The following is a 56,710-nucleotide window of genomic DNA, read 5'->3' on the forward strand; positions in this document are numbered from 1 at the left end:
TCCCCGGGGTCCCGCATCAGGCCCGCCAGGGCGTCCTCGGAGGACGTGATCTCAGCTCCGAGCCGCAGCGCCTCGCTCTGCAGCTCCGCGTGCGCCTCCCCGACCTCCTCCGGGGTCCAGGGATCCTCGCCGGGCCGGACCGCCAGCTCACCGGGCTTCGCGGCGGCGACACGTGCCTTGGGCACCGCGGTCGGCTTCTTCGCTGCCGTCGCCGTGCCCGGAGTCTTCTTCGCAACCACTGTCGTGGCTCCCGTCGTCTCCGCGGCCTGAGCCGCACCCTCGGCCGCGGTCGCGGCCGCCTTCTTGGCTGTGCTCTTCTTGGCCGTGCTCTTCTTGGCAGCCGTCTTCTTCGCCGGAGGGGCCGCGTCCGCCGGTGGCGCCTTCTTGGCCGCCACCTTCTTGGTGACGGCCTTCTTGGCAGCCGTCTTCTCGGCCGCCGCCTTGGCAGCCGTCTTGGCAGCCGCCTTGGTGGCCGTCTTCTTGGCCGTCTTCTTCGCGGTGGCCTTCTTCGCGGTCGTCTTCTTGGCCGCCGCCTTCGCCACCTTCTCCGCCTTCTCGGGCTGTACCCCGTTCGCTCCCTGCGTGGCCGCGCCCGTGGATCTGCCCGACGCCGAATGCTGTACGGCGGTCTTCTTCGCCACCATGGCCGCGGCCCCTTCACATATTGTGATCTTGCTCGCGAATCGTGCTGGGACGATAAATCGACTCAACGCCCGCGGCAACGGGGCACGCCGCCCGATTCGCCCGCCCCACGGGTGCCGCGCGGCGGGCATGCAAGCGTTGTGCCCAGCTCCCCGCCCGGTAATCCGCCAGGCACCGGCGGTCAGGATCCGGACGCTCAGCATGTCGCCATTCGGGTCAGTCCCCGAGGTCTCACCCGCACCGGGCGCCCACCCCGGCGGGACCTCCGCCCCGGGTGGCCAAACGGGCTTAAAATTGGGTACGAGCTAGGAAGGTGCGCCATGCGCAAAGTCACCGACTGCCGCGAATTCCCGAGCGAGACCCACTGCACCCTCGCCATCTCCGGCGAAGAGGAAGAAGTGGTCCGCGCCGCCAGCGAGCACGCCGTTTCTGTCCACGGGCACACGGACGGCCCCGAGCTGAGGAAGATGATCCGCGACTCCCTCAAGGACGAAGTCCCCCAGCACGCCTGAGCAGGCCCCTCGCCGCTCCCTCCGACCGCCCGCCGAAAACCGGTCGGCCGGGTCCGCCACGGCCCCGTACACTGGACGGAGCGAGAAGCGTGGATGGGGACGAGTAGCGGCGTAAGCGGCCATGAGCGACCCGGGGACGGTGTGAGCCCGGGGGCAGGCGCGACGTGAAGATCACCCCGGAGCCGCCGGAAGAAGGCCGAAGGCCAGTAGACCCGGCATCGCGACCCCAATGAGGGGGCTTTCCCGTGCGCCACACGCGTAGGGAAGGCCAAGGAGGGTGGTACCGCGGGAGCGCGACAAGCGGCTCTCGTCCCTCCGACGGAACGGAATCGTCCGCCGGAGGAAGCGCGTTGAACACGCAGCCGCAGTACCGCCAGGTGCCCGCCCAGGTCGACCTGCCCGCCCTTGAGCACGCCGTGCTCGACTTCTGGCGCGAGCAGAAGATCTTCGCCAAGAGCCTCGAGCAGTCCGAGGGACGCCCCGAGTGGGTGTTCTACGAGGGCCCGCCCACGGCCAACGGCATGCCGGGCGCCCACCACATCGAGGCCCGCGTCTTCAAGGACGTCTTCCCGCGCTTCCGCACCATGCGGGGCTACCACGTCGCCCGCAAGGCCGGCTGGGACTGCCACGGCCTCCCCGTCGAGCTCGCGGTCGAGAAGGAGCTCGGGTTCAACGGCAAGAAGGACATCGAGGCGTACGGCATCGCCGAGTTCAACGCCAAGTGCCGCGAGTCCGTGACCCGGCACACCGACGCCTTCACCGACCTCACGACCCGCATGGGCTACTGGGTCGACCTCGACGACGCGTACCGGACCATGAACCCGGAGTACGTCGACTCCGTCTGGTGGTCCCTGAAGGAGATCTTCAACAAGGACCTCCTGGTCCAGGACCACCGCGTCGCCCCCTGGTGCCCGCGCTGCGGCACCGGCCTCTCCGACCACGAGCTGGCGCAGGGCTACGAGACGGTCGTCGACCCCTCCGTCTTCGTCCGCTTCCCGCTCACCGGCGGCCCGCTCGCGGGCGAAGCGGCCCTCCTCGTGTGGACGACCACCCCCTGGACCCTCGTGTCCAACACCGCGGTCGCCGCGCACCCCGATGTCACGTACGTCGTCGCGACGAACGGCGAAGAGAAGCTCGTGGTCGCCGAGCCGCTGGTCGAGAAGGCTCTCGGCGAGGGCTGGGAGACCACCGGCCAGACCTTCACCGGCGCCGAGATGGAGCGCTGGAACTACCAACGCCCCTTCGATCTTGTGGAGTTCCCGGCTCCGGCCCACTTCGTGGTCAACGCCGACTACGTGACCACCGAGGACGGCACGGGTCTGGTCCACCAGTCCCCCGCCTTCGGTGAGGACGACCTCAAGGTCTGCCGCGCGTACGGCCTCCCGGTCGTGAACCCGGTGCGCCCGGACGGCACCTTCGAGGAGGACGTCCCGCTCGTAGGCGGTGTCTTCTTCAAGAAGGCCGACGAAAAGCTGACCGAGGACCTGGGCGAGCGCGGTCTGCTCTTCAAGCACATCCCGTACGAGCACAGCTACCCGCACTGCTGGCGCTGCCACACGGCGCTCCTCTACTACGCGCAGCCGTCCTGGTACATCCGCACGACGGCCATCAAGGACCGCCTCCTCCAGGAGAACGAGAAGACCAACTGGTTCCCGGACTCGGTCAAGCACGGCCGCTTCGGCGACTGGCTGAACAACAACGTCGATTGGGCGCTGTCCCGCAACCGCTACTGGGGCACCCCGCTGCCCATCTGGCGCTGCGAGGAAGGCCACTTGACGTGTGTCGGCTCGCGCGCCGAGCTCTCCGACCTGACGGGCACCGACCAGGCGGACCTCGACCCGCACCGTCCGTACATCGACGCGGTCACGTTCCCCTGCCCGACCTGCCAGGAGACGGCGACGCGCGTCCCCGAGGTCATCGACGCCTGGTACGACTCCGGTTCGATGCCGTTCGCGCAGTGGGGATACCCGCACAAGAACAAGGAGCTCTTCGAGAGCCGGTACCCGGCGCAGTTCATCTCGGAGGCCATCGATCAGACCCGCGGCTGGTTCTACACGCTGATGGCCGTCGGCACCCTGGTCTTCGACAAGTCGTCCTACGAGAACGTGGTCTGCCTCGGCCACATCCTCGCCGAGGACGGCCGCAAGATGTCCAAGCACCTGGGCAACACCCTCGACCCGATCCCGCTGATGGACCGGCACGGCGCCGACGCCGTGCGCTGGTTCATGGCGGCGGGCGGCTCCCCGTGGGCGGCCCGCCGCGTGGGCCACGGCACCATCCAGGAGGTCGTCCGCAAGACGCTCCTCACGTACTGGAACACGGTCGCCTTCCAGGCGCTGTACGCCCGTACGTCGAAGTGGGCCCCCAGCGACGCCGACCCGGCGCCCGCCGACCGCCCGCTCCTGGACCGCTGGCTGCTCAGCGAGCTGCACGCGCTCACCGACCAGGTCACCCAGGCCCTGGAGGGCTACGACACCCAGCGCGCGGGCAAGCTCCTGTCCACGTTCGTCGACAACCTCTCCAACTGGTACGTACGCCGCTCCCGTCGCCGCTTCTGGCAGGGCGACAAGGCGGCCCTGCGCACCCTGCACGAGGTCCTGGAGACGGTCACGCGCCTGATGGCCCCGCTGACGCCGTTCATCACCGAGCGCGTCTGGCAGGACCTGGTGGTGCCGGTCACTCCGGACGCCCCGGAGTCGGTCCACCTGACGTCCTGGCCCGAGGCCGACCTGTCGGCGATCGACCCGGACCTGTCGAAGCAGATGGTGCTGGTGCGCCGCCTGGTCGAGCTGGGCCGTGCCACGCGCGCCGAGTCGGGCGTCAAGACCCGTCAGCCGCTCTCCCGCGCCCTGATCGCGGCCACGGGCTTCGAGTCGCTCAACCCGGAGCTGCACTCCCAGATCACGGAGGAGCTCAACGTCTCCTCGCTGGCGTCCCTCTCCGAGGTCGGCGGCTCGCTGGTCGACACCACGGCCAAGGCCAACTTCCGCGCCCTGGGCAAGCGGTTCGGCAAGGGCGTCCAGGCGGTCGCCAAGGCCGTCGCCGACGCCGACGCGGCAGCGCTGTCCCTGGCCCTGCGCGAGGGCACGGCCTCGGTCGAGGTCGACGGCGAGACGGTGACGCTGGCCCCGGATGAGGTCATCATCACAGAGACCCCGCGCGAGGGCTGGTCGGTGGCGTCCGACTCCGGTGCCACGGTCGCCCTTGACCTGGAGATCACGGAGGAGCTGCGCAGGGCAGGCCTTGCGCGTGACGCGATCCGCCTGATCCAGGAGGCCCGCAAGAACAGCGGCCTGGACGTCGCGGACCGGATCGCCCTGCGCTGGACCTCCACGGACCCGGCCGTGATCACGGCCCTGTCCGACCACGCCGACCTGATCGCGGACGAGGTCCTCGCCACGGACTTCGGCCAGGGTCAGGCGGACGACACCTACGGCGAGACATTCACGGACGAGTCCTTGTCCCTGACGTTCCGCCTCCGCAAGGCGTAGCCGCCCAGCCCTCCGGGCGCCGCCGAAGGCCCGTACCCACCAAAGAATCTTGGTGGGTACGGGCCTTCGGCGTTGCGTGCCCACGCACAGATGAACGTTTCTGCACCCGCCCCGGCAGCGACCACACAAAAGGGCGGGGCCCCCAGAGAATCTGGGGGCCCCGCCCTGAACGCTGCCGACGCCTAAGGCGTGGAAGTGCCCGTCAGTTGTCGTCCTCGTCGATGAGGAAGCCACGCATCGGCGACGGAGCCTGCTGCATCGGCTGCGGGCCCTGCGGCCGCACCGGCGCCATCGGCTGGGTCATCGCCGGGGACATCTGCTGCTGGCCGCCGTAGGACGGACCGGCCGCGGGCTGGTTGCCGCCCATCGACTGGTTGCCGCCGTAGGACGGGGCACCCGCACCGGCCGGAGCCATGGAGGGCGCCGGGGACGGCGGAAGGGAAGCCGTCGCCGGGGTCCGCGGCGGAGCCAGCGAGTCGTCGGCCTGGGTCTCCAACTGACGGAGCTGCGACTCCAGGTAGGACTTCAGACGCGTGCGGTACTCGCGCTCGAAGCCGCGCAGGTCCTCGACCTTGCGCTCCAGCGTGGCGCGAGCGGACTCCAGGGAGCCCATCGCGACGCGGTGCTTCTCCTGCGCGTCCCGCTCCAGGGCGTCGGCCTTGGCACGGGCGTCACGCTCGAGGCCCTCGGCGCGCGAACGGGCCTCGCCGACGATCTTGTTGGCCTCGGAACGGGCCTCCGCGATCGCCTGGTCGGCGGTCTGCTGAGCAAGGGAGAGCACGCGAGCGGCGCTGTCGCCGCCGGGGCCCTGACCGGGCTGCGGCATCTGCGGACCGTGGCCGCCCATGGGACCGCCCATCGGGCCACCCATCGGACCCTGGCCCATGGGGCCGGGGCCCTGCGGACCGGGACCCTGCGGGCCGTGCCCACTGGGGCCTGCGGGCAGCTGCGGTGCGCCACCGGGAAGCTGCGGCGGGCCGCCCATCTGCTGGTGCTGCGGGTGCTGCTGCGGCGGCACCGGCTGCGGGCCCGATATTGCGGCGGGCACCGGGGCGCCGGGACCGCGCTGGTCCTGCGGCCCGTCGGGACCCTTGCGCATCCCTCCCTGCTGCTGGTTCTGCGCAGCGGCGCGGGTGGCTGCGGCCAGTTTGGCGCGCAGGTCCTCGTTCTCGCGGAGCAAGCGAGTCAGTTCGGCTTCGACCTCGTCGAGGAAGGCATCGACCTCGTCCTCGTCATAGCCTTCTCGGAGGCGGACGGTCGTGAACTGCTTGTTCCGCACATCCTCGGGGGTCAACGGCATCTCTTCACCTCAACGTAGTCGTCGGCATTCGGCAAGACCGTATCGTTCACAGCCGGCTCACGACGGAGATCAGGATGTAGACGATGATCATCAGTACGAAGAAGGACAGGTCGAGCGCCACGCCCCCGAGACGCAGCGGCGGAATGAACCGCCGCAGAAGCTTGAGCGGTGGATCAGTGACAGTGTAGGTGGCCTCCAGAACGACCACCATCGCCTTGCCGGGTTGCCATGAGCGGGCGAACTGGAAGACGTAGTCCATGACCAACCGGAAGATCAGCACGATGAGGAAACACATCAGCGCGATGTAAATCACCTGCAAGACCACGCTCATGTCCGCGGTTCCCTCTCCCCTGTTTCTCGTGCTTCGTTGCCGGTTCTTGCGTCTACTGGGTCACTTACGTCTCAGCTCTGGTTGAAGAACCCGCCCTCTGCGATGCGAGCCTTGTCCTCCGCCGTTACATCGACGTTAGCAGGCGACAACAGGAACACCTTCTGCGTCACTCGCTCAATGCTGCCATGGAGACCGAACACCAGACCGGCGGCAAAGTCGACAAGTCGCTTCGCATCCGTGTCGTCCATCTCGGTCAGATTCATGATCACCGGAGTGCCCTCACGGAAGTGTTCCCCGATGGTACGGGCCTCGTTGTACGTCCGCGGGTGCAGCGTGGTGATGCGGTAGGGCTCCCGCTCGGACACGACCTTGGGCATGATCACCGGTGCGTTCTTCTCCAGGCTCTGGCGTTCAGGTGTGATGGATGCCACGGGGGCGATACGTGCCGGACGTCCGGATTCGGCGGGCACCGAAGCGGAATGGGCGACCGGCTCGCGCTGAGCGGGGGGTTGTACCACTCGTACCGATTCGTCCCGATCAGACACATGCGCCTGGCGGGACTGGTGCGACTGATGTGGCGGCTCGTGCCGCCGGCGGTCCCGCTCGGGCTCCGGCTCGGGTTCGAACTCGTCATCGGGGTCGAACCCCGGACCGTCGTACCCATCGTCCTCCACGAGGCCGAGGTAGACCGCCATCTTGCGCATCGCGCCGGCCATGCTCTGAGTCCTCCGCTCTGTGGTGGATCGGCTGTCGTCACCAACTGCCCGCGATCCACGAGGCATCCCCGCCCAACAGCGAGAATGACCATATTTTCTGCTGTGGTCCGACTTCTTGGCGACGTTACCCGAGCCCGGGTCGGACTCCGAGTACCGCCGTACCGACGCGCACATGTGTCGCTCCGGCCGCCACGGCCTGTTCGAGGTCCGCACTCATCCCTGCCGACACCATGTTCGCAGCAGGATGAGCCGCGCGCATGAGGGTTGAGAATTCCATCAGCCGCTCGAACGCCGCCTGTTGCCGCCCCGCGTACGGCCCGGCGAGCGGTGCGACGGTCATCAGACCGTCGAGCCGCAGTCCGGGAGCTTCCGCCACGAGTCCGGCCAACTCTTCGATTCCGCCCGCCCCTACGCCCCCGCGCTCACCCCGCCCGTTCTCCTCGGCGTCGAGCGCGACCTGGATCAGACAGCCGAGCTCCCGCTCCGCGCGCACCGCGGCCGTCGACAGGGCCGTGACGAGCTTGGGACGGTCCACGGACTGCACCACATCGGCATAACTGGCCACAGAACGGACCTTGTTGGTCTGCAACTGACCGACAAAGTGCCAAGTAAGGGGCAGATCCGAGCAGTCGGCGGCCTTGGGGGCCGCGTCCTGGTCGCGGTTCTCGGCGACATGGCGCACACCGAGTTCCGACAGGATCCGTACATCGCTCGCGGGATAGGTCTTGGTGACCACGATCAGGGTCACCTCCTCCCGCTTGCGCCCGGCCGCAGCGCACGCCGCGGCGATGCGCTCCTCGACCTGCGCCAGATTTGCGGCGAGTTGAGACTTACGGTCCGTCATGTGCAATCAGTCCAGCCAGACATAGCCCGCGAGACGACCGGTGGTCCGGTCGCGGCGGTACGAGAAGTGGTCACCGGATTCCAGCGTGCACACCGGCGACTGCTCCCGGTCGCGCACCCCGAGCCGCTCCAGCTGGGCGTGCACCCCCGCGGTCACATCGACCGCCGGTGTGCCCCAGCTCGTCTCGGCGTACGCCGCGGACTCCGCGGCGGCGACATCGGCGCGCATCGGCTCCGGCACCTCATAGCAACGCCCGCAGACGGCGGGCCCGGTGCGGGCGACGATGCGGGCCGGGTCCGCGCCCAGCTTCACCATCGCCTCGACAGCGGCCGGGACGACCCCGGCGACCATCCCGGGGCGACCCGCGTGCGCCGCGGCCGCGACCTTGGCGACCGGGTCGGCGAGCAGGACGGGCGTGCAGTCGGCGGTGAGGACGGCCAGGGCAATGCCCCGGCGTGCGGTCACCACGGCGTCGACGGCGGGGATCTCGGTGTCGGCGCCCCAGGGGCCGTCCACCACCGCGACATCGTTGCCGTGCACCTGGTTCATCCAGACGACCCGGGCCGGGTCGATCCCGAGGGACTTGGCGGCAAGGTCGCGGTTGGTGCGCACGGCCTGCGGGTCGTCGCCGACCGCCCCGCCGAGATTGAGCTCTTCGTACGGAACGGCGCTCACCCCGCCCCACCTGTCGGTGAAGGCGAAGTGCGCGCCGCTCACGGTGCTGTGCTGACTTATCACTTGAGGAAGTCCGGCACGTCCAGCTCTTCGGCCTGGCTGTCCTGGTACGGACGGGCCGGCGGAACCTGCGGCGGGGCCGCGGGCGCGGACGGAGCCTCGCTGACCGGGGCCGCCTCCACGGGCTCCGGCGTCGACGGCTCCTCGCGGGGCGCGACGCTGCCGAGGCCGCCGTAGGGCGGGCGGGACTCCGCGGGACGGGCCGGGGCCGCCGGCTGCTCCTCGCGCTTGGCCGAAGCCGAGCCGAGGACGTTGTCCCGCTTGGACGGTGGCTGCCCGCCGTCGAAGCCCGCCGCGATGACGGTGACCCTGACCTCGTCGCCCAGGGCGTCGTCGATGACGGCGCCGAAGATGATGTTGGCCTCGGGGTGGGCCGCCTCACTGACCAGTTGGGCCGCTTCGTTGATCTCGAAGAGGCCGAGGTCGGAGCCACCGGAGATGGAGAGCAGGACGCCCCGCGCTCCGTCGATGGACGCCTCGAGCAGCGGTGAGGAGATCGCCATCTCGGCCGCGGCCACCGCGCGGTCGTCGCCGCGCGCCGAGCCGATGCCCATGAGGGCCGAACCCGCCTCGGACATGACCGACTTGACGTCGGCGAAGTCGAGGTTGATCAGACCCGGGGTCGTGATCAGGTCGGTGATGCCCTGGACACCGGAGAGCAGGACCTGGTCCGCCGACTTGAAGGCGTCCAGAACGCTGACCTGACGGTCCGAGATGGACAGGAGCCGGTCGTTGGGGATGACGATGAGGGTGTCGACCTCTTCGCGCAGCTCCGCGATCCCGTCCTCGGCCTGGTTGGCGCGACGACGGCCCTCGAAGGTGAACGGCCGGGTGACGACGCCGATGGTCAGGGCGCCCAGGGAGCGTGCGATGTTGGCGACGACAGGTGCGCCGCCGGTGCCGGTGCCGCCGCCTTCGCCGGCGGTGACGAAGACCATGTCGGCCCCCTTGAGGACCTCCTCGATCTCCTCACGGTGATCTTCGGCCGCCTTGCGGCCGACTGCCGGGTTCGCTCCGGCGCCGAGTCCGCGGGTGAGTTCACGGCCGACGTCGAGCTTGACGTCGGCGTCGCTCATCAACAGGGCTTGCGCGTCGGTGTTGATGGCGATGAACTCGACGCCCTTGAGACCGACCTCGATCATCCGGTTGATGGCATTGACACCACCGCCGCCGACACCGATGACTTTGATGACTGCGAGGTAGTTCTGCGGTGCTGCCACGTCGAAGGCCTCTCGCCTCGAGTTACGTGTCGCCGCCTCGCGGTCTCGCGCCGCGACGACTGATGCCGAATGGGACGGTCCGAACGCCGACCCGAACCCTAACGCTGAAGTTTAGGGTTACCAGTGTGTCTGTTCCTTGGACTCTCCGAACAGGACACTAAGTCGACAAGTGGCGCACGTTCAACGAACACGCCGAACCTCCCGTTTTTCTTTTCACCCTATGTGATCAGCCGTAGCGCTGCCGAACCAGGGTGCTGGCCTGCGACGATGTGCGTCAACTCGCCGATGCCGCAGGGGCGGTGGGGACACTCACATCGAAGTGCCGTGCCTTGGGGGCGGCTTTCATCAGGGCGATGAGTGTGCTCGCCTTCGCACGGCCCTTCTCGCTGCTGCCCCAGTCCACGGTCCGCCCGCCGCTCAACTCCAGTGAGATCGAGTCGTACGAACGGGCCTTGACCACCCGGGTTTCGCGGGCCACCGCGGCCGGCAGGGCGCCCGCGACGCGTACCGCCTCGCGCCGCAGACGGTCGCTGTCGAAACGGCGCAGACTCGCCGCCGCGTTCTCCTGATCCGGCATCAATTCCAGGAGCGGAACGCCCTTCGACGCATGACCGACCGTGGCGAATCGCACTCCCTTGGCGTCCACTTCGACGAACTTTCCGCCCTTTTCGATAAGCAGGACCGGCTTGCGTTCGCTCACTTTCAGACCGATTCCGTGCGGCCAGGAACGGACGACGTCGACCGAGTCGATACGCGGCAGTTTCTTGCGCAGCCGGTCCTCGATGGCATCGGTGTCGATCGAAATGAGCGGCGCCCCGACCGGGGCGGCGGCGGCCTCGCGCACCTCTGCGGGCGTCAGAACCCGGGTACCCGAAGTCGTCACGCGCTCCACGCGCAGCCACTCCGACCCGTAGAGCGCCCAGACGCCCCCCGCGCCGACCAGCACGAGTGCGATCAGCGCGAGGACGAGGGTGCGCGGCCGCGGCAGGCGCACGCGGGAGCGTGGCGGGCGGGGCGGGCCGGAGTCGAGCTTCTGCCGTTCGGCGGTGGTCGGTCCGGCCACGGTCCCCTGCCTTCTGTGCCTGCTAGTACCTGCTCACGCGTGATGGCGTGAGGCGATCGCCTCGTACACCATGCCGACGAGGAGGTCGTCGGCGTCCCTGCGGCCGAACTCCGATGCGGCGCGGGACATCTCGTACAGCCGGTGCGGATCGGCGAGCACCGGGAGCACATTGCCCTGGACCCACTCGGGCGTCAGTTCGGCGTCGTCGACCAGGAGTCCACCGCCCGCCTTGACCACCGGCTGGGCGTTCAGCCGCTGTTCGCCGTTGCCGATGGGCAGCGGAACGTACGCGGCCGGCAGCCCGACGGCGGAGAGTTCGGCGACGGTCATCGCGCCCGCGCGGCAGAGCATCATGTCGGCAGCGGCGTACGCGAGGTCCATCCGGTCCACGTACGGTACCGGGATGTAGGGCGGCATACCGGGCATGTTCTCGACGTACGGCATTTCGTTCTTCGGGCCGACCGCGTGCAGGATCTGGATGCCCGCGCGCTGAAGGACCGGAGCGATCTGCTGGACGACCTCGTTGAGCCGCCGGGCGCCCTGCGAGCCGCCGGAGACGAGCAGCGTCGGCAGGTTGGGGTCGAGGCCGAAGGCCGCGCGCGCCTCCGGGCGGACCCGGGCCCGGTCGAGCGTGGCGATGGTGTGGCGCAGCGGGATGCCGATGTAGCGGGAGTTGCGCAGCTTGCTGTCGGGGGTGGCGACGGCCACCCCGTGGGCGTACCGCGAACCGATCTTGTTGGCGAGGCCGGGACGGGCGTTGGCCTCGTGGACGACGATCGGCGTCCCGGTCCGCTTGGCCGCGAGGTAGCCGGGCAGCGCGACATAGCCGCCGAAGCCGACGACGCAGTCCGCCTTGGTGCGCTCCAGGATCTGCTCGGCTGCCTTGATCGTGCCGCGCAACCGCCCCGGCACGGTGATCAGCTCAGGGGTGGGCTTGCGCGGCAGCGGTACGGCGGGGATCAGCGCCAGTTCGTAGCCCCGCTCGGGTACGAGTCGGGTCTCGAGTCCACGCTCCGTGCCCAGGGCCGTGATGCCCACGGTCGGGTCCTGCCTCCGCAGGGCGTCCGCGAGGGCGAGCGCGGGCTCGATGTGGCCGGCGGTCCCCCCACCGGCGAGTACGACATGCACCGAAATTCACCGCTCTCCGGACGAACGCGCCTTGACGCGCCGTCTCATCGTGTTCCATCTCACCCGAGGTTGCCGCATGGCCAGGGCCGCCTTTGCCGCCGGATCCTGTCGCGCGAAGGCGATCAGGAGTCCGATGGCGAACATGGTCGGCAGCAGGGCCGAACCCCCGTAGGAGAACAGCGGGAGCGGGACACCGGCGATCGGCAGCAGACCGAGCACCGCACCGACATTGATCACGGCCTGCGCCGTGATCCAGGTGGTCACGCCTCCCGCGGCATACCTCACGAAGGGGTCCTCCGTGCGTCCGGCCACGCGGATACCCGCATAGCCTAGAGCCGCGAACAGAGCGAGCACCGACAGTGTCCCTGCCAGGCCGAGTTCCTCCCCGGTGATGGCGAAGATGAAGTCGGTGTGCGGTTCCGGCAGTTGACCCCATTTTTCCATACTCGCGCCAAGACCGGAACCGAAGAATCCGCCGGAGGCCAGGGCATAGATCCCGTGCACGGCCTGCCAGCACTGGTCGCCGGGCCCCGGATCGGTAGCGCCGATACAGGCGAGCCTGGCCATCCGGTTGGGGCTGGTCTTGATGAGGATCACACAGATAAGCGCCGCGACCGAGAGCACCCCCGCGAAGAGCCGCGTCGGCGCCCCCGCGAGCCAGAGCAGGCCGAAAAGGATCGCGGTGAGGATGATCGCCGTGCCCATGTCGCCGCCCAGCATGATCAGTCCGAGCAGCATGAAGGCGACGGGGGCGAGCGGCACCAGCATGTGCTTCCACTGCGTGAGCAGCCGCTTGTCCTGTTTGCGGGCAAGGAGGTCCGCGCCCCACAGGACGAGCGCCAGCTTGCCGAACTCGCTGGGCTGCAGCTGGAACGGGCCGCCCAGATAGATCCAGTTCTGGTTGCCGTTGACGCTGCGCCCTATCCCCGGGACCTGCACGAGCACCATCAGGAAGACGGTCACCGCGAGGATCGGATAGGCGAGCGCCCGGTGCAGCTTGACGGGCATCCGCATGGCGACGAGCAGCAGGATCGTGCCGAGGACTGCCGCGACGAACTGCTTGCGGAAGAAGTAGGAGGCGGGCAGGTCGAGCTGCAGCGCCTGGATCATCGAGGCCGAGTAGACCATCACCAGGCCGAGCACGGTGAGCAGCAGGCTGCTGCCGAAGATGAGGTAGTACGCGGTCAGCGGCCGGTCCCAGGCCTTGCGGGCCCTGGTGTGGAACCGCCGCAGGGGATTCTCCCGCGGCGGGCGCGGTGACCCCCCTGTTCCCGCTGCACGGACCGGCGCGGGCCGTCTGGCCACCCGCGCGGGCGCGCGCCCGCTACTGCCGGCCATCGGTGCCCCCACCCAGCCACGACGACGCTGCCACGTGCCCTCCTCCGGGTGCCGGGCGCCCCCGGACCACAGGGGTCCGTGTCAGGCGCTCGCGCCGAGTTCGCGGACCGCGTCCGCGAACGCGTCACCACGCTTGTTGTAGTTGGTGAACATGTCCATCGACGCACAGGCCGGAGCCATCAGTACCGTGTCCCCCGGCTCGGCGAGGCGTGCCGCCTGCCGTACCGCCTCGGACATCGCCCCAGTGTCGGTCCGGTCGAGGTCGACGACCGGGACCTCGGGCGCGTGTCGCGCGAGGGCTTCGCGGATCAGCGCGCGGTCGGCGCCGATCAGGACGACCCCCCGAAGTCGCTTGGCCGACTTGGTGACCAGCTCGTCGAAGGTGGCGCCCTTGGCGAGCCCGCCCGCGATCCAGACGATCGATTCGTACGCGGCCAACGAGGCTTCGGCCGCGTGGGTGTTGGTGGCCTTGGAGTCGTCGACGTACGCCACCTCGGCCACGTCGGCGACGTGCTCGATGCGGTGGGCGTCCGGCCGGAAGGCGCGCAGACCGTCGCGTACGGCCGTCGCCGGGACGCCGTAGGCGCGCGCGAGAGCCGCCGCGGCCAGGGCGTTGGCGATGTTGTGCGGCGCGGGCGGCTTGACGTCGGAGATCTCGGCGAGCTCCTGGGCCTGCTTCTGGCGGTCCGGCACGAAGGCACGGTCGACCAGGATGCCGTCCACGACGCCCAGTTGCGAGGGCGCGGGCGCGTTCAGCGTGAAACCGATGGCGCGGCAGCCCTCTTCGACGTCGGCCTCGCGGACCAGGTCCTCGGTGGACGGCTTGTCGGTGGCATCCACGTTGTAGACGCAGGCGACCTGATTGCCCTCGTAGATGCGGCCCTTGTCGGCGACGTACGCCTCCATGGAGCCGTGCCAGTCGAGGTGGTCGGGCGCGAGGTTCAGGACGGTCGCGGAGTGGGCGCGCAGCGAGGGCGCCCAGTGCAGCTGGTAGCTGGAGAGCTCGACGGCGAGCACGTCGTACGCGTCGTCGCCTTCGAGGACCACGTCCACGATCGGCGTTCCGATGTTGCCGACCGCGGCGGTGCGCAGGCCGGCCGCCGTCAGGATCGAGGCGAGCATCTGCGTGGTCGTGGTCTTGCCGTTGGTGCCCGTGATGCCGAGCCAGGGCGCGGCGTCCGGGCCGCGCAGGCGCCAGGCGATCTCGACGTCACCCACGACGTCGACGCCCGCCGCGGCGGCGGCCGCGAAGAGCGGGCTGTCCGGCTTCCAGCCGGGCGAGGTGACGACCAGGTCGGTGCCGTCGGGCAGCGTGGCCGCGTCGCCCAGGCGTACAGGGATGCCCTCGCCCTCGAGCGATGCGGCGCGCTCGCGGTGGCTCTCCGAGGAGCCGCCGTCCACGACGGTCACCGAGGCGCCGAGGCCGGCCAGGGCGCGCGCGGCGCTGACGCCGCTCACGCCCAGCCCCGCGACGGTGACGTTCCTGCCCTGCCAGCTGGTCACTTCTTGGCTGCCCATCCTGCGTAGAAGAGGCCGAGTCCGACGATCACGCACATGCCCTGGATGATCCAGAAGCGGACCACGACAAGGACTTCGGACCACCCCTTGAGTTCGAAGTGGTGCTGCAGTGGCGCCATCTTGAAGACCCGCTTGCCGGTCATCTTGAAGGAGCCGACCTGGATCACGACGGACATGGTGATCAGGACGAACAGACCGCCGAGGAGCGCGATGAGCAGCTCCGTGCGCGAGCAGATCGCGAGGCCGGCGAGCGCGCCGCCGAGGGCGAGCGAGCCGGTGTCACCCATGAAGATCTTGGCGGGCGAGGTATTCCACCACAGGAAGCCGAAGCAGGCACCCATCAGCGCGGAGGCGACCACGGCGAGATCGAGTGGGTCTCTGACCTCGAAACAGGCCTGCGGGTTGGTCAGCGTGACCGCGTTGGCGCAGGACTCCTGGTACTGCCAGACACCGATGAAGGTGTACGCGCCGAAGACCATCACGGAGGCGCCGGTGGCGAGGCCGTCGAGGCCGTCGGTGAGGTTCACGCCGTTCGACATCGCGAGGATCATGAACAGCGCCCAGACCACGAAGAGCACCGGGCCGATCGACCAGCCGAAGTCCGTGACGAACGACAGCTTGGTGGAGGCCGGGGTCTGGTTGCGGTTGTCCGGCCAGTTCAGCGCGAGCACGGCGAAGCCGATGCCGACGATCAGCTGGCCGAGCATCTTCGCCTTGGCGCGCAGGCCGAGCGAGCGCTGCTTGACGATCTTGATGTAGTCGTCGAGGAAGCCGACGAGGCCCATGCCCGCCATCAGGAAAAGCACCAGGACGCCGGAGAGGGTCATCTCCGAGCCCGTAATGATCTTCGTGAGGAAGTACGCGATGAGCGTGGCCAGGATGAAGGCGATACCACCCATGGTCGGCGTACCGCGCTTGCTGTGGTGCTCGCGCGGGCCGTCGTCCCGGATGAACTGGCCGTAGCCCTTGCGGGCCAGGAACTTGATCAGGAGCGGGGTTCCGACCAGGGTCAGGAAGAGCCCGATCACACCCGCGAAGAGGATCTGCCTCATCGGCCGGCGACCTCGCCCTCGGCTGAGTTCTCGAGCAGCGCCGTGGCGACCCGCTCGAGACCGACCGATCTGGAAGCCTTCACCAGCACGACGTCTCCCGGGCGCAGCTCGCTGCGCAGCAGGTCGATCGCCGCCTGTGCGTCGGACACGTGCACCGACTCCTCACCCCACGAACCCTCGTTGTATGCGCCCAGTTGGAGCCAGGACGCTTCCCTGCCCCCGACTGCCACGAGCTTGCTCACGTTCAGCCGGACAGCGAGCCGTCCGACCGCGTCGTGTTCGGCGAGCCCCTCGTCACCGAGCTCGGCCATGTGACCGAGCACCGCCCACGTACGACGTCCCTTGCCCATGGCCACGAGCGCGCGCAGGGCGGCTCGCATGGACTCGGGGTTCGCGTTGTAGGCGTCGTTGACGACCGTCACGCCGTCCGGGCGCTCGGTGACCTCCATCCGCCAGCGGGACAGCGTGCCCGCATCGGAGAGCGCGCGGGCGATCTCGTCTGCGGACATGCCCAGCTCATGGGCGACGGCGGCCGCGGCAAGCGCGTTCGACACGTGGTGCTCACCGTACAGCCGCAAGGTCACGTCGCTGCACCCGGAGGGTGTGTGCAGCGTAAAGGCAGGCTGTCCGATCTCCGTGAGCCGGACATTTTCGGCGCGTACGTCGGCGTCGGCGGCCTCTCCGAAGAGCAGGACGCGTGCCTTCGTGCGCGAAGCCATGGCGCGGACGAGCGGGTCGTCGGCATTGAGGACGGCGGTGCCGTCGGCGGGGAGCCCTTCGACGAGTTCACCCTTCGCCTCTGCGATCTGCTCGCGTCCGCCGAACTCGCCGATGTGGGCGGTGCCGACGTTGAGGACGAGGCCGATCTTCGGCGGGGTGAGGCCGGTGAGGTAGCGGATGTGGCCGATGCCGCGCGCGCCCATCTCCAGGACGAGGAACTTCGTCTCGTCGGTGGCGCTCAGCGCGGTCAGCGGAAGCCCGATCTCGTTGTTGAGCGAGCCCGGCGTCCAGACCGTGGGCGCCTTGCTCCGCAGGACCTGGGCGAGCAGGTCCTTGGAGCTGGTCTTGCCGACGGATCCTGTCAGCGCCACGAGGGTCGCGCCGAGCCGCTCCACGACGTGCCGTGCGAGGGCGCCGAGCGCCGTCTGTACGTCGTCGACGACGATGGCGGGTACGCCGACGGGTCGCGAGGCGAGGACGGCCGCCGCGCCCGCTTCGACCACCGCTGACGCGTAGTCGTGGCCGTCGACGCGCTCGCCGACGAAGGCCACGAAGAGGCTGCCGGGCTCCACTTCACGGGAGTCCCTGACGACCGGTCCGGTGACCTGGACGGACGGATCCGGTATGTCGTACGTCTGCCCGCCGACGACTGTGGCGATCTCGGCGAGGGAGAGGGCGATCACAAATTCATCCCTGGGTTTGCTGGATAGCTTCGCGAAGCACCTGGCGGTCGTCGAAGGGACGTACCACCCCGGCGATGTCCTGTCCCTGCTCGTGGCCCTTGCCCGCGACGAGCACCGTGTCGCCCGGTTCGGCACGGGCGACGGCCGCGCGGATGGCGGCGGCGCGGTCCTCGAAGACGGCGACCTCGCCGCGCTCGTGGGCCGGCACGTCGGCGGCGCCCGCGAGCATCGTGGCGAGGATCGCGAGGGGGTCCTCGCCGCGCGGGTTGTCGGAGGTCAGTACGGCGGTGTCGGCGAGGCGGGCCGCGGCCGCGCCCATCGGCATCCGCTTGGTCTTGTCGCGGTCGCCGCCGCAGCCGAGCACGATGTGCAGCTTGTTCTCGGTGACCTTGCGCAGCGCGCGCAGGACCGATTCGACGGCGTCCGTCTTGTGGGCGTAGTCGACGACCGCCAGGTAGTCCTGGCCCGCGTCGATCCGCTCCAGGCGGCCGGGGACGCCCGGCACCGCGGCGACACCGTCGGCGGCCTGCTGAGGGTCGATACCGGCGACGGCAAGCGAGACGATCGCGGAGAGCGTGTTGGCGACGTTGAACGGCCCTGCCAGCGGGGATTTCGCGGTGATCCGCTCACCCTGCGGGCCGACCGCGACGAACGTGGAGTCGAAGGGCGTGACCTCGACGTCCTCCGCGCGCCAGTCGGCGTCCGGGTGCCCCTCGGCGGAGAAGGTGACGACCGGGACCTCGGACTCGTCGACGAGCCGGCGCCCGTACTCGTCGTCGAAGTTGACCACGCCGAGCCGGGAGCGCTCCTTGGTGAAGAGCTGCGCCTTGGCCTGGAAGTAGTCCTCCATGTCGGAGTGGAACTCCATGTGCTCCGGGCTGAGGTTGTTGAAGACGGCGACGTCGAAGACGCAGCCGTCCACCCGGCCGAGCACGAGGGCGTGCGAGGAGACCTCCATGGCGACCGCCTCGACGCCGCGCTCGCGCATCACCGCGAACAGCGCCTGGAGGTCGGTGGCTTCAGGGGTCGTACGCTCCGACTTGATCCGCTCGTCACCGATGCGCATCTCGACGGTGCCGATGAGGCCGGTCGACCGGACGCCCTTGAGGCCGCCCTCGACGAGGTACGCCGTCGTGGTCTTGCCGGACGTACCGGTGATCCCGATCTGGAGCAGATCGCGCCCCGGATGGCCGTACACCGTGGCCGCGAGCTCGCCCATCACGCCGCGCGGATTGGCGACGACCAGGACCGGCAGGCCCGTGGCGGCCGCGCGTTCGGCGCCCGTCGGGTCGGTGAGGATCGCGGCGGCGCCCAGGTCGGCGGCCTGGGCGACGAAGTCGGCGCCGTGCAGCCGGGCACCGGGCAGCGCGGCGTAGATGTCGCCGGGCCGGACCGCGCGGGAGTCGTGCGTGATGCCGCTGACCTCCCCCGTGCCGGGGGCGGCGACGCCCAGCTGATCGGCGATCCGGGCGAGCGGCGTCGCGGCGACCTGGACCGGCCGTGGCGGTCCCGGATATGTCACGGGAACGCCCTTCTGGGTGGTTTGGGACTGATCAGCGTGTGGCACGGCGGTGAGCGTACCGGGCGCACCCTGCTCAGGGCGAAGCGGGCGGTGTGGCGGGGGCTGGTTCCCCGGCTTCGGGGTGATCGTTGTCACGGGTATGTCCTGGTGGGGCTCAGGGTTCGAAGGTGACGGGCAGTCGGGCCGCGCCCTTGCCGGTGGGCGGCACCTGGAGGGTCTTCAGGGCGAACTGCATGACTTCCTTGTAGATGGGGCCGCAGATCTGGCCGCCGAAGTAGCTGCCCTTGGTGGCGTTCTGGATCGCGCAGTAGACGGTGACGCGCGGCTTGTCGGCGGGCGCGAAACCGGCGAACGATGAGGTGTAGCCCTGGTAGCGGCCGGTGTCGGGGTCGACCCGGTTGGCCGTACCGGTCTTGCCCGCGACCCGGTAGCCCGGGATGCGCGCCTTGGTGCCGGTGCCCTCTTCGTCGTCGACGACGGACTCCAGCATCTGCGCCAGCGTCTTTGCGGTCTTCTCGCTCACCACGCGGGTCTTCTTGGGCTTGGGCGCGGGCGTGAAGCGGCCGTCGGGGCCCTTCGTGCCGCGCACCAGGGTGGGCTCGACGCGTACGCCGTCGTTGGCGATCGTGGAGTAGACGGATGCCGCCTGCATGGCGTTGATCGAGACGCCCTGGCCGAACGGGATCGTGTACTGCTGCGAGGTGGACCACTTCTCGGCCGGGGCGAGGATGCCGGACGTCTCGCCCGGGAAGCCGAGCCCGGTCTCCTGGCCGATGCCGAACTTGCGCAGATACGAGTAGAGGACCTCGTTGGCCTCCTTCTGCGTCTTGCCCAGTTCGCCGGTGGCGAGGATCGTGCCGATGTTGGAGGACTTGGCGAGCACGCCGTTGAGCGTCAGATGCCAGGTCGGGTGGTCGATGTCGTCCTGGAAGAGCCGGTCGCCGCGGTGCAGCCGGTTGGGGACCGTCACATGCGTGCCGGGAGTGGCCGCGTTCTCCTCCAGGACCGCCGCCATCGACATGACCTTGGCGGTGGAGCCCGGCTCGTACGCGTCCTGGAGCGCGGCGTTGCCCATCGCGGTGCCGTCGGCCTGCGAGAGGTCGTTCGGGTCGAAGCCCGGGGAGTTGGCCATCGCGAGGATCTCGCCGGTCTGGTTGTCCTGGACCATCACATAGCCGCGGTCCGCCTGGGACTTCTCGACCTGCTGGGAGATGGCGTTCTGCGCGGCCCACTGGATGTCGCGGTCGATGGTGAGCTCGACGTCGGATCCGGGCACGGCGGGCGTCTCCGTGGAGCCCGCGGTCGGCACCTGACGGCCGCCGGACTGGGCGTACCTGATCTTGCCGTCCTTGCCCGCGAGGTCCGTGTTGAGCTGCTGCTCCAGGCCGCCCGCGCCCTTGCCGTCGGCGTTGACCCAGCCCAGTATCCCGGCGGCCAGGGTGTCGTTCGGGTACACGCGCTTGCTGCTGGGGTCCTGGAAGATGCCCGCGAGGACGTTCTTGGTGGTCTTGTCGGTGCGGGCCTTCTCGGCGAGCGCGCCGCGCAGTTCCTTGATCTGCTTCCAGGCCTGCGGGGTCTGCCGGCGGGCCAGCAGGACGTAGCGCGTCTTCCGCTTCTCGAGCTGCTCGGTGAGTTCGGCGGCGTCCTTGTCGAGGATCGGGGCGAGGAGCGCGGCCGCCTGCTCGGGCGCGTCCTTGATGCCCATCTCCTTCGCCGTGAACATCGTGGGGTCGGCCGTGATGTCGTACGCGTCGACACTCGCGGCCAGTTCGACACCGCTCCGGTCGGTGATGCCGCCCCGCTCGGCGGCAAGGACATGGCTGAAGTAGCGGTTCTTCTCGGCCTTGGCGGTGTACGCGCTTGCGTCGACCGCCTGCACCTGGAGAAGGCGTACGACGAAGGCCAGCATCACAAGGGTCAGGCCGAGGCTCACCATGCGCAGGCGGGGCCGCGGGCTGCCGAGCCGGATGGTGCGGGCCTTGGGCGCGGCGGGGCGCGGGCGGCGGGCGGCCGGGCGGGCCCCCGACGAGCCCTGCCCGGGACTGCGCGGGGCGCCGGGGCGGGCGGGACGCGAGGGCCTCGCGGGGCCCGGCACCCTGCGCCGCGGGGGTTGGCGGTCCGTCACTTACGTCACCTGCCGGAGGTCGTGGGGCCGGGCTTCGCGGAGGGGGTGGGGGCCGCCGGAGGCGACGAGGGTACTGATGGGACCGGGACCGGGATCGAGACCGAGGGCGCCGGGGAGGCCACCTCCTGGGGGCGCGGGTCGCGCTGGAGCAGGGCCGAGGGGCGGGTGGCCGCTCCCGGGACGCCGCGCACGGTGCCGTCAGGGTTCAGGAAGGCCGGGTCGCCCCCGGGGACCATGCCGAGCTCACGGGCGCGCTGCTGGAGGGCGTTGGGCGCCGAGTAGGCGTCCACGTCCCGCTGGAGCTCCTGCTCCTGGTCGGTGAGCTCCGTCGTCTCCTTCTTGAGCTCGCTCAGCTGGAACGAGCCTTCGTTGAGCGAGGAGTTCAGGATCAGGAGCGTGATCAGACCACCGCCGAGCAGGAGCACGACGAGCAGCACGAAGGGCGTACGGGCGGCCTGGGTCGGCCCCGACGGAAGCAGCCGCGCGAGCCGGGCGGCCCGCCCGCGCAGTTCGGGCTTCTTGCTCATGGGGCCTCCTCAGGACTCTTGGGCCTCTTCGGGGGAGCCGCTCACGGCGCCTCCTCGCGGATGCGCTGCGCACCCCGCAGCCGCGCCGGGGCCGCCCGGCGGTTCTCGGCGACCTCTTCCTCGGTGGGGAGCTCGGCGCCGCGCGTGAGCAGCTTGAGCCGGGGCTGGTAGCGCTCGGGGACGACGGGCAGACCGGGCGGCGCGGTGTTCGCGGCGCCGGCCGCGAACACCTGCTTGACCAGGCGGTCCTCGAGCGAGTGGTACGACAGGACGGCGATCCGGCCGCCGACCGCGAGCGCCTGCACGGCCGCCGGAATGGCCGCCTCCAGGACGCTCAGCTCACCGTTGACCTCGATGCGCAGGGCCTGGAAGGTGCGCTTGGCGGGGTTGCCGCCGGTGCGCTTGGCGGCCTGCGGCAGAGAGTCCCGGATCAGCTCGACGAGCCGCGCGCTGTTGCTGAACGGCTCCTTCTCGCGCTCGCGCACGATGGCGCTGACGATCCGCTTGGCCTGCTTCTCCTCGCCGTACTGCCGCAGGATCCGCACCAGCTCGCCCGGGGCGTACGTGTTGAGCACCTCGGCCGCGCTGACGCCGGTCGTCTGGTCCATGCGCATGTCGAGCGGCGCGTCCTGGGCGTACGCGAATCCCCGGTCCGCCTCGTCGAGTTGCATCGAGGAGACACCGAGGTCGAAGAGGACGCCCTGCACCTTCGGGATGCCCAGGCGGTCGAGCACGTCGGGCAGTTCGTCGTAGACCGCGTGCACGAGCGTGGCCCGGTCGCCGAAGGGGGCGAGCCGCTCTCCGGAGAGGCGCAGCGCCTCCTTGTCGCGGTCGAGGCCGATGAGGCGGGCCGACGGGAAGGTGGAGAGCAGCGCCTCGCTGTGCCCGCCGAGGCCGAGGGTGCAGTCGACGACGACCGCGCCCGGCTGCGCGAGCGCCGGGGCCAACAGGTCCAGGCACCGCTGGAGCATCACCGGGACGTGTCGGGTCTGGCTCAAAGGGCCCTCTCAGGTCCGGCGCGGCGTTCGTACGCACTGCCGGGTCCCCGCCCGCTCGAGAAGGGGAACGGTCTGCTGGCGCCGGGGAAGTGGCGTCAGCCGACCGGGAGCGGGAGGAGGCCGAGCCGTACGTACGCGCCGCGCACGTGGGGGGATTCGGGGAATCCCCGGGGTGAACAGTCCAGCGGGGAACAGGTCACGTCTCCCACTTCGCGTCACTTTAGTCCACCCTGTCGCCCGGTCAATCAACTGGCCTGCGCGTCGCGGGAGGGCCTTCCGCGGAGGCGCGAATCGGCTCCCGTCACCCGTTCGGACGCAGTCGCTCCACTCCTGTGGGTTACCTCACAACAAGACTCATTGACGTTCTTTGTCCCTTCTCACAGCGGGCCCGAGCGATCAGTGCCGACTACGGTCATAGTCATGTCGACTTCCGCATCCCCTACGGGCCAGTCCCCCGCAGCGCCGATCGGTGACATAGCCACCGGCGGCACCGTCACGGACCGCCTCGTCGAGGCGAACCACCAGTACGCCGAAGGTTTCACCGATCCGGGAATGGACGCCCGCCCCGTCCTGCACGTCGCGGTCGTCGCCTGTATGGACGCCCGCCTCGACCTCCACGACGCGCTCGGCCTCGAGCTGGGCGACTGCCACACCATCCGCAACGCGGGCGGTGTGGTCACCGACGACGTCATCCGCTCCCTGACCATCAGCCAGCGGGCGCTGGGCACCAGCAGTGTCGTACTGATCCACCACACCAACTGCGGCCTCGAGAGCCTCACCGAGGACTTCCGGCACGAGCTGGAGGACGAGGTCGGCCAGCGGCCCGCCTGGGCGGTGGAGGCCTTCCGCGACGTCGATCAGGACGTGCGGCAGTCGATGCAGCGCGTACGGACGTCTCCGTTCCTGCTGCACACCGAAGATGTGCGTGGATTCGTCTTCGATGTGACCACCGGTCTGCTGCGGGAGATCGACCCTGCGTAGTCGGCCCCTGCTCGCCCCGATCCAAACCGGGGCGAGCCCCAAAAGGCCGCAAGACCCGACATATCGCCGCCAGTTATCCACAGGCGAGTGACACAACCCGGTACGCCCAACAAGAATGCGGTGTGGGGCATCACGCTGAACGATTCACGCGTGGTGTCCGTGATTCGGGGTGGGCCGGGCCGCACACATGCATCGGCCCGGGAGAACGTGTCCGAGGAGGGCCGGGTGACGACCTATGACGATCGAGCGAGCCTCACAGATCTGACCACCACAGCGGAGCGTGTCCGCAGGTCGGTGGAGGGTGTGATCGAGGGCAAGCCAGAGGTCGTACGGCTTTCGCTGACCGTGCTCCTCGCCGAGGGGCACTTGCTGATCGAGGATGTACCGGGCGTGGGAAAGACCATGCTCGCCAAGGCGCTGGCGCGGTCCATCGACTGCTCGGTGCGACGCATCCAGTTCACGCCTGATCTGCTGCCGTCGGACATCACTGGTGTGTCCATTTTCGACCAGCAGCGCCGGGACTTCGAGTTCAAGCCCGGCGCGATCTTCGCGCAGATCGTGATCGGCGACGAGATCAACCGTGCGTCTCCGAAGACGCAGTCCGCGCTCCTGGAGTCCATGGAGGAGCGCCAGGTCACCATCGACGGGCAGACCTATGAACTGCCGAGCCCCTTCATGGTGGTGGCGACGCAGAACCCGGTCGAGATGGAGGGGACCTATCCGCTGCCCGAGGCGCAGCGTGACCGCTTCATGGCGCGTGTCTCGATCGGCTATCCGAACGCGGAGGCCGAGCTGCAGATGCTGGACGTGCACGGCGGCGTATCGCCGCTCGACGACCTCCAGCCGGTGGCACACGCGCACGACATCGTGAAGCTCATCGACGCGGTCCGCACGGTCCATGTAGCCGACGCCGTGCGGCGGTACGCGGTGGACCTGGTCTCCGCGACCCGCAACCACCCGGAGCTGAGACTCGGCGCCTCACCGCGCGCGACGCTGCATCTGCTGCGGGCGGCCAAGGCCTCCGCGGCGCTCAGCGGCCGTGAGTTCGCCCTGCCGGACGACGTGCAGGCGCTCGCCGTGGCGGTGCTCGCGCACCGGCTGCTGCCCACGGCACAGGCCCAGTTGAACCGGCGTACGGCCGAGTCGGTCGTCCTGGAGATCCTCCAGCGGACGCCGGTCCCGGCCGCCGCCCAGCCGAACAGCGGCTTCTTCGGTCAGCAGCCGCCCGGCGCACGGAGGCTGTGATGGCGGCCGGGGGGCCACAGTCGGCGCAGGCCGAGGAGGGCAAGGGCGGCCTGCGGACCGCGCTCGCGGGGCTGACCACGCGCGGGCGTTCGTTCCTCGCGGCCGGGGTCGCCGCAGCCGTCTGCGCGTACGTCCTGGGGCAGAGCGATCTGCTCCGGGTCGGCCTGCTGCTCGCGGTGCTCCCGCTGGTGTGCGCGACGGTGCTCTACCGCACCCGCTATCGCGTGGCGGGCAGCCGCAGGCTCTCCCCCGCGCGCGTGCCCGCCAGTTCCGAGGCCCGCGTCCATCTGCGGATGGACAACGTCTCGCGGCTTCCCACGGGGCTCCTCATGCTCCAGGACCGGGTGCCTTACGTCCTTGGGCCGCGGCCCCGGTTCGTGCTCGACCGGGTGGAGGCGGGGGGCCGCCGCGAGGTGTCCTACCGGGTCCGCTCGGACCTGCGGGGGCGCTATCCGCTCGGTCCGCTCCAGCTGCGCCTGACGGACCCCTTCGGGATGTGCGAACTGACCCGCTCCTTCTCGACGTACGACACCTTGACGGTGATCCCGCGGGTGGAGGCGCTGCCTCCGGTGCGGCTCACCGGCGAGGCCAAGGGGTACGGCGACGGGCGGCACCGTTCGCTGGCACTCGCCGGCGAGGACGACGTGATCCCGCGCGGCTACCGCCACGGCGACGACCTACGCCGCGTCCACTGGCGCTCCACGGCTCGCTACGGCGAGTTGATGGTGCGCCGCGAGGAGCAGCCGCAGCGGGCCCGCTGCACGGTGCTCCTGGACACCCGGGCGCTCGCCTTTCGGGGCGCGGGTCCGGACTCGGCCTTCGAGTGGGCGGTGTCGGGCACCGCATCCGCGCTGGTGCACATGCTCGAACGGGGCTTCTCCGTAAGGCTGCTGACCGACACCGGCAATTCCGTGCCCGGTGAGGGCGCGGACGGTTTCGCGGGCGCGAGCCAGGAGTCGGCGGACGCCGCCGGACTGATGATGGACACCCTCGCCGTGGTCGACCACTCGGACGGCGCGGGGCTCTCGCGCGCGTACGACGTCCTGCGCGGGGGCAACGAGGGGCTGCTGATCGCCTTCCTCGGCGACCTGGACGAGGAGCAGGCGACGGTGGCCGCCAAGATGCGCCAGCGCAGTGGCGCCGCGGTCGCCTTCGTCCTGGACGGCGCGGCCTGGGCGCAGGGCCCTGGCGGCGTCCCTTCGGGCCCCGGCGAGGAGCGCCTTCGGATGCTGCGCGAGGCGGGCTGGACGGCCGTGGCGGTGCCTCCGGGGGCCGGTCTGGCGGACCTGTGGCGCCAGGCGGACCACCTGCGGACGACCGCGGGCCCGGCTCCGACCGCGGGGACGACGGGAGGCTGGGCATGAGCGGCGCCCAGTGCCTGACGGAGCCACGCAGAACCACACGTACGACCATGTGTACGACAACGGGGGGACGCTCATGAGTGGGCGCGCGCGACTGGCGCTCGGTGCCACGGCGGCCACGCTGATGGCCTCGGGGGCGCTGATTCCGCTCGTCGATCCGGCGACGTGGTTCGTCCAGGCGGCGATCCTGCTCGCGCTGCAGAGCGGCGTGGGGGCGCTCACCCGGCGGGTACCGCTGGCCCGGCCGGTCACGGTCGCGGTCCAGGCCCTGGTGACACTGCTCCTGCTGACCCTGGTGTTCGCCCGCGAGCAGGCGATCGCCGGGGTACTTCCCGGGCCCGACGTGTTCCGGGAGTTCGGTGTTCTGCTGCAGGCGGGCGGCGACGACGTCGGGCAGTACGCGATCCCCGCGCCGCTCAGCGACGGCATCCGGCTGATGCTGGTCGGCGGCGTCCTGGTGATCGGCCTCGCGGTGGACGCCCTCGCGGTGACGTTCCGTACGGCGGCTCCGGCGGGGCTGCCGCTGCTCGCGCTGTACTCGGTCGCGGCGGGCCTCTCCGGAGACGGCGCGGGATGGCTGTGGTTCCTGCTCGCGGCCGCCGGCTATCTGCTGCTGCTCCTCGCGGAGGGCCGGGACCGGCTCTCCCAGTGGGGGCGCGTCTTCGGGGGCGCGGCGCGCGGTCCCGGCCGGATCTCGGGCGGCCTGGAGAGCGACAGCGGCGCGGTCGCCCCGATCCGCACCGGGCGGCGCATCGGCGCGGTCGCGCTGGGCATCGCCCTGGTGGTGCCGATCGGCCTGCCCGCACTGGACGGCGGTCTTCTCGACGGTTCCGGGGGCCCCGGAGGCTCGGGTTCCGGCGGTGGCGGCACGATCTCCGCGGTGAATCCGCTGGTCGCGCTGCAGGACAGCCTGAACGAGCCGGACGACCGCGAGGTCATCTCGTACAAGACGAACGCCGAGTCGACCGAGAACATGTATCTGCGGATCGTCTCGCTCGACCAGTTCGACGGGACGACCTGGAAGACCACCGTCCGGCGCATCCAGGACGTGCCGTCCCGGCTCGACGACCCGCCGGGGCTCTCCCCCGACGTGCCGAGGACGGAGATCCAGACCAACATCTCGGCCGCCGACAGCTATGCGCAGAACTGGCTGCCGATGCCCTACCCGGCGAGCGAGGTCGACATCAGCGGGCGCTGGCGGTACGAGCCGGTGGGGCGCGCCCTCGTCGGTGACCGCGGGCAGACGACGCGTGGCGCGCAGTACGAGGTCAAGAGCCTGGTCGTGAACCCGACGGCCGCGCAGCTCGCCGACGCGCCCCAGGCGCCCGAGGCCCTGCGGCGCGAGTTCACGAAGGTGCCCGACTCGCTGCCCCCGGTGGTGGCGTCCGAGGCCCGCAAGATCACCAAGGGCGCGTCGAACGACTACGAGAAGGCGGTCGAGCTCCAGGACTATTTCGCGTCGGAGGGCGGCTTCACCTACAACACGCAGGTGCGTGCGGGCAGCGGCCCGGCGGCGATCGCCCGCTTCCTGGAGCAGAAGGAGGGCTTCTGCGTCCACTTCTCGTTCGCCATGGCGTCGATGGCGCGGACGCTGGGCATCCCGGCGCGCGTCGCGGTGGGCTTCACGCCCGGCGCGGCCCAGGCCAACGGATCGATGTCGGTCGGCCTGCGGGACGCGCACGCCTGGCCCGAGCTGTACTTCGAAGGCGTGGGCTGGACCCGCTTCGAGCCCACGCCGAACCGCGGCACGGTGCCGGACTACACCCGTCCGGACACCCCGTCCGACGAGGCGAGCGACCCGGCGGCGCCGCAGCCGTCGACGTCGACCGAGCCGTCCAGTGAGCCATCGGCCTCCGCGAGCTGCCCGCGCGACCAGCAGAAGCAGGGCGGCTGCGCGAGCACGGCGCCGGCGATCGCGGGCGGTTCGGGCGGTGACGGGCCACCGCTCGGCATGATCCTGGCCGTGACCCTCGGGGCGCTCGTGGCCGTCGCGGTGCCACTCCTTCCGATGCTGTGGCGCAAGCGGATCCGGGCGGTGCGCCTGGGGTCGCCGGGCCGTACGCCCGAGGAGGCGTCCGCGCGGACGCTGGCCGCCTGGCTCGAGGTGACGGATACGGCCTGGGACCACGGCATCACGCCGGACGAGTCGCAGACCCCGCGCAAGGCGGCGGCCCGGATCGTCCGTGTCGGGCAGCTGGGCGCGGCGCCCGCGGAATCCGTCCATCGCCTCGCGGCGGCGGTCGAGCAGGTTCTCTACGCGCCGCGGCCCCAGCCGACGGCCGGCCTGACCGACGACGTCCATCGCGTACGGGACGGGCTGCGGGCCGCTGTGGGCCGCCCTGCCCGGCTGCGGGCGACGCTCGCGCCGCGCTCGGCCGCCCGGGTGGTGTGGGCCGCCTCGGAGCGCTGGGCGGCTGCCAGGGCCCGGTGGGCCGAGCGGGTGGCCAAGCGCTGGGCCGCGCTGCGGAGGCCGTCGCGGCCGTCCCAGCAGGAGGGCTGAGGGGGCCTGCGGGGCTTGAGAGAGGTGTAAGGGGTGACCGCCCTGGGCGGTCACCCCTTACTGGCTCCCGTTCACATGGCCCAGACGGTTCCGGAAACACGTCAGCCGTCAGCCCCACGAGTGGGGCTGACGGCTGAAGGAAAGATCAGCTGGGAGAAACCCAGAAGTTCATTGCCCCTGTTGCTCGTCGCGGCGGCGCTGCCACCGCTGCTCGATCCGGTCCATCACCGACCGGCGTTGCCTGGTCTGCCGACGGGCGGGAGCGCCGCCCGGCGCCGTGGCCGTACCGGCTGCCGGCTGTTCGCCCGGCTTGGGCGCCTTGCGCCATCCGGTGACCGCGAGCACCGCACATCCCAGCATGACGAGGAATCCCACCACGCTGACCCAGATCAGCTGGGCGACCATTCCGGCCATGAGAAGGGCGATACCCACAAGGAAGCCCGCGACCGCTTGGTAGACCCGTCGCCGGGTGTACGTACGCAGCCCGCTTCCCTCGAGCGCTGTCGCGAACTTGGGATCTTCGGCGTACAGCGCTCGCTCCATCTGCTCGAGCATGCGCTGCTCGTGCTCCGAGAGCGGCACGGAGTCCTCCTCATCGTGCAGTCGCCGGGGCGACCGGGGGTCCCCTTCAGGATAGGCAGGGAATCGCCCCCGTGAAACCCGCCCCTCTGCGCCAACTTCGCCAAACCGGACCGCCCTGCCGCTCCGGCTCGCTGAAGCGTGCATTCCCCAGCTGCCGGTCCGGCATGCCGGACGGTCTGCCTCGATCATACGGCGCCCGTAGCCCGTTCGGAGGGTGTGTGCCGTACTCCATGTGCCGCTGCGCCGCTGATCAGCGCGGCGGCCAGGGCGGACGTCAGGCCTCGTCGGCATCCCCGGTCTCACCGAGCACATGCAGCTGGGTGGCCACGGCGTGGAAGGCGGCGAGCTCCGCGGCGGCCGCCTCCAGCTTGAGGAGGGCCTCCAGGGCGCCGGGCTCGGTGTCCACCAGGACGCCGGGGACGAGGTCCGCGAAGACCCGCACGCCGTGCACCGCGCCGACCCGCACACCCGCGGCCTCGACCAGCCCTGTGAGCTGCTCGGCGGTGAACCGCCGGGGCACGGGGTCGCCGTCGCCCCAGCGTCCCGCGGGGTCGCCGAGCGCCTGCCTGGCCTCGGTGAAGTGCCCGGCGAGCGCCCTGGCGAGCACGGCTCCGCCGAGGCCCGCGGCGAGCAGGCTGAGGGTGCCGGAGGGACGCAGGGCGCCGACGGCGTTGCGTACGCCCTCGGCGGGGTCGTCCACGTACTCCAGGACGCCGTGGCACAGCACGGCGTCGTACCCGCCGCGCTCCACCACGTCGAACAGGCCGTGCACGTCGCCCTGGACGCCGCGCACGCGGTCGGCGACGCCGGCTTCGGCGGCCCGGCGCTCGAGGGCGAAGAGCGCGTTCGGGCTGGGGTCGACGACGGTGACGGTGTGGCCGAGGCGGGCGACGGGCACGGCGAAGTTGCCGCTGCCGCCCCCGGTGTCGAGCACGTCGAGCGACTCGCGGCCCGTGGCCTTGACCCGGCGGTCGAGAGCGTCCTTGAGGACCTCCCAGACCACGGCGGTACGGAGAGAAGCGCGGGGGCGCATCGGGTCCGACACGGCAGTTGACTCCTCGGCGCGTCCACCGCGTGGTCCGCGGCGGAGCTAGGGGGTTCCCTCCCCTCGGCCCTTGGGCGGCGGAGGAGGGTGCGGGCGTTCCCACCCTATTGCCTTCGGCCGACTGCCCCGTCACCCGTCCCGTGGCGCGGACCGCGCTGGTCACGGGCGCCCGAGCGCACCCCCGCCGTCAGCCCGCGTCCGGCGGCTCCTGCCGGGGCTGGGGAAGGACGGGCTGCAGCACCAGCATCCGCTCGACCAGGCGCAGGAACATCGCGGTGTCACGCATCAGGTCGTCGGCGTCGCGGGTGGTGGCCGCGCCCCGTATGCCCGCCTCGGCGCGGGCCCTGCGCGCGGCGCCCGAGGCGAACAGGGCGCTCCACTCCGTCAGTTCGGGCGCTATCTCCGGGAGCACTTCCCAGGCGCTGCGGATCCGCTGCCTGCGGCGCGGTGTCGTCTCGGGGCGACCTCGGGCGGCGAGGACGGCGGCCGCGGTGCGCAGGGCTGCGAGGTGGGCGGTGGCATAGCGCTCGTTCGAGGTCTCCAGGTGTGCCGCCTCGTCGAGTCCGGCGCGGGCCTGGGCGAGCAGTTCGAGTGCGGCGGGCGGGGCCGTGGCCCTGCGCAGGACGGGGTGGACGTCGCTCGCCGGGCCGGTCAGTGAGGGGGCAGGGCCGACGGGGCGGTGCCGACGTGCGGCTGCTGCGGAAGTGCTGGCCATGACGAACCTCCTGTCGTCGCGTGACGGCGCAGTGGCCGTATGTGCCCATCGTGAAGTACGCCACTGACAATCGGCTCTGACCTGCGGCTTTGCTTCGATCGCGGCTTCGCGCTAGTTTTTGCACTGACCAGTCAGTTCAAAAGAGGGTGCGAGGGGGGACCGTGGACGGTCCGACGGACGACGGCCGGCGGGGAGCCGCCGTCACAGCCGGGGGCTTCGGCCTGAAGGGGCCGCGGGGCTGGGCGTTCCGCGGGGTCGATCTCGACGCGGAGCCGGGGGCTCTGATCGCGGTCGAGGGGCCTTCGGGGTCGGGCCGCACATGTCTCCTCCTCGCACTCACCGGACGCATGCGCCCCACCGAGGGCGAGGCCTCCGTGGGCGGTTTCCGGCTGCCCAAGCAGCTCGCGGCGGTGCGCCGGATCAGCGCGCTCGGGCCCGTGCCCGGCGTGACGGATCTCGACCCGGCGCTCACCGTCGCCGAGCATCTGCACGAACGGGCGCTGCTGCAGCGGCGGTTCGGCGGCTCGCTGCGGGATCTGTTGAAGCCGCGCGCCGAGCGGGCGACCGAGGCACGGCTGCGGATCGACACCGCGCTGACCGCGGCGGGACTCGACATGGAGTCGCTGCCCAAGGGCCGGCGCACCTCCGTACGCGATCTGGAACGCCTGGAGGCGCTGCGGCTCTCCGTGGCCCTCGCGCTGATCGGGCGGCCGCGCCTGCTCGGCGTCGACGACATGGACCTCAAGCTCTCGGACGCCGAACGGGTGGCGGCCTGGGACCTGTTGAGGTCGATCGCCGAGCGCGGCACCACGGTGGTCGCGGTGTGCAGCGAGGCACCGGATGACGCGGTCGTCGTGAGCACCGCGCCGCCCGAGGCCGACACCGGAGACGCCGCAGACGCCGTAAGCACCGCAGACGCCGCAGACACCGAGACCGACGACAAGGAGGCGGCCGATGCGCGCGCCTAAGCTGGCCTCGCTCGAGCTCAGGCGCTTCGGCAGGGGGAAGCTGCCCCGCGCGGCGCTCGTCGCCCTCCTGCTGCTGCCCCTGCTGTACGGCGCCCTGTACCTGTGTTCCTTCTGGGACCCGTACGGCCGTCTCGACCGGATACCCGTCGCGCTCGTCAACGACGACAAGGGCGCCACCGCCGGGGGCAAGAAGCTCGCTGCGGGCGACGGCATCGTCGACGGGCTGCGGGACAGCAAGACGTTCGACTGGCACGAGGTGAGCGCCGCCGAGGCACGCGCCGGCGTCGAGGACGGGACGTACTACCTGTCGCTGACGATGCCGTCGGACTTCAGCAAGCGCATCGCGTCGAGTTCGGGCGACTCCCCGGAGACGGGTGCCCTTCAGGTGCGGACGAACGACGCCAACAACTACATCGTCGGGCAGATCTCGCGGACGGTCTTCTCCGAGGTGCGCACAGCGGCTTCCACGAAGGCATCCCGGTCGTTCCTCGACAAGATCTTCATCTCGTTCTCCGACATCCACGGGGCGACCGAGAAGGCCGCCAAGGGCGCCGACAAGCTCGACGGCGGCATCGGCGATGCGAAGAAGGGCTCGAAGGAGCTCGCGAAGGGCCTGAAGGACGCCAAGGACGGCAGCGGCGACCTGGCCGGAGGCATCAAGAAGCTCCACAAGGGCGCGGGCGACCTGAAGGACGGCTCGAAGAAGGTCTCGGACGGCACACAGAAGCTGGCCGACAAGGTCAACGGCACCGCGGACCAGGTGCGGCCCTTCCTGAAGGACAACGGCAAGACCATCGGGGACACGGCGCAGCTGGTCGCCGACTCCTCCAAGGCGATGCGCCACAACCTGGACACGTGGGTCAAGCTCGCACCCGTGGCGGCCAAGGGGGCGGCTGACGGCTCCAAGGTCATCGGCGACCTCTACACGGAGCGCTGTGAGAAGGCACCCCTTCCCGACCCCTCCTGCCCGAAGCTCAAGGAGGCCAAGAAGTCCGCGGAGAACGTGTCGACCATCGCGGACGACATGAACACCTTGATCAAGGACCAGAACGGCGACGTCAAGGCACTCGACAAGCACCTCGCCACCCTCCGGAAGAAGTCGCAGGCCCTTGCCGACCGCGCGCCGCACCTCGACGAGGACCTGGAGACGGCGGTCACCCAGATCAACGACCTCAGCAAGGGCGCGGGGAAGGTCGCCAAGGGCGCCAAGAAGCTGCACACCGGCCTCGGCACCGCCAAGACGGGCTCCGTCGACCTCGACGAGGGCGTCGACAAGCTCAAGACGGGCGCGAACGACCTGGAGGGCGGGCTGTTCAAGCTGGCCGACGGCTCCGGGAAGCTGGCGAGCGGGCTGCACGACGGCGTCGAGCAGATCCCCGACTACGACAAGAAGGACCGCGACCAGCGCACCGACGTGATGGCCGACCCCGTGCAGCTCGCCTCCCAGTCGATGCACAAGGCGCCCAACTACGGCACCGGTTTCGCCCCGTACTTCATCCCGCTCTCCCTGTGGGTCGGCGCGATGGTGGCGTACATGCTGATCCAGCCCCTCAACCGGCGCGCGCTCGCCGCGGGCGCCTCCGCCTGGCGGATCGCGTTCGCGGGCTGGCTGCCGGTCGCCGCCCTGGGGGTGCTGCAGACGGCCGCCCTGATGTCGGTCCTGCACTGGGGCCTCGGCCTCCAGATGGCGCGGGCGGCCGGGACCGTGGGCTTCCTCTGCCTGGTGACGTGCTGCTTCGCGGCGATCGTGCAGTGGCTCAACGCACGCTTCGGAGCGGCCGGGCGGATCCTCGTCCTGGCGGTCCTGATGCTGCAGCTGACCTCGGCGGGCGGCACGTACCCCGTCCAGACCAGCCCGTCCTTCTTCAGCGCGATCCACCCCTTCCTGCCGATGAGTTACGTCGTCGACGCTCTACGGAGGCTCATCACGGGCGGCGGACTCGGCCCCGTCTGGCAGGCGTGCGCGGTGCTCACGGCCTTCACCCTGGGCGCCCTCGCGCTCACCGCGCTCTCCGCGCGCCGCAAGCAGGTGTGGACACTGGACCGACTGCACCCGGAGCTGAGCCTGTGAGCACCGCAAGACCTGTGAGAATCGGGCCCATGGACAGCAGCGCAACCAGCACCCGGCGCGAGGCCACCCGGCAGAAGCTCTACGAAGCGGCCGTCACGCTCATCGCCGAGCAGGGCTTCTCGGCCACGACGGTCGACGAGATCGCCGAGCGGGCGGGGGTCGCGAAGGGCACGGTCTACTACAACTTCGCGAGCAAATCGGTCCTCTTCGAAGAGCTGCTTCGGCACGGCGTCGGCCTGCTCACCGCCTCTCTGAAGGACGCGGCGGAGAAGGCCGATGCGAGCGGCGGCAGCAAGGTCGACGCCCTGGATGCGATGATCCGGGCCGGCCTGGTCTTCATCGACCGCTATCCGGCCTTCACCCAGCTGTACGTCGCCGAGCTGTGGCGCACCAACCGGGCCTGGCAGTCCACGCTGATGGTGGTCAGGCAGCAGGCGGTCGCGGTGGTGGAGGACGTGCTGCGCGGAGGCGTCGAGAACGGCGAGCTCAGCGAGGAGATCGACATCCCCCTGACGGCCGCCGCGCTCGTCGGGATGGTCCTCGTAGCGGCCCTCGACTGGCAGGCCTTCCAGCCCGAACGCTCCCTCGACGACGTGCACTCGGCGCTCTCGCGGCTGCTGCAGGGCCGAGTGAGCGGAGGCCGCTGAGCGGAGGCGCCCGGAACGCACCCCGAACGCAGATCGGCGCCGGTCCGGTGCCACCTGATCTCCAGGCGGCACCGGACCGGCGCCTTCTCGTTCCCCCGAAACCCCCGTTCGGCCCCGGGCGGTCATCCCCGAGTCCCCCGGTCCCCCGAGTCACCCCCGTGTCTCGCTCCCACCTTCGGTGGGGTGGGAGGAGCGGCCAAGGGCGCTGCGCGGTTCCGCCGCCCCGTGTCGGCGGTACCGGCGCCGCGCCCTTCTCCGTGCCCCTCACTCTTCCGTCTTCGCAGGTCGGGCCCCATCCGCGCGCGTACTCATCTCCCTCACTAGGTACGGATACTCAGCCCTGGGTGCTCAACCCCAGGCCTGCGGGTCCGCCACTGGTTACGATCGCGTCCGTGTCCGTACTCCCCCTGGTGTTCACCAGTGGCTGGGCGAGCGGGATCAACGCGTACGCCGTGGTCCTGCTGCTCGGTGTCTTCGGCGCGACCGGGATCACCGACGAGGTGCCCGAGTCGCTGCAGCGAACCGATGTGCTGATCGTCGCCGGGGTGCTGTTCGCCTGCGAGGCCGTCGCCGACAAGATCCCGTACGTCGACTCGATATGGGACTCCGTGCACACCGTCATCCGGCCGGTGTCCGGCGCCGTGGTCGGGGCGCTGCTCGCGGGTCAGAGCGGTTCGCTGCCGGATCTGGCGGCCGGGGCGGTGGGCGGGTCTACGGCGTTGGCCAGTCACTGCGTCAAGGCCGGGACGCGGATGGCGATCAACAGCTCCCCCGAGCCGTTCAGCAACATCATCGTGAGCACCGCGGAGGATCTCGGGGTCGGCGGGATCATCAGCTTCGCGATGTTCTACCCGGAGGCGGCGGCGATCATCGCGGCGGTGCTGCTGCTCCTCGGGCTGCTGCTGTTGATCTTCCTGATCTCGCGGATCCGGCGGTTCCTGCGGCGCAGGGCCCAGCGGCGCGAGGAGAAGCGGATCGCGGCGGCGCTGGGGCGCCCGCCGGACTGAGGGCTCCGGACGAGGGCTCCGGACCGAGGGCTCCCGGCGTGACTGTCAGTGGTGGCCGATAAGGTTTTTCGCATGGCACGGATTGTGGTGATCGGCGCCGGGATGGGCGCGATGGCGGCGGCCGCCCGGCTGGCCGTCGCGGGCCACCGGGTGGTGGTGCACGAGCGGTCGGGGACGTACGGCGGCGCGCTCGGCCGCGTGGAGCGGGACGGCTTCGCGTTCGACACGGGCCCGGGCCTGCTGCATCTCCCCGCCGTTTACCGCGACTTGTTCGTGAAGACGGGCAAGGAGCCGCTGGAGAAGGTCGTCGAGCTCTCCCAGGTGGAGCCCGCGGTCCGGCACGTCTTCGCGGACGGCACCACAGCCGATCTGCCGAACGCGTCCCGCGCGGGCGTCGGCGAGGCCCTGGACGCGGCACTCGGCAGTGGTGCGGGCGCCAGCTGGTCAGCGTTCATGAACCGCGCCCGTGAGGCGTGGGACCGCACCCGCCGCCCCCTCCTGGAAGAGCCGCTCTGGCCGAACTGGCAGGTGCTGGCCGACCGCGAGCCCTATCCCTCGGTGCCCCACAAGCGCCTCCTGCGGCGCGAGCGCCGCGCGGCCACCCTCACCGAGGTCGCCGAGCTCGAACTGGGCGGGGACGCACGGCTGCGCGCGCTCCTCGAGCAGTACGCCCTCGCGTACGGCCTCGATCCGCGGACGGCCCCGGCGAGCGCGGCCGTCCTGCCCTACCTGGAGCACACCTTCGGCGCGTGGTCCGTGCGCGGCGGAATGCGCACCCTGGCCCGGGCCGTGTACGAGCGGTGCCTGGCCCGCAGGGTCGAGTTCGCGTTCGACTCCGCGGTGACCCGGATCGTCGAGAAGGACGGCCGCGCGGCGGGCGTGGAGCTCGCGGACGGGACGGCGCACGAGGCGGACTTCGTGGTCGCCGGTGTCGCGCCCGGCGTACTGGACGGCCTGTTGTCCGGTGTATCCGGCATGTCCGGGGCCTCCGGTGTGAACATACGAGCGGAGGGTGAGGTGCAGGCCAGGTCCGGACTGCCAAGCCGCCTCACGGTCCTCGTCGCGCTGCGCGGAGCGCGGCCCGATGGGACCCCGCACCGGACGGTGCTGCACACCCCCGACCGGCAGGACGAGCTCGACCGGCTCTTCGGGGACCGCCCGGGACTGCCCGCCACTCCGACCGTCACGGTGCTGCGCCCCGACGACCCGTCGCTCACGCCCGACGCCGAGCACGAGGCGGTCACCTTCACGGCCACCGTGCCCGCGCACACGGAGATCACCGAGGCGGACGTGGACCGGATGCTGACACGCGCCGATTCGGCCGTGCCGGGGCTGCGAGAGCGCCTGCTGTGGCACGAGGTCCGCACACCGGCCGATATCGCACAGGCCACGGGCGCCGAAGGCGGCGCGGTCCCGCCCCCGTCCCTCGCGGCGGGCGAAGGCCGGCTGCTGCACCCGGCCAACAGCACGCGCGTGCCGGGGCTCTTCGCGGTCGGCGGCTGGTCGCACCCGGGCGGCGGTCTTCCGCACGCCGGCATGTCGGGCACGCTGGTCGCCGGCCTGATCGTGGAGGGTCCGGAGTTCCGCGGCTCGCAGTGAGTCCCTGGATCAGTACGTGAGTCCCGGGATCAGTACCGGTACTGCTCGTTGTACCCGGCGTCGTACCCGTAACCGTTCCCATTGACGGGCTGCTCGCCCTGGTGAGGATTGGGCTGCTCGGGCGGGAGTTCGCCCCCGTACGCCCCGTACGGGTCGTCGACGCTGCGCTGCTGGGGCACCCAGACCCCGCCGGGCGGCGTCTCGCTGTAGCCACCAGCACCGTTGCCGTTGCCGTACGGATCGGCTGCAGGGTAGGGCGGGTACTGCTGCTGGTCGCCGTAGGTGTCGTAGCTCTGCTCGCCGCCGTAGGTCTGCGTCCCGATGTACGGGTCGGAGTACGCGGCGTACTGCTGCTGCCCGGTCTCCCCGTAGGCGTAGGGCTGCTGCGGGTCGTAGCCCGCCGCGGCGTACGTGTCATAGCCGTAGCCGCTGTCCTGGGCGGGCTGCTGCTGCGCGTACGCGGAGTCGCTGTACACGCCGTACTGCCCGGTGTCGTCCGGCAGAGGCTCCGGCGCGTAGACCCCCTCGCCGGGCGCGTGCGCGGGCGGCTCAGGCTGCTCGTACTCGAGGTCGGAGACCTGGAGCGTCGGGTCCTGGGCGGCGGCCCGCGGCGAGGTCTTGCGGCGCTTGCTCAGGCCGGGCTGGCCGCCGAGCGCCCAGCCGGTCGAGAAGCCGCGGCGGAACGACAGCGTCACGTACGTCTGCCCCGTCGCGAAGGCGATCGCGCCCGCCCCGATGACCCACACCGACGGCATCAGGACGCCGATGACCACCCCGAGAAAGCCCCCGAAGGCGAGCAGGCGCCAGCGCAGCCGCGCCTTGTACTGCAACAGCACCTCGCCCAGCAGCCACAGCGCGACACATCCGAACGCGATGTAGAGGACCGTCCAGCCCATGTACGCCCCTCTCCCCACGGCCGCCGCCCCGTGGGTACGGCCGTTTCAGGCCTGGTGGTGATGCAGGCCCAGATTCTCGTAGATTTCCAGCGTCGCCGTGGAGTTGTTGAGCGTGATGAAGTGCAGCCCCGGCACACCCTCGGCCAGCAACCGCGCGCAGAACTCCGTCGCGAACTCGATGCCAATGGAGCGTACAGCCGCCGGATCGTCTTTGGCTGTGAGGATGCGCTCTTTGAGCGCCGGCGGGAAGGAAGCGTTGCTGAGCTGGGGCAGCCGCTCCAGCATGCGCACGTTCGTCACCGGCATGATCTCCGGGATGATCGGCGTGGAGCAGCCCGCGGCCTCGACCCGGTCGCGGAGGCGCAGATACTCCTCCGGGTAGAAGAACATCTGTGTGATCGCGTAGTCGGCGCCAGCGCGGCACTTGTCGACGAAGTGCCGGACGTCCGTGTCCCAGTCGTCCGACCGCGGATGCATCGCGGGGAAGGCCGCGACGCCCACGCAGAAGTCACCCGACTCCTTGATCAGCCGGACCAGTTCGGCGGCGTACGTGAGGCCTTCGGGGTGCTTGACCCAGTCGGCGAGCGGGTCGCCGGGCGGGTCGCCGCGGACCGCGAGCATGTTCCTGATCCCGGCGTCCGCGTACTGCCCGATGATGTTGCGCAGCTCGGCCACCGAGTGGTCGACCGCGGTCAGGTGGGCGACCGGCGTGAGCGTGGAGTCGGCGACGATCTGCTGGGTCTCCTTGACCGTGCCCGCACGCGTCGAGCCTCCCGCTCCGTACGTCACGGAGACGAAGCTGGGGGCCACCGCCTCGACCCGGCGCAGCGCGTTCCACAGGTTCCGCTCGCCCTTCGGGGTCTTCGGCGCCGAGAACTCGAACGAGTACGTGGTCTTGCCGGTCGCAAGCATGTCGCGCACGGTGCGTGCGCGATCTGTCCTGGTGGAAGCAGTGCCTAGGGCCATACGGGCAGGTTAGCGACGGGGTGCCGCACCGGCTAATCCCCGTCCACCTTACGGACAGCTTCCCCGGAGGATGGCCGAAACAACGCCGATCAGGCCGTACGAAGCTCGCCGATCAGGCCGTACGCAGCCGCTTTGCGAAGTCCGCCGCGGCTGCCGCCGGATCGTCCGCCTCGGTGATCGCCCGGACGACGACCACGCGGCGGGCGCCCGCTTCGAGCACCTCGTCCAGATTGCCCGCGTCGATGCCGCCGATCGCGAACCACGGGCGGTCCGTGCCGAGCGACGCCGTGTACCGGACCAGGTCGAGACCGGGGGCGTGCCGTCCCGGCTTGGTGGGGGTCGGCCAGCAGGGGCCTGTGCAGAAGTAGTCCACGCCGTCCTGGACGGCCGCCGCGGCGGCCTCGGACTCGGCGTGCGTGGAGCGGCCGATGAGTACGTCGTCGCCCAGGATGCGGCGGGCGGCGGGCACGGGCAGGTCGCCCTGGCCCAGGTGCAGCACATCGGCGCCGATGGCGTGCGCGACGTCCGCGCGGTCGTTCACGGCGAGGAGTTTGCCGTGCCGGCGTGCGGCGTCGGCGAAGAACTGGAGGTGCTCGAGCTCCTCGGCGGCCTCCAGGCCCTTGTCGCGCAGCTGCACGATGTCGACGCCGGCGCCGAGGACGGCGTCGAGGAACTCCGGGAGGTCTCCCTGGCGCTTGCGGGCGTCCACACACAGGTAGAGGCGGGCGTCGGCGAGCTGCTCGCGGGCAGGCGTCATGGCCATGGAGTGTTCCCCCCGTTGTCGGTGGCGGTGGCGTACGGGCCGCGTGGAGCGGGTGCGGCCCGTACACCGCGCGGTTCGGATCAGGTCAGACGGCGAGCGCCTGGGCGCGGCGCTTCACCTCCGTGCCGCGATTCTCGCTCAGCGCCTGCGCGGGCGTGCCCGGCAGGGTCGGGTCGGGAGTGAAGAGCCACTCCAGCATCTCTTCGTCGGAGAAGCCGTCATCCCTCAGGAGCGTCAAGGTGCCGGTCAGGCCCTTGACGATCTTGTCGCCGTCGATGAAGGCGGCGGGCACCTGGAGCGCGCGGTTCTCACCACGGCGCACGGCGATCAGTTGGCCCTCCTTCACCAGCTGGCGCACGCGCGTCACCTCGACGTCGAGCATTTCGGCGATGTCGGGGAGGTGGAGCCATGCGGGGACGAGAGCATCAGTCTTTGCGTCAATCTCGGTCACAGGACAAAGCGTATCCCCGAGAACTGACAGAGGGCGGAGCAGTCGGCGCGGCTACTCCTGCACCGCCTTCTTGAGCGGCACCGAAGGGTCCGCCGCCTTGGCCGGATCGAGCCGCGCGCCGCTCTCGATCAGCTTGCGGCCCTGGGCGAGGTCCCGGGGGCGGCCCACCGCGAGGACGGCCACCAGGGCGCCCGCACGCAGCCAGCACACCGTCCAGGCCGTGCCCGACGGGTCACCGCGCCACACCAGCGCGTCGGCGGAGCCGTGGTGTCCCGCGTACTGGACGAAACGGCCGAACTGCTCGGACCAGAAGTACGGGACCGGGTCGTACGCCGAAGGGGTCTCGCCGATGATGTTGGCCGCGACCGTGCGCGGGCCCTGGAGGGCGTTGTCCCAGTGGTGGACGAGGAGGCGCTCGCCGTACCTTCCCGAAGGGAAGGAGGAGCAGTCCCCGACCGCGTACACATCCGGTTCCGAGGTCCTCAGGTGGTCGTCGGCGACGACCTCCCGGTGGGCGCCGAGGGCGATCCCGGAGTCGGCGAGCCAGTCCGTGGCGGGCCGGGCGCCGATGCCGACGACGACCGCGCCGGCGGGCAGGCGGGTGCCGTCGTCCAGGAGGACGGTGCCGGGCTCGACGCGCTCCACGCGCGCGTGGGTGCGCAGTTCGGCACCGGAGTCCGCGTACCAAGCGGCCATCGGCGCCGCGACCTCCGCGGGCAGCGCCCCCGCGAGCGGCCGCCCGGCGGCCTCGACCACGGTGACCGCACAGCCCGCCTCGCGCGCGGCGGTGGCGAACTCGGCGCCGATCCAGCCCGCCCCGACGACCACGATGTCGTGCTGCTCGGCGAGCACAGGACGCAGCCGTTCGGCGTCGTCCAGGGTGCGCAGCAGATGTACGCCGGGGACTCCGGAGGCGCCCGGCAGCAGGATCGGCTCGGCGCCGGTCGCGATGACGAGGGCGTCGTAGGGAACCGGCCCCGAAGCGGTGTCCAGCTCATGCTCCGCCGGGCGGATGCCCGTGACCTCGTGGCCCAGGCTCAGCTCGATGCCCAGCGCCTCGAAGTCGACGTCGAAGGCGGAGCCCTCCGCCTTGCCGAGCAGCACGGCCTTGGACAGCGGCGGCCTGTCGTACGGCTGATGGGGTTCGGCCCCGATGAGGGTGACCGCACCGGTGAACCCCTGCTCGCGCAGGGCCACGGCGGTCTGCACCCCGGCCATCCCCGCACCGACGATGACCACCCGGCGCTCTGCCTGCCTCTGCTGCTCGCTCACCCGATCACTGTAGGACGGCACAGGACGCCGACTTCAGGGCGCGACGAGGAGATCTCTGACACACCGTCATCGCCCATATCCGGACAGCTCCCCCTACTGCCACCGGACACGACGGGCTAGGGTGGCCGGTGCAGAGCACTCGCGGGAGCCCGGACGCACCGGGCTGAGAGGGAGGCTGGACGGCCTCCGACCGTACGAACCTGATCCGGGTCATGCCGGCGAAGGGAGGGGCTGGACACCCATGCATCCACGTACACCACCCCACGCGACGACGGACGTCCTCGTCGTCGGGGGAGGCATCATCGGCCTGGTCACGGCCTGGCGGGCGGCGCAGCGCGGCCTGTCCGTGGCGGTCGTGGACCCCGAGCCCGGCGGCGGCGCGGCGCAGGTCGCCGCGGGCATGCTGGCGGCGGTCACCGAGCTCCACTACGGCGAGCAGACGCTGCTCGGCCTGAATCTGGCCTCCGCGAAGCGTTATCCGGCGTTCGCGCAGGAGCTGACGGAGGCGAGCGGCCGCGATCTCGGCTACCGCGCGTGCGGCACGCTCGCCGTCGCGCTGGACTCCGACGACCGCGCCCATCTGCGCGAACTGCACACCCTCCAGCGCCAGTCGGGGCTCGATTCGGAGTGGCTGAGCGGGCGCGAGTGCCGCCGCCTCGAACCGATGCTCGCGCCCGGTGTGCGGGGCGGGCTCCGCGTGGACGGCGACCACCAGGTCGACCCGCGCAGGCTCGCCGCGGCGCTCCTGGTGGCGTGCGAGCGGGCGGGCGTGGTCTTCCACCGGGCGTGGGCGGAGCGCCTGACGGTCGTACGCGACCGGGCCACCGGCGTCGTCCTCGCGGACGGCACCGCCCTGGAGGCCGACCGGACCGTGCTGGCCGCGGGCAGCCTCAGCGGACGCCTCTCAGGGATCCCTGAGGGGGTTCTGCCGCCCGTTCGCCCGGTCAAGGGGCAAGTCCTGCGGCTGACGGTTCCGGAGCGCTACGCGCCGTTCCTGAGCCGCACAGTGCGCGCCGTGGTCCGGGGCAGCCATGTCTATCTGGTGCCGCGCGAGAACGGCGAGCTCGTGGTCGGCGCGACGAGCGAGGAGCTCGGCTGGGACACGACGGTCACCGCGGGCGGCGTGTACGAGCTGCTTCGGGACGCCCACGAGCTCGTACCGGGCATCACGGAACTGCCGCTGACCGAGACCCGCGCGGGTCTGCGCCCCGGCTCCCCCGACAACGCGCCGATGCTCGGCCCCACCGCCCTGCCCGGCCTCCAGCTGGCCACCGGCCACTACCGCAACGGCGTCCTTCTGACGCCCGTCACCGGAGACGTCATGGCGCACGCCCTGGTCACCGGTGAACTGCCCGACGAGGCGCGCGCGTTCACTCCCCGCCGGTTCGCCACGGCCCCCTCGGCACAGTCCCTCCTGGAGCAGCCCGCATGACCCACTCAGCCGTCTCAGTCAACGGAGAAGTCCGCGAGGTGGCCGCGGGCACCACGCTCGAATCCCTCGTCGCCACGCTCACCGCGGCCCCGTCCGGCGTGGCCGCGGCGCTCAACGAAACCGTCGTCCCGCGCGCGCGGTGGTCCACCACGACGCTCGCCGACGGCGACCGCGTCGAAGTACTCACCGCCGTCCAAGGAGGCTGAACCGACATGGCAGACGACCCCTTCGTCATCGGCGGGCTCACGCTCTCCTCACGGCTGATCATGGGTACGGGCGGTGCGCCCAGCCTGGACGTCCTTGAGCGGTCCCTCGTCGCCTCCGGAACGGAGCTGACCACGGTCGCGATGCGCCGCCTCGATCCGGGCGTGCAGGGCTCGGTGCTCTCCGTGCTCGGCAGGCTCGGCATCCGTGTCCTGCCGAACACGGCGGGCTGCTTCACCGCAGGCGAGGCCGTCCTGACCGCCCGGCTCGCCCGCGAGGCGCTCGGCACGGATCTGGTGAAGCTGGAGGTCATCGCGGACGAGCGCACCCTGCTCCCCGATCCGATCGAGCTCATCGACGCCGCCGAGACGCTCGTCGACGACGGCTTCACCGTCCTCCCGTACACGAACGACGATCCCGTCCTCGCGCGGAAGCTGGAAGACGTGGGCTGCGCGGCGATCATGCCGCTCGGGTCGCCCATCGGCTCCGGGCTCGGGATCCGCAACCCGCACAACTTCCAGCTGATCGTCGAGCACGCGCGCGTGCCGGTGATCCTGGACGCGGGGGCGGGCACGGCGTCGGACGCGGCGCTCGCGATGGAGCTGGGGTGTGCGGGTGTGATGCTCGCCTCGGCCGTGACGCGGGCGCAGGAGCCGGTGCTCATGGCGGAGGCCATGCGGCACGGGGTCGACGCGGGGCGCCTCGCCTTCCGGGCGGGCCGGATTCCGCGGCGGCACTTCGCCGAGGCGTCTTCTCCTGCGGAGGGCCTGGCCGAGCTGGACCACCGGGAGCGGCCGGCTTTCTGAGCGCCCGATTCTTCGGCGCCCTGCAGCGGGGGGCTGTGCCAGCAGGGGAGACCCCACTCGCCCTGCGGAACGCCTGCCCACAGCCGGAACGGCCATGCGTCACAGGTCGGCTGCAGTCCGGCTCTGAAGCCGACCAGGCGGGCAACCCTGTCAGTCGTGGCTCGTAGACTCCCTCCGTGGACACGACCCTTCAGGACCCGCTCGTCGGGCAGGTGCTCGACGACCGCTATCGCGTGGACGGACGGATCGCGGTCGGCGGGATGGCCACGGTCTACCGGGCCGTGGACACCCGCCTCGACCGCGTGCTCGCGCTCAAGGTGATGCACCCGACGCTCGCTGCCGACGTCTCGTTCGTCGACCGCTTCATCCGCGAGGCGAAGTCGGTCGCCCGGCTCTCGCACCCGAACGTGGTGGGGGTCTACGACCAGGGCACCGACGGTGCGTACGTCTATCTGGCGATGGAGTACATCGCCGGGTGCACCCTGCGCGACGTCCTGCGCGAGCGCGGTGCCCTGCAGCCGCGGGCCGCGCTCGACATCCTGGAGCCGGTGCTCGCCGCGCTCGGCGCCGCGCACCGCGCCGGGTTCGTACACCGCGACATGAAGCCCGAGAACGTCCTCATAGGGGATGACGGCCGGGTCAAGGTCGCCGACTTCGGCCTCGTGCGCGCGGTGGACACCGTCACGAACACGACCGGCACGGTCCTCGGGACGGTCTCCTATCTCGCGCCCGAGCAGATAGAGCACGGCACGGCCGACACCCGTGTCGACGTGTACGCGTGCGGTGTCGTGCTCTACGAAATGCTGACCGGCGCCAAGCCGCACTCCGGCGAATCGCCCGCCCAGGTGCTCTACCAGCACCTCCACGAGGACGTGCCGCCCCCGTCCGCGGCCGTCCCCGGGCTCCCCGTGGAACTCGACGAACTGGTCGCCTCCGCCACCGCCCGCACCCCGGACGTCCGCCCGCACGACGCGGTGGCGCTCCTCGGGCAGGCCAGGGAGGCGCGGGCCGCGCTCTCCGTGGAGCAGCTGGACGCGGTGCCGCCGCAGGCACGCACGACCGAGCACGAACACCGCGACATCTCAGACGACCGTACGAGCGTGATTCCGCGCGCCGCGCGGTCCGTGCAGATGTCGCTCCCCACGGACGGCGAGGACCAGCAGCAGGACCCGCTCAACCGCACCAGCATCCTGGCGACGCCTCCGGCGGCCCCGCCGGCCGCACCCGGCCCCGACCGCCGGCGGTCCAACCCCCGCCGCGGCGTCCTGGCGATCGTCGCCGCCGTGCTCCTGGCGCTCGGCCTCGGCGCGGGCGTCTGGTACATCAATTCCGGCCAGTTCACGAAGGTCCCGCCGCTCCTGGCGAAGACCGAGGCGGCGGCCGAGCAGCGGCTCGACGAGGCCGGGCTCGAGGTGAAGGACGTCAAGCGCGCGTACAGCGACACCGACAAGCGCGGCACGGTCATGGCCACCGACCCCAAGGCGGGCGAGCGCATCCGGGACAACGACGGCGTGACGCTGACCGTCTCGCTGGGCCCGGAGATCGTCAAGGTCCCCGAACTCAAGGACACCCCGCTGGCCGCGGCGAAGAAGGAACTCAAGGACGCGGGGCTCGCTCCCGGCATGACGACCAGGTCCTTCAGCGAGGAGGTCCGCAAGGGCTCCGTGATCAGAACGGCCCCGGGCACGGGCATCAAGCGCAAGGCGGGCTCCGCCATCGCGATCGTGGTCAGCAAGGGCTCTCCGATCGACGTCCCCGACGTGACGGGCGAGTCCGAGGCCGACGCGACCGCCGAGCTCAAGGACGCCGGGCTCAAGGTGAAGATCGCCACGACGCGGGTCAACTCCGAAGAGGACAAGGGCGATGTCGCCGCGCAGTCCCCCAAGGAGGGCGAGAAGCAGCTCGCCGAGGGTGACACGGTCACGCTGCAGATCTCCAAGGGCCCGCAGATGGTCGAGGTCCCGGACGTCGAGGGCATGAAGGTCGACGAGGCCACGCAGGAGCTGAAGGACGCGGGCTTCCAGGTCGAGGAGGACAAGGGTCTGCTCGGCCTCTTCGGGGACACCGTGAATGATCAGTCCGTGGAGGGTGGCGAGGAGGCCCCCAAGGGGTCGACCATCACCATCGAGATCCGCTAGGTCTGGCTGGGGGCCTTCTGCAGGGGGCTCAGCGTCCCCCCTGCGGGCGGCATCGTGGCTCGGTTATCGCCTGCGAGTGCGTCGTGGCCGGTCGCGCCGCCCCTTCGGGGGCGCAGCCGGCGCGCGGGGATCCGCCGAAGGACCGGCCCCGCACGCATGCCACCCTGGACCCCGTGAGCAGCAACAAGTCCCCCAGCGCAGCATCCCGCAACCCCGTCGGCGGCCATGTCCCCGTGGCCGGCGGGCTCGCCTCCGTAGGGCTCCCCTACGCCCGTGAGATGGGCGCCGAGACCGTCCAGGTCTTCGTCGCCAATCCGCGCGGCTGGGCCACTCCACCCGGCAACCCTAAGCAGGACGAGGAGTTCCGCGCGGCCTGCGCCGCCGAGGGGATTCCCGCGTACGTGCACGCGCCCTACCTCATCAACTTCGGCTCGCACACCGAGGCGACCGTCGATAAGTCCGTGGAGTCCCTGCGCCACTCGCTGCGCCGCGGCCGCGAGATCGGAGCACTCGGCGTCGTCGTGCACACCGGCTCCGCGACGGGCGGCCGGGACCGTTCCGTCGCCCTGAAGCAGGTGCGCGACCGGATGCTGCCGCTGCTCGACGAGCTGACCCACGACGACGATCCGTATCTCCTCCTGGAGTCGACCGCCGGGCAGGGCTTCTCGCTCTGCTCCCGCACCTGGGACTTCGGCCCGTACTTCGAGGCGCTCGACGCCCACCCGAAGCTGGGGATCTGTCTGGACACCTGCCACATCTTCGCGGCGGGCCACGACCTGACCGGGCCCAGCGGCATGCACCAGACCCTCGATCTCCTGGTCGACACGGTCGGCGAGGGCCGTCTGAAGCTGGTGCACGCCAATGACTCCAAGGACGTGGTCGGCGCCCACAAGGACCGCCACGAGAACATCGGCACCGGCCACATCGGCGAGGACCCGTTCCGCGCGCTGATGGCGCACCCCGCGACCGATGGCGTACCGCTGATCATCGAGACACCGGGCGGCAAGGAGGGGCACGCGGCGGACGTGGCGCGGCTGAAGAACCTGAGGAGCAAGTAGAGCTTGTAGGGCTTGCAGAGCTTAGAGACCTTGAGGAATACCCCCTAGGGGTATACCGTTTCTGTCTGACGGCAGGAACGGCTATCCGACATTGGGGGCTCCTCATGCAGCACGACGCTCACGCAGAGCACGCGCACCACACCCACGAGGGGCACGAGGGCCACGAGGGCCACCACGCGCACGGCATCGGCAAGGTCAGCTGGCGCATGGCGGCCCAGGCGACGCTGCACTGCCTCACCGGGTGCGCCATCGGCGAGGTCCTCGGCATGGTGATCGGCACCGCGCTCGGCTGGGGCAACGTAGAGACGATGATCCTCGCGATCATCCTGGCGTTCTTCTTCGGCTACGCCCTGACCCTGCGCGGCGTCCTCAAGGCCGGCGTCGATTTCAAGACGGCGTTCCGGGTCGCGCTCGCCGCGGACACCCTGTCCATCGCGGTGATGGAGCTGATCGACAACGGCGTGATCGCGTTCTGGCCGGGAGCGATGGACGCCCACCTCTCGGACCCGATGTTCTGGTCGATCCTCGCCATCGCGCTCGCCGCCGCGTTCGTGATCACCACTCCGGTCAACAAGTGGATGATCGGCCGCGGCAAGGGCCACGCCGTGGTGCACCAGTACCACCACTGACCAGCGAAATCAGCAGCGTACGCAGGACTAGAGCTCGGGGCCGTCCCCGGGCTCTTCCTGGTACGAGTACCGCTGCTCGGCCCAGGGGTCGCCGACGTTGTGATAGCCGCGCTCCTCCCAGAAGCCGCGGCGGTCGGCCGTCATGTACTCGATGCCGCGGACCCACTTGGGGCCCTTCCAGGCGTACAGATGGGGCACCACGAGCCGCAGCGGGAAACCGTGCTCCGCGGTGAGCAGTTCGCCGCCCTTGTGCGTGGCGAAAATCGTGCGGTCGGACGCGAAGTCGGCCATCCGCAGATTCGAGCTGAAGCCGTACTCGGCCCAGACCATCACATGCGTGGCATTGGGCGCGGGCGGCGCGATGTCGAGCAGCGCACGCGCGGGCACCCCGCCCCATTCGGCGCCGAGCATGCTGAATTTCGTGACGCAGTGCAGATCGGCGACGACGGTGGCATACGGAAGAGCCGAGAACTCCTCATGCGTCCAGCAGTGCTTCTCGCCGTCGGCGGTGGCCCCGAAGACCCTGAACTCCCAGCGCTCCGGGCGGAACTTCGGCACCGGGCCGTAGTGCGTGACCGGCCAGCCACGCTGCAGGCGCTGTCCCGGTGGAAGCTCCGGCTCCGCCGCTCTCCGAGATGCGTGATCCGCCGGCTGACCCATGCCTCCATCCTGACAGACCCGGGGCAGTGGACGTGACCAGGCAGCCCTCGCCCAAACGCTGATTCGGGCAACTCCTACTAAGCGTGCACTTACTGGACGACCTCCGAACACCGGTGCAAGGATGCGCGCTACCTGGCCAGCCAACACACTTGGAAGGAGCCTCTGCGATGCAGGGCGACCCCGAGGTCATCGAGTTTCTCAATGAGCAGCTGACCGCCGAACTGACGGCGATCAACCAGTACTTCCTTCACGCGAAAATGCAGGAGAACTTCGGCTGGCCGAAGCTCGCCAAGTACACCCGGGCCGAGTCGTTCGACGAGATGAAGCACGCCGAGACGCTGACCGACCGGATCCTGTTCCTCGACGGTCTGCCCAATTACCAGCGGCTCTTCCACGTCCGCGTGGGCCAGACGCTCACCGAGATGTTCCAGGCCGACCGGCAGATCGAGGTGGAGGCGATCGACCGCCTCAAGCGCGGCGTCGAGGTGATGCGCGGCAAGGGGGACATCACGTCCGCCAACATCTTCGAGTCGATCCTCGAGGACGAGGAGCACCACATCGACTATCTCGACACCCAGCTCGAGCTGATCGAGAAGCTGGGCGAGCCGCTGTACATCGCGCAGCTCGTCGAGCAGCCGGAGGGCTAGAGCCGGAGGGCTAGAGCAGGAGAGCTAGGCGGCTTCCGGGAGCTCAGCGTCGGAAGCGAGGGCCACCGCGGGGTTGCCGTCCTTCACCAGCTCGCGGGTGGGGCACGCGCCCCGGCCGAGCAGGGCCTGGATACGTCGTACGCACGAACCGCAGTCCGTGCCCGCCTTGCAGGCCGACGCGATCTGGCGGGGGGTGCACGCGCCGTCGTCCGCATGCTTCTTCACCTGCTCCTCGGTGATGCCGAAGCAGTTGCAGACGAACATGCGGTTCACCTCCCGGTGCGTCATCGATCGGGATCGACAGCAGGATCCATAAGTAGTGCCCGTCCCGATTGATCGGTGAGGCTAACCTAACCTTACCCGCCGCTTCCTGCTCGCAAAAGCCCCGGATACGCCGGTGGGGCGCGGATCACATGGATCCGCGCCCCACCGCTGCGTACAGGAGGGAATTACTGGTCCCGGTACATCTCCGCCACCAGGAACGCCAGGTCCAGGGACTGGCTGCGGTTCAGGCGCGGGTCGCAGGCCGTCTCGTAGCGCTGGTGCAGGTCGTCGACGAAGATCTCGTCGCCGCCGCCCACGCACTCGGTGACGTCGTCACCGGTGAGCTCGACATGGATGCCGCCCGGGTGGGTGCCCAGGCCCTTGTGGACCTCGAAGAAGCCCTTGACCTCGTCGAGCACGTCGTCGAAGCGGCGGGTCTTGTGGCCGGATGCCGCCTCGAAGGTGTTGCCGTGCATCGGGTCGGTGACCCAGGCGACGGTCGCGCCGGACGCGGTGACCTTCTCGACAAGCTCCGGGAGCTTGTCCCGGACCTTGTCGGCGCCCATGCGGACGATGAAGGTGAGGCGGCCGGGCTCGCGGTCCGGGTCGAGGCGCTCGATGTACTGCAGCGCCTCCTCCGTGGTCGTCGTCGGGCCGAGCTTGATGCCGATCGGGTTGCGCACCTTGGAGGCGAACTCGATGTGCGCGCCGTCCAGCTGACGGGTGCGCTCACCGATCCAGACCATGTGGCCCGAGGTGTCGTAAAGGCGGCCCGTGCGCGAGTCCACGCGGGTCAGGGCCGACTCGTAGTCGAGGAGCAGCGCCTCGTGCGAGGCGAAGAACTCGACGGTCTTGAACTCCTCCGGGTCGGCCCCGCAGGCGTGCATGAAGTTCAGCGCCTGGTCGATCTCGCGCGCCAGCTGCTCGTAGCGCTGGCCCGAGGGGGACGACTTCACGAAGTCCTGGTTCCAGGCGTGCACCTGGCGCAGGTCGGCGTAGCCGCCGGTAGTGAAGGCGCGCACCAGGTTGAGCGTCGACGCGGATGCGTTGTACATCCGCTTCAGGCGCTCGGGGTCCGGGATGCGGGCCTTCTCGTTGAAGTCGAAGCCGTTGACCGAGTCGCCCCGGTACGTCGGCAGGGTCACGCCGTCGCGGGTCTCGGTGCCCTTGGAGCGGGGCTTCGAGTACTGCCCCGCGATGCGGCCCACCTTCACGACGGGCACGGAGGCGGCGTAGGTCAGGACGGCGCCCATCTGGAGCAGCGTCTTCAGCTTGTTTCGGATGTGGTCGGCAGACACGGCGTCGAAGGCCTCTGCACAGTCGCCGCCCTGGAGCAGGAACGCCTCGCCCTTGGCCACAGACGCAAGGCGGGCGCGCAACTGATCGCACTCGCCTGCGAAGACGAGCGGCGGATACGACTCGAGGTCCGCGATCACATCGCGCAGAGCCTCGGCATCGGGGTACTCAGGCTGCTGCGCCGCGGGAAGGTCTCGCCAGGTGTTGCCACCGGTCGGGGTGCTCTTAGCGTTCACGGTCACCCCGACAACATTACGGGGTGATGTCCGCCGTCCATTCACCCGCTCACCAAGTGAGACGGAGGCGACACAGCCGAGCGGCGGCGCGCCAGCTCCCGCTCGCCCGCGTTCGGCGTCGCGAGGGTCAGCCTGCGGTGGGTGCGGCGCAGCATGGTGCGGGCCATGAAGGGGTGAACGCGCCGCACCACCGCCCAGTAGACCCGGCCGCGCAGGGTGTCGGCGCGGGCGGCGGTGCTGAGCGTGACGTACCGCTCGTCGACCAGGATCGAGGCGCGGGCGGTCAGGCCGGCCGTGTCCACCTCCAGGAGCAGTTCGTCGCCCTCGCGGGCCAGGACCGGAAAGGCGTCGCGCAGGATGCCGGTCCAGGCCTCCGGGTCGCGCGGCTGCCCGGGGAGCAGCTCCATGCGGTACGCGTCCTCATAGCCGGGCCGCTCGACGGCGGACCGGATCAGGCCGGCCGCCTCCGGTACGCCGACGGTCTCCGGGCGGGTCCAGGCGAGCCGGTTGTAGAGCCGCACCAGGGGTGACCACCGGACGGGGCGGGCGCAGCCGCCGGTCGCGACGCGCTCGTTGTTGTCGAAGACCTCTTCGATGATCGTGTTGTGCAGGGGCCTGATGAGGGTGGGCCACAGGACGCGGTTCATGCCCTCGGGCCGGGTCCGCAGAACGTGCCGCACGCGGCAGCGCCGCTCCCCTATGGGCTCGACCGTCAGCTCGTGGAAGCCGTTGTCGGGCGGGGTGAAATCGAAGCGGACGCGGTGGCCGGGCTCGTACTCCGTGACGCTGTAGCGGACCGGGCCGTGGCCGCCGGTCGCGCCCACGCCGAGCGGACGGTCGAAGATCATCCCTTCCCAGGCGGGCGTCGGGAAGATCGGGTCGTCATCGGCGGAGAGGCGGTCGAGCAGGGCACCGACCTCCCGCGCCGGGGCCTTGATCACGCGCTCGTGCTCATTGAGTACCGTGCTCATCGCGCACCTCCATACGCTGGCGTATGGTCGACCATACGGTACCGTACGGACATGGTGCAACGGCAGCAGAAGAAGACCGCGGTGAAGCCCCGCCTGACCGCCGACGACTGGGCGGACGCCGCGCTCACCGCGATCGGCGAGGGCGGGCTCGCCGCCGTCGCCGTGGAGCCCCTGGCGGTCCGCCTCGGCACCACCAAGGGCAGCTTCTACTGGCACTTCGCCAACCGTGACGCGCTCATCGAGGCCGCCCTGAACCGCTGGGCGGAGATCCACACCGAGGGGACGATCCAGGAGGTCGAGGCCGAGCCCGACCCGCGCGAGCGCGTCCGGCTGCTCTTCGCCGAGGCCATCTCGTCGGCCACCTCCGACCCCCTGGAGGTCGCCCTCCTCGCGACCGCGTCGCACCCCCAGGTCGCCGAGGTCATGCGCCGCGTGACCGAGCGCCGGGTCGCGTACGTCGCCGAGCTCTTCGCCGGGCTCGGCTTCCCCGAGGCGGAGGCGCGGCGGCGCGGTCTTCTCGCGTACACGGTCTATCTGGGGCACGCCCAGCTCGGGCACGCGGTGCCGTCGGCGCTGCCCGCGACCGACGAGTTCGGCGCCTATCTCGACGAGGCCCTGGACGTCCTGATGATGCGCTAAGGTGCGTGGCATGTACTCGCAGCAGACCCGTAACTGGTGGTGGCCCGCTCATCCGGCGGCCCACTGATTCTGCGCGTACCCAGACTCGCGAAGGCCGCCCGAGGGGCGGCCTTCAGTGTTTTCCGGGTTTTCCGGACCTGTGCGGGACCGGGGCCGTTCCTCTCCGAGTGAGAAGGAACAGAACCCATGCACTCCCAGCCACACCTGCTCGATCTCATCGACGACGACCGCCCGTTCGCGGTGCTCCGCCGCCGCACCCCCGGCCGCGACCACGACACGGTGGAGGTCCTGATCGGCTCCGTCGGCACCTACGAACGGCTCGCCGACATCCCCGACGAGGGCCTCGCGCTCATCCCCTTCCGGCAGATCAGGGAGCGCGGCTTCGACGTGCGCGACGACGGCACACCGCTCGCGGTCCTGACCCCCGACGAGACGTACGAACTCCCGCTTGCCGAGGCCCTGTCGGCACTGCCCACCCACGACGTACGGGTCGAGGGCGGTGCCTTCGACGTGGACGACGACGCGTACGCGGACATCGTCGGGCGGGTCCTGCGCGAGGAGATCGGGCGGGGCGAGGGCGCGAACTTCGTCATCCGCCGTACGTACGAGGGTGAGATCCCCGGCTTCGGCAGGGCGGACGCGCTTGCCCTCTTCCGCAGGCTGCTCGTGGGCGAGCGCGGCGCCTACTGGACGTACGTCGTGCACACCGGGGACCGCACCCTGGTCGGGGCGAGCCCCGAGGTGCATGTGCGGATGTCCGGCGGGACGGTCGTGATGAACCCGATCAGCGGGACCTACCGCTACCCGGCCGAAGGCCCCACCGCGGACGATCTGCTCACCTTCCTCGCCGACGGCAAGGAGACCGAGGAGCTGTCGATGGTCGTCGACGAGGAGCTCAAGATGATGTGCACGGTGGGCGACATGGGCGGTGTCGTCGTCGGCCCGCGCCTGAAGGAGATGGCCCATCTCGCGCACACCGAGTACGAGTTGCGGGGCAAGTCGTCGCTCGACGCGCGCGAGGTCCTCAAGGAGACGATGTTCGCGGCGACGGTCACCGGGTCGCCGGTGCAGAACGCCTGCCGGGTCATCGAACGGCACGAGACCGGGGGCCGGGGCTACTACGCGGGCGCCCTCGCCCTCATCGGCCGCGACGCGGGCGGCGCGCAGACCCTCGACTCCCCCATCCTGATCCGCACCGCCGACATCTCCCCCGCGGGCCGCCTTCGCGTCCCCGTGGGCGCCACGCTGGTGCGCGGCTCGGACCCGGCGGGCGAGGTCGCGGAGACCCACGCGAAGGCGGCGGGCGTGCTCGCGGCTCTGGGTGTACGTCCCGGACGGCCCCGCCACGAGGGCGTACGCCCGGCACTGGCCGACGACCCCCGCGTGCGTGCCGCCCTCGACGGCAGGCGGGCCGGGCTCGCCCCGTTCTGGCTGCGGATGCAGGAGCAGCTGACCGAATTGTCCGGGCACGCCCTGGTGGTCGACGGCGAGGACACGTTCACGGCGATGCTGGCGCACCTGCTGCGCTCCTCCGGTCTCGACGTGACGATCCGGCGCTACGACGAGCCGGGCCTGCGCGAGACGGTGCTCGCCCACGAGGGCCCGCTGATCCTCGGGCCCGGGCCCGGCAACCCCTCCGACCCCACCGACCCGAAAATGACCTCCCTGCGCTCCCTGGCCGCCGAGGCGATCCGCGATCACCGCCACGGCGTCCTCGGCGTCTGCCTCGGCCATGAGCTGCTCGCCGCCGAACTCGGCCTGGACATCGTCCGCAAGGAGGTCCCGTACCAGGGCGCGCAGACCCGGATCGACCTGTTCGGGCGGCCGGAGACGGTCGGCTTCTACAACAGCTTCGTGGCCCACTGCGACGAGGAGACATCGCTGGAACTGGCGGCGCACGGCGTCGAGGTCAGCAGGGACGCGGCGACGGGCGAGGTGCACGCGCTGCGGGGGCCGGGCTTCGCGGGCGTCCAGTTCCATCCGGAGTCGGTGCTCTCGCTGCGCGGCACGGCGATCGTGCGGGAGCTCCTTTCGGGCGTGCTGGTCTAGGGCGCAGGGGCGGGGGCCGCCGGGACCAGTACGTTCTCGCCTCGGCGGCCCTCCCGGTAGTCCAGGACGTTCTGCACCGTGGTGTCGATGATCTGGCCCACCGCGTCCCGCGTGTAGTACGCCTGGTGCGAGGTGACCACGACGTTCGGGAACGTCACCAGGCGGGCCAGGGTGTCGTCCTGGACGACCTCGAGGGACTTGTCGAGAAAGAAGAGCCCCGCCTCCGCCTCGTACACATCGAGCCCGACGCCCGCGAAGCGGCCCGCGCGCAACTCCGTGACGAGGGCCTCGGTGTCGATGAGCCCGCCCCGGCTGGAGTTCACCAGGATCGCGTCGTCCTTCATCATCCGCAGCGCGTCGGCGCCGACGATGTGCTGGGTGGCAGGGAGCAGCGGCACATGCAGGCTGATCAGGTCGGCCTCGGCGAAGAGCTGGTCCTTCTCCACGTACTTCATGCCGAGTTCGACGCACGCCGGGTTCTGGGTGATGTCCCAGCCGAGCAGATTCATGCCGAAGCCGTGCGCGATCCGGGTGAACGCCTCGCCGATCTTCCCGGTGCCGAGCACCCCGACCGTGCGGCCCCGCAGATCGCGGCCCATCAGGCCGTCGAGGCGGAAGTCGAAGTCGCGGGTGCGGTTGCTGGCGCGGACGATGCGGCGGTTGACGGCCATCGCGAGGGTCCAGGCGAACTCGGCGACGGAGTACGGCGAGTAGTACGAGACACGGGCGATGGTGAAGCCGAGGCGCTCGGCGACCTGGAGGTCGATGTTGTTGAACCCGGTCGAGCGCTGGGCGATCATCTGCGTCCCGCCGGCGGCGAGGGTCTGCAGGACGCGGTTGCCGAGGTCGGCGTTGACGCTGGTGGAGATGATCTCGTAGCCGGCGGCGATGGGGGCGGTGTCCTCGGTGAGGAAGACATCCAGGCAGCGGACGTCGTGGTGGGCGGCGAAGGCCTTCTCGATCAGCGGCTTCTCGTCGGCTTGCACGCCGAAGGCGAGGATCTCCATGGGGCCGAGTGTAGGTACGTACGGCCAGAACGGCACTGCGGAGAAACGGGTGGGCGGGTGGGAAAAAATCCGCCGCGAAGCGGCGGCACAGGTCGCACCCGCCCACCGGACATCAGCCGAAGAAAACCCCCACCTCGGCGTACAACTTCGGGTCCACGGTCTTCAGCTTCGACGTCGCGTCAGCGATGGGCACCCGCACGATGTCCGTCCCCTGCAGAGCAACCATCTTGCCGAAGTCGCCGTCCCGTACGGCCTCGATCGCGTGCAGCCCGAAGCGCGTGGCAAGCCAGCGGTCGAAGGCGCTGGGCGTGCCGCCCCGCTGGACGTGACCGAGCACGGTCGTCCGGGCTTCCTTCCCCGTCCGCCCCTCGATCTCCTTGGCCAGCCACTCGCCGACCCCGGAGAGCCGGACGTGCCCGAAGGAGTCCTGCGTACCGTCCTTGAGGACCATCTCGCCGTCCTTGGGCATGGCCCCTTCGGCGACGACGACGATCGGGGCGTACGAGGCCTTGAAGCGCGAGGTCACCCAGGCGCACACCTGGTCGAGGTCGAAGCGCTGCTCCGGAATGAGGATGACGTTCGCGCCGCCCGCCAGGCCCGAGTGCAGGGCGATCCAGCCCGCGTGCCGCCCCATGACCTCGACCACGAGGACCCGCATGTGCGACTCGGCGGTGGTGTGCAGCCGGTCGATCGCCTCGGTGGCGATCCCCACCGCGGTGTCGAAGCCGAAGGTGTAGTCCGTGGCGGACAGGTCGTTGTCGATGGTCTTCGGTACGCCGACGACATCGATGCCGTACTCGTCGGTGAGCCGCGCTGCGACGCCGAGGGTGTCCTCGCCGCCGATCGCGATGAGGGAGTCGACCTCGTACTTGGCGAGGTTCTCCTTGATCCGGCGGATGCCGTTCTCGACCTTGAGCGGATTGGTGCGCGAGGAGCCGAGGATGGTGCCGCCGCGGGGCAGGATGCCTCGCACGGCCGGGATGTCGAGCTGGACGGTGTCGCCCTCCAGCGGACCGCGCCAGCCGTCCCGGAAGCCGACGAAGCGATAGCCGTACTCCTGCACGCCCTTGCGGACGATGCCCCGGATGACGGCGTTGAGCCCGGGGCAGTCGCCGCCTCCGGTCAGTACGCCAATTTTTT

Annotated in this window: 52 protein-coding genes and 1 riboswitch (2 of these 53 cut by a window edge); of the genes, 21 read left to right on the forward strand and 31 right to left on the reverse strand. The window is 70.6% G+C overall.

The window, feature by feature from the left end:
- Positions 1-644, reverse strand: the 5' portion of a protein-coding gene (locus tag AB0O76_RS24935; RefSeq protein ID WP_365495311.1) for a TraR/DksA C4-type zinc finger protein. 244 nt of this gene lie to the left of the window's left edge; the window shows 644 of its 888 coding nt (coding positions 1-644); its start codon is at positions 642-644; its stop codon lies off the left edge, out of view.
- Between the two features lie 318 nt (positions 645-962).
- On the opposite strand from AB0O76_RS24935, the gene AB0O76_RS24940 reads away from it, so the two are divergent.
- Both AB0O76_RS24940 and ileS read left to right on the forward strand, forming a co-directional pair.
- Positions 963-1,154: a DUF1059 domain-containing protein gene (locus AB0O76_RS24940; protein ID WP_365495314.1), complete on the forward strand. Its 192-nt coding sequence runs from the start codon at positions 963-965 to the stop codon at positions 1,152-1,154.
- Positions 1,155-1,504: 350 nt separating this feature from the next.
- Positions 1,505-4,645 (forward strand): isoleucine--tRNA ligase, encoded by a 3,141-nt coding sequence (ileS, locus tag AB0O76_RS24945; RefSeq protein ID WP_365495317.1) that lies wholly within the window; start codon positions 1,505-1,507, stop codon positions 4,643-4,645.
- Between the two features lie 202 nt (positions 4,646-4,847).
- Here the strand turns inward: ileS and AB0O76_RS24950 are convergent, their stop codons facing one another.
- The 16 genes from AB0O76_RS24950 to rsmH all read right to left on the reverse strand — a co-directional run bounded on the left by AB0O76_RS24950 (position 4,848) and on the right by rsmH (position 22,465).
- Positions 4,848-5,945 carry a DivIVA domain-containing protein gene (locus AB0O76_RS24950; RefSeq protein ID WP_266867984.1) on the reverse strand — a complete coding sequence of 366 codons (1,098 nt, stop codon included), beginning with the start codon at positions 5,943-5,945 and terminating at the stop codon, positions 4,848-4,850.
- Between the two features lie 46 nt (positions 5,946-5,991).
- On the reverse strand, positions 5,992-6,276 hold the full coding sequence (locus AB0O76_RS24955) for a YggT family protein (RefSeq protein WP_365495320.1): 285 nt from the start codon (positions 6,274-6,276) through the stop codon (positions 5,992-5,994).
- Between the two features lie 71 nt (positions 6,277-6,347).
- Positions 6,348-6,992, reverse strand: coding sequence for a cell division protein SepF (gene sepF / locus AB0O76_RS24960; protein WP_135333688.1), 645 nt, complete (start codon positions 6,990-6,992; stop codon positions 6,348-6,350).
- Between the two features lie 124 nt (positions 6,993-7,116).
- On the reverse strand, positions 7,117-7,836 hold the full coding sequence (locus tag AB0O76_RS24965; RefSeq protein WP_365495324.1) for a YggS family pyridoxal phosphate-dependent enzyme: 720 nt from the start codon (positions 7,834-7,836) through the stop codon (positions 7,117-7,119).
- 6 nt (positions 7,837-7,842) lie between these two features.
- Entirely contained in the window at positions 7,843-8,574 is a 732-nt protein-coding gene (gene pgeF, locus AB0O76_RS24970; protein WP_365495327.1) for a peptidoglycan editing factor PgeF, read from the reverse strand.
- Positions 8,571-9,791: a cell division protein FtsZ gene (gene ftsZ / locus AB0O76_RS24975; protein WP_365495330.1), complete on the reverse strand. Its 1,221-nt coding sequence runs from the start codon at positions 9,789-9,791 to the stop codon at positions 8,571-8,573. The genes pgeF and ftsZ overlap by 4 nt, the downstream gene beginning before the upstream one ends.
- Before the next feature lie 274 nt (positions 9,792-10,065).
- Positions 10,066-10,854 carry an FtsQ-type POTRA domain-containing protein gene (locus AB0O76_RS24980; protein WP_365495333.1) on the reverse strand — a complete coding sequence of 263 codons (789 nt, stop codon included), beginning with the start codon at positions 10,852-10,854 and terminating at the stop codon, positions 10,066-10,068.
- Positions 10,855-10,887: 33 nt separating this feature from the next.
- A complete protein-coding gene (murG, locus tag AB0O76_RS24985; protein ID WP_135333683.1) occupies positions 10,888-11,982 on the reverse strand; it encodes an undecaprenyldiphospho-muramoylpentapeptide beta-N-acetylglucosaminyltransferase in 1,095 nt (364 codons plus the stop codon).
- Between the two features lie 6 nt (positions 11,983-11,988).
- A complete protein-coding gene (gene ftsW / locus AB0O76_RS24990) occupies positions 11,989-13,320 on the reverse strand; it encodes a putative lipid II flippase FtsW (RefSeq protein ID WP_365495337.1) in 1,332 nt (443 codons plus the stop codon).
- An 81-nt stretch (positions 13,321-13,401) separates the two neighbouring features.
- Positions 13,402-14,838, reverse strand: coding sequence for a UDP-N-acetylmuramoyl-L-alanine--D-glutamate ligase (gene murD, locus AB0O76_RS24995; protein ID WP_365495340.1), 1,437 nt, complete (start codon positions 14,836-14,838; stop codon positions 13,402-13,404).
- Positions 14,820-15,890 (reverse strand): phospho-N-acetylmuramoyl-pentapeptide-transferase, encoded by a 1,071-nt coding sequence (gene mraY, locus AB0O76_RS25000; RefSeq protein ID WP_266867965.1) that lies wholly within the window; start codon positions 15,888-15,890, stop codon positions 14,820-14,822. Before mraY ends, murD begins: the two co-directional genes overlap by 19 nt.
- Positions 15,887-17,293 carry a UDP-N-acetylmuramoyl-tripeptide--D-alanyl-D-alanine ligase gene (gene murF / locus AB0O76_RS25005; RefSeq protein ID WP_365495343.1) on the reverse strand — a complete coding sequence of 469 codons (1,407 nt, stop codon included), beginning with the start codon at positions 17,291-17,293 and terminating at the stop codon, positions 15,887-15,889. Before murF ends, mraY begins: the two co-directional genes overlap by 4 nt.
- A gap of 4 nt (positions 17,294-17,297) precedes the next feature.
- Entirely contained in the window at positions 17,298-18,950 is a 1,653-nt protein-coding gene (locus AB0O76_RS25010; protein WP_365495346.1) for a UDP-N-acetylmuramoyl-L-alanyl-D-glutamate--2,6-diaminopimelate ligase, read from the reverse strand.
- Positions 18,951-18,969: 19 nt separating this feature from the next.
- Positions 18,970-20,940, reverse strand: a complete 1,971-nt coding sequence (locus AB0O76_RS25015; RefSeq protein WP_365495349.1) for a penicillin-binding protein 2 — start codon at positions 20,938-20,940, stop codon at positions 18,970-18,972.
- A 5-nt stretch (positions 20,941-20,945) separates the two neighbouring features.
- A complete protein-coding gene (locus AB0O76_RS25020) occupies positions 20,946-21,467 on the reverse strand; it encodes a cell division protein FtsL (protein ID WP_365495352.1) in 522 nt (173 codons plus the stop codon).
- A gap of 41 nt (positions 21,468-21,508) precedes the next feature.
- Positions 21,509-22,465, reverse strand: coding sequence for a 16S rRNA (cytosine(1402)-N(4))-methyltransferase RsmH (gene rsmH, locus AB0O76_RS25025; protein ID WP_365495354.1), 957 nt, complete (start codon positions 22,463-22,465; stop codon positions 21,509-21,511).
- A 357-nt stretch (positions 22,466-22,822) separates the two neighbouring features.
- Here rsmH and AB0O76_RS25030 point away from each other — a divergent pair, with 357 nt between their 5' ends.
- The 4 genes from AB0O76_RS25030 (at position 22,823) to AB0O76_RS25045 (ending at position 28,552) form a co-directional block, all read left to right on the forward strand.
- The gene (locus AB0O76_RS25030) at positions 22,823-23,446 is read left to right on the forward strand and encodes a carbonic anhydrase (RefSeq protein WP_365495357.1); all 624 of its coding nucleotides are present in this window, start codon (positions 22,823-22,825) and stop codon (positions 23,444-23,446) included.
- Between the two features lie 225 nt (positions 23,447-23,671).
- Positions 23,672-24,691 carry a MoxR family ATPase gene (locus AB0O76_RS25035; protein ID WP_365495360.1) on the forward strand — a complete coding sequence of 340 codons (1,020 nt, stop codon included), beginning with the start codon at positions 23,672-23,674 and terminating at the stop codon, positions 24,689-24,691.
- Positions 24,691-26,055, forward strand: a complete 1,365-nt coding sequence (locus tag AB0O76_RS25040) for a DUF58 domain-containing protein (RefSeq protein WP_365495363.1) — start codon at positions 24,691-24,693, stop codon at positions 26,053-26,055. Before AB0O76_RS25035 ends, AB0O76_RS25040 begins: the two co-directional genes overlap by 1 nt.
- Before the next feature lie 73 nt (positions 26,056-26,128).
- On the forward strand, positions 26,129-28,552 hold the full coding sequence (locus tag AB0O76_RS25045; protein WP_365495614.1) for a DUF3488 and transglutaminase-like domain-containing protein: 2,424 nt from the start codon (positions 26,129-26,131) through the stop codon (positions 28,550-28,552).
- 168 nt (positions 28,553-28,720) lie between these two features.
- Here the strand turns inward: AB0O76_RS25045 and AB0O76_RS25050 are convergent, their stop codons facing one another.
- The 3 genes from AB0O76_RS25050 to AB0O76_RS25060 all read right to left on the reverse strand — a co-directional run bounded on the left by AB0O76_RS25050 (position 28,721) and on the right by AB0O76_RS25060 (position 30,894).
- Complete coding sequence (locus AB0O76_RS25050) at positions 28,721-29,134, reverse strand: DUF3040 domain-containing protein (RefSeq protein ID WP_365495365.1); 414 nt, start codon at positions 29,132-29,134, stop codon at positions 28,721-28,723.
- Positions 29,135-29,408: 274 nt separating this feature from the next.
- A complete protein-coding gene (locus tag AB0O76_RS25055) occupies positions 29,409-30,179 on the reverse strand; it encodes a methyltransferase (protein ID WP_365495368.1) in 771 nt (256 codons plus the stop codon).
- Positions 30,180-30,366: 187 nt separating this feature from the next.
- Positions 30,367-30,894, reverse strand: a complete 528-nt coding sequence (locus tag AB0O76_RS25060; protein WP_365495371.1) for an SAV_6107 family HEPN domain-containing protein — start codon at positions 30,892-30,894, stop codon at positions 30,367-30,369.
- Between the two features lie 161 nt (positions 30,895-31,055).
- Here AB0O76_RS25060 and AB0O76_RS25065 point away from each other — a divergent pair, with 161 nt between their 5' ends.
- From AB0O76_RS25065 to AB0O76_RS25085, 5 genes are all read left to right on the forward strand, one after another.
- The gene (locus tag AB0O76_RS25065; RefSeq protein WP_365495374.1) at positions 31,056-31,862 is read left to right on the forward strand and encodes an ATP-binding cassette domain-containing protein; all 807 of its coding nucleotides are present in this window, start codon (positions 31,056-31,058) and stop codon (positions 31,860-31,862) included.
- The gene (locus AB0O76_RS25070) at positions 31,849-33,933 is read left to right on the forward strand and encodes a YhgE/Pip domain-containing protein (protein WP_365495376.1); all 2,085 of its coding nucleotides are present in this window, start codon (positions 31,849-31,851) and stop codon (positions 33,931-33,933) included. The genes AB0O76_RS25065 and AB0O76_RS25070 overlap by 14 nt, the downstream gene beginning before the upstream one ends.
- A 29-nt stretch (positions 33,934-33,962) precedes the next feature.
- A complete protein-coding gene (locus AB0O76_RS25075) occupies positions 33,963-34,580 on the forward strand; it encodes a TetR/AcrR family transcriptional regulator (protein ID WP_365495379.1) in 618 nt (205 codons plus the stop codon).
- A gap of 392 nt (positions 34,581-34,972) precedes the next feature.
- Positions 34,973-35,587: a DUF4126 domain-containing protein gene (locus AB0O76_RS25080; protein WP_365495381.1), complete on the forward strand. Its 615-nt coding sequence runs from the start codon at positions 34,973-34,975 to the stop codon at positions 35,585-35,587.
- Positions 35,588-35,659: 72 nt separating this feature from the next.
- Positions 35,660-37,186 carry an NAD(P)/FAD-dependent oxidoreductase gene (locus tag AB0O76_RS25085; protein ID WP_365495383.1) on the forward strand — a complete coding sequence of 509 codons (1,527 nt, stop codon included), beginning with the start codon at positions 35,660-35,662 and terminating at the stop codon, positions 37,184-37,186.
- A gap of 29 nt (positions 37,187-37,215) precedes the next feature.
- Here the strand turns inward: AB0O76_RS25085 and AB0O76_RS25090 are convergent, their stop codons facing one another.
- The 5 genes from AB0O76_RS25090 to AB0O76_RS25110 all read right to left on the reverse strand — a co-directional run bounded on the left by AB0O76_RS25090 (position 37,216) and on the right by AB0O76_RS25110 (position 41,501).
- Positions 37,216-38,082: a hypothetical protein gene (locus tag AB0O76_RS25090; RefSeq protein ID WP_365495386.1), complete on the reverse strand. Its 867-nt coding sequence runs from the start codon at positions 38,080-38,082 to the stop codon at positions 37,216-37,218.
- 45 nt (positions 38,083-38,127) lie between these two features.
- Positions 38,128-39,048: a methylenetetrahydrofolate reductase [NAD(P)H] gene (gene metF, locus AB0O76_RS25095; protein ID WP_365495389.1), complete on the reverse strand. Its 921-nt coding sequence runs from the start codon at positions 39,046-39,048 to the stop codon at positions 38,128-38,130.
- Between the two features lie 112 nt (positions 39,049-39,160).
- Positions 39,161-39,811, reverse strand: a complete 651-nt coding sequence (gene thiE / locus AB0O76_RS25100; protein ID WP_365495392.1) for a thiamine phosphate synthase — start codon at positions 39,809-39,811, stop codon at positions 39,161-39,163.
- An 85-nt stretch (positions 39,812-39,896) separates the two neighbouring features.
- A complete protein-coding gene (locus AB0O76_RS25105) occupies positions 39,897-40,262 on the reverse strand; it encodes an Rv2175c family DNA-binding protein (RefSeq protein ID WP_365495396.1) in 366 nt (121 codons plus the stop codon).
- A 51-nt stretch (positions 40,263-40,313) separates the two neighbouring features.
- Positions 40,314-41,501: an FAD-dependent oxidoreductase gene (locus tag AB0O76_RS25110; protein ID WP_365495617.1), complete on the reverse strand. Its 1,188-nt coding sequence runs from the start codon at positions 41,499-41,501 to the stop codon at positions 40,314-40,316.
- 164 nt (positions 41,502-41,665) lie between these two features.
- Positions 41,666-41,778, forward strand: a riboswitch (TPP riboswitch).
- Between AB0O76_RS25110 and thiO the strand changes: the two genes are divergently transcribed.
- From thiO to AB0O76_RS25140, 6 genes are all read left to right on the forward strand, one after another.
- Entirely contained in the window at positions 41,776-42,966 is a 1,191-nt protein-coding gene (gene thiO / locus AB0O76_RS25115) for a glycine oxidase ThiO (RefSeq protein ID WP_365495399.1), read from the forward strand. Its footprint overlaps the riboswitch before it by 3 nt.
- Positions 42,963-43,172 (forward strand): sulfur carrier protein ThiS, encoded by a 210-nt coding sequence (gene thiS, locus AB0O76_RS25120; protein ID WP_365495402.1) that lies wholly within the window; start codon positions 42,963-42,965, stop codon positions 43,170-43,172. The genes thiO and thiS overlap by 4 nt, the downstream gene beginning before the upstream one ends.
- A gap of 6 nt (positions 43,173-43,178) precedes the next feature.
- Complete coding sequence (locus AB0O76_RS25125; RefSeq protein ID WP_365495405.1) at positions 43,179-43,976, forward strand: thiazole synthase; 798 nt, start codon at positions 43,179-43,181, stop codon at positions 43,974-43,976.
- A gap of 176 nt (positions 43,977-44,152) precedes the next feature.
- The gene (gene pknB, locus AB0O76_RS25130; RefSeq protein ID WP_365495408.1) at positions 44,153-46,114 is read left to right on the forward strand and encodes a Stk1 family PASTA domain-containing Ser/Thr kinase; all 1,962 of its coding nucleotides are present in this window, start codon (positions 44,153-44,155) and stop codon (positions 46,112-46,114) included.
- A gap of 173 nt (positions 46,115-46,287) precedes the next feature.
- On the forward strand, positions 46,288-47,172 hold the full coding sequence (locus AB0O76_RS25135) for a deoxyribonuclease IV (RefSeq protein ID WP_365495412.1): 885 nt from the start codon (positions 46,288-46,290) through the stop codon (positions 47,170-47,172).
- A 104-nt stretch (positions 47,173-47,276) separates the two neighbouring features.
- Positions 47,277-47,801, forward strand: coding sequence for a DUF4396 domain-containing protein (locus AB0O76_RS25140; protein WP_365495415.1), 525 nt, complete (start codon positions 47,277-47,279; stop codon positions 47,799-47,801).
- Positions 47,802-47,828: 27 nt separating this feature from the next.
- Here AB0O76_RS25140 and AB0O76_RS25145 read toward each other — a convergent pair whose 3' ends face one another.
- Positions 47,829-48,461 (reverse strand): sulfite oxidase-like oxidoreductase, encoded by a 633-nt coding sequence (locus tag AB0O76_RS25145; protein WP_266867914.1) that lies wholly within the window; start codon positions 48,459-48,461, stop codon positions 47,829-47,831.
- A gap of 167 nt (positions 48,462-48,628) precedes the next feature.
- On the opposite strand from AB0O76_RS25145, the gene bfr reads away from it, so the two are divergent.
- Positions 48,629-49,108 (forward strand): bacterioferritin, encoded by a 480-nt coding sequence (gene bfr / locus AB0O76_RS25150; protein WP_360763209.1) that lies wholly within the window; start codon positions 48,629-48,631, stop codon positions 49,106-49,108.
- A 24-nt stretch (positions 49,109-49,132) separates the two neighbouring features.
- On the opposite strand, the gene AB0O76_RS25155 is transcribed toward bfr, so the two are convergent.
- The 3 genes from AB0O76_RS25155 to AB0O76_RS25165 form a co-directional block, all read right to left on the reverse strand.
- Positions 49,133-49,381, reverse strand: coding sequence for a (2Fe-2S)-binding protein (locus tag AB0O76_RS25155; RefSeq protein ID WP_365495620.1), 249 nt, complete (start codon positions 49,379-49,381; stop codon positions 49,133-49,135).
- A 176-nt stretch (positions 49,382-49,557) separates the two neighbouring features.
- Positions 49,558-50,910 (reverse strand): class II 3-deoxy-7-phosphoheptulonate synthase, encoded by a 1,353-nt coding sequence (locus tag AB0O76_RS25160; RefSeq protein WP_365495420.1) that lies wholly within the window; start codon positions 50,908-50,910, stop codon positions 49,558-49,560.
- Positions 50,911-50,945: 35 nt separating this feature from the next.
- A complete protein-coding gene (locus tag AB0O76_RS25165) occupies positions 50,946-51,875 on the reverse strand; it encodes a DUF2867 domain-containing protein (RefSeq protein ID WP_365495423.1) in 930 nt (309 codons plus the stop codon).
- Positions 51,876-51,926: 51 nt separating this feature from the next.
- On the opposite strand from AB0O76_RS25165, the gene AB0O76_RS25170 reads away from it, so the two are divergent.
- The 3 genes from AB0O76_RS25170 to AB0O76_RS25180 all read left to right on the forward strand — a co-directional run bounded on the left by AB0O76_RS25170 (position 51,927) and on the right by AB0O76_RS25180 (position 54,563).
- Positions 51,927-52,514 carry a TetR/AcrR family transcriptional regulator gene (locus AB0O76_RS25170; RefSeq protein WP_365495426.1) on the forward strand — a complete coding sequence of 196 codons (588 nt, stop codon included), beginning with the start codon at positions 51,927-51,929 and terminating at the stop codon, positions 52,512-52,514.
- Between the two features lie 10 nt (positions 52,515-52,524).
- On the forward strand, positions 52,525-52,581 hold the full coding sequence (locus tag AB0O76_RS25175) for a trp operon leader peptide (protein ID WP_353962302.1): 57 nt from the start codon (positions 52,525-52,527) through the stop codon (positions 52,579-52,581).
- Positions 52,582-52,700: 119 nt separating this feature from the next.
- Positions 52,701-54,563 (forward strand): anthranilate synthase family protein, encoded by a 1,863-nt coding sequence (locus AB0O76_RS25180; protein WP_365495429.1) that lies wholly within the window; start codon positions 52,701-52,703, stop codon positions 54,561-54,563.
- Here AB0O76_RS25180 and AB0O76_RS25185 read toward each other — a convergent pair.
- Both AB0O76_RS25185 and AB0O76_RS25190 read right to left on the reverse strand, forming a co-directional pair.
- The gene (locus AB0O76_RS25185) at positions 54,560-55,570 is read right to left on the reverse strand and encodes a 2-hydroxyacid dehydrogenase (RefSeq protein ID WP_365495432.1); all 1,011 of its coding nucleotides are present in this window, start codon (positions 55,568-55,570) and stop codon (positions 54,560-54,562) included. The genes AB0O76_RS25180 and AB0O76_RS25185 overlap by 4 nt on opposite strands.
- 112 nt (positions 55,571-55,682) lie before the next feature.
- A protein-coding gene (locus AB0O76_RS25190; protein ID WP_365495435.1) for a 6-phosphofructokinase crosses the window boundary here: on the reverse strand, positions 55,683-56,710 show its 3' portion. 10 nt of this gene lie beyond the right edge of the window; the window shows 1,028 of its 1,038 coding nt (coding positions 11-1,038); the start codon falls outside the window, past its right edge; it ends in the stop codon at positions 55,683-55,685.

It is taken from the genome of Streptomyces sp. NPDC086554, assembly GCF_040686095.1.
Taxonomy (GTDB): Bacteria; Actinomycetota; Actinomycetes; order Streptomycetales; family Streptomycetaceae; genus Streptomyces.

Bases quoted from the DNA above. Each gene is read 5' to 3' on its own strand.
- bfr (WP_360763209.1), top strand. From the start codon at position 48,629: ATGCAGGGCGACCCCGAGGTCATCGAGTTTCTCAATGAGCAGCTGACC.
- mraY (WP_266867965.1), bottom strand. From the start codon at position 15,890: ATGAGGCAGATCCTCTTCGCGGGTGTGATCGGGCTCTTCCTGACCCTG.
- AB0O76_RS25165 (WP_365495423.1), bottom strand. From the start codon at position 51,875: ATGAGCACGGTACTCAATGAGCACGAGCGCGTGATCAAGGCCCCGGCG.
- AB0O76_RS24955 (WP_365495320.1), bottom strand. From the start codon at position 6,276: ATGAGCGTGGTCTTGCAGGTGATTTACATCGCGCTGATGTGTTTCCTC.
- AB0O76_RS25060 (WP_365495371.1), bottom strand. From the start codon at position 30,894: ATGGCCAGCACTTCCGCAGCAGCCGCACGTCGGCACCGCCCCGTCGGC.
- AB0O76_RS25090 (WP_365495386.1), bottom strand. From the start codon at position 38,082: ATGGGCTGGACGGTCCTCTACATCGCGTTCGGATGTGTCGCGCTGTGG.
- AB0O76_RS25125 (WP_365495405.1), top strand. From the start codon at position 43,179: ATGGCAGACGACCCCTTCGTCATCGGCGGGCTCACGCTCTCCTCACGG.
- AB0O76_RS25180 (WP_365495429.1), top strand. From the start codon at position 52,701: ATGCACTCCCAGCCACACCTGCTCGATCTCATCGACGACGACCGCCCG.
- AB0O76_RS25140 (WP_365495415.1), top strand. From the start codon at position 47,277: ATGCAGCACGACGCTCACGCAGAGCACGCGCACCACACCCACGAGGGG.
- AB0O76_RS25045 (WP_365495614.1), top strand. From the start codon at position 26,129: ATGAGTGGGCGCGCGCGACTGGCGCTCGGTGCCACGGCGGCCACGCTG.
- AB0O76_RS25020 (WP_365495352.1), bottom strand. From the start codon at position 21,467: ATGAGCAAGAAGCCCGAACTGCGCGGGCGGGCCGCCCGGCTCGCGCGG.
- thiS (WP_365495402.1), top strand. From the start codon at position 42,963: ATGACCCACTCAGCCGTCTCAGTCAACGGAGAAGTCCGCGAGGTGGCC.
- AB0O76_RS25170 (WP_365495426.1), top strand. From the start codon at position 51,927: ATGGTGCAACGGCAGCAGAAGAAGACCGCGGTGAAGCCCCGCCTGACC.
- AB0O76_RS24950 (WP_266867984.1), bottom strand. From the start codon at position 5,945: ATGCCGTTGACCCCCGAGGATGTGCGGAACAAGCAGTTCACGACCGTC.
- AB0O76_RS25145 (WP_266867914.1), bottom strand. From the start codon at position 48,461: ATGGGTCAGCCGGCGGATCACGCATCTCGGAGAGCGGCGGAGCCGGAG.
- metF (WP_365495389.1), bottom strand. From the start codon at position 39,048: ATGGCCCTAGGCACTGCTTCCACCAGGACAGATCGCGCACGCACCGTG.
- thiO (WP_365495399.1), top strand. From the start codon at position 41,776: ATGCATCCACGTACACCACCCCACGCGACGACGGACGTCCTCGTCGTC.
- AB0O76_RS25070 (WP_365495376.1), top strand. From the start codon at position 31,849: ATGCGCGCGCCTAAGCTGGCCTCGCTCGAGCTCAGGCGCTTCGGCAGG.
- AB0O76_RS25185 (WP_365495432.1), bottom strand. From the start codon at position 55,570: ATGGAGATCCTCGCCTTCGGCGTGCAAGCCGACGAGAAGCCGCTGATC.
- sepF (WP_135333688.1), bottom strand. From the start codon at position 6,992: ATGGCCGGCGCGATGCGCAAGATGGCGGTCTACCTCGGCCTCGTGGAG.
- AB0O76_RS24940 (WP_365495314.1), top strand. From the start codon at position 963: ATGCGCAAAGTCACCGACTGCCGCGAATTCCCGAGCGAGACCCACTGC.
- ftsW (WP_365495337.1), bottom strand. From the start codon at position 13,320: ATGGCCGGCAGTAGCGGGCGCGCGCCCGCGCGGGTGGCCAGACGGCCC.
- AB0O76_RS25040 (WP_365495363.1), top strand. From the start codon at position 24,691: ATGGCGGCCGGGGGGCCACAGTCGGCGCAGGCCGAGGAGGGCAAGGGC.
- AB0O76_RS25085 (WP_365495383.1), top strand. From the start codon at position 35,660: ATGGCACGGATTGTGGTGATCGGCGCCGGGATGGGCGCGATGGCGGCG.
- AB0O76_RS25075 (WP_365495379.1), top strand. From the start codon at position 33,963: ATGGACAGCAGCGCAACCAGCACCCGGCGCGAGGCCACCCGGCAGAAG.
- AB0O76_RS24965 (WP_365495324.1), bottom strand. From the start codon at position 7,836: ATGACGGACCGTAAGTCTCAACTCGCCGCAAATCTGGCGCAGGTCGAG.
- thiE (WP_365495392.1), bottom strand. From the start codon at position 39,811: ATGGCCATGACGCCTGCCCGCGAGCAGCTCGCCGACGCCCGCCTCTAC.
- murD (WP_365495340.1), bottom strand. From the start codon at position 14,838: ATGGGCAGCCAAGAAGTGACCAGCTGGCAGGGCAGGAACGTCACCGTC.